Annotated in this window: 22 protein-coding genes (2 of these 22 running past the window's edge); 12 read left to right on the top strand and 10 right to left on the bottom strand. The window is 67.2% G+C overall.

Annotation, left to right across the window (positions count from 1 at the left end):
* Positions 1 to 1,886: the 5' portion of a beta-glucosidase gene (locus HZY97_RS05960; RefSeq protein WP_257214885.1), read on the bottom strand. It extends 400 nt beyond the left edge of the window; only the first 1,886 of its 2,286 coding nucleotides appear in the window; its start codon is at positions 1,884 to 1,886; its stop codon lies off the left edge, out of view.
* Positions 1,887 to 2,193: 307 nt separating this feature from the next.
* Positions 2,194 to 3,087, bottom strand: a complete 894-nt coding sequence (locus tag HZY97_RS05965; RefSeq protein WP_180141496.1) for a transglutaminase-like cysteine peptidase — start codon at positions 3,085 to 3,087, stop codon at positions 2,194 to 2,196.
* 483 nt (positions 3,088 to 3,570) lie between these two features.
* Between HZY97_RS05965 and HZY97_RS05970 the strand changes: the two genes are divergently transcribed.
* The 5 genes from HZY97_RS05970 to paoC all read left to right on the top strand — a co-directional run bounded on the left by HZY97_RS05970 (position 3,571) and on the right by paoC (position 21,020).
* Positions 3,571 to 5,181 carry a ShlB/FhaC/HecB family hemolysin secretion/activation protein gene (locus HZY97_RS05970; protein ID WP_180141498.1) on the top strand — a complete coding sequence of 537 codons (1,611 nt, stop codon included), beginning with the start codon at positions 3,571 to 3,573 and terminating at the stop codon, positions 5,179 to 5,181.
* A gap of 77 nt (positions 5,182 to 5,258) precedes the next feature.
* Positions 5,259 to 17,075, top strand: coding sequence for a filamentous hemagglutinin N-terminal domain-containing protein (locus tag HZY97_RS05975; protein ID WP_180141500.1), 11,817 nt, complete (start codon positions 5,259 to 5,261; stop codon positions 17,073 to 17,075).
* A 151-nt stretch (positions 17,076 to 17,226) separates the two neighbouring features.
* The gene (gene paoA / locus HZY97_RS05980) at positions 17,227 to 17,877 is read left to right on the top strand and encodes an aldehyde dehydrogenase iron-sulfur subunit PaoA (RefSeq protein ID WP_180141502.1); all 651 of its coding nucleotides are present in this window, start codon (positions 17,227 to 17,229) and stop codon (positions 17,875 to 17,877) included.
* Entirely contained in the window at positions 17,874 to 18,824 is a 951-nt protein-coding gene (locus HZY97_RS05985; RefSeq protein WP_180141504.1) for a xanthine dehydrogenase family protein subunit M, read from the top strand. Before paoA ends, HZY97_RS05985 begins: the two co-directional genes overlap by 4 nt.
* A 3-nt stretch (positions 18,825 to 18,827) precedes the next feature.
* Entirely contained in the window at positions 18,828 to 21,020 is a 2,193-nt protein-coding gene (gene paoC / locus HZY97_RS05990; protein ID WP_180141506.1) for an aldehyde oxidoreductase molybdenum-binding subunit PaoC, read from the top strand.
* Positions 21,021 to 21,240: 220 nt separating this feature from the next.
* On the opposite strand, the gene HZY97_RS05995 is transcribed toward paoC, so the two are convergent.
* Both HZY97_RS05995 and HZY97_RS06000 read right to left on the bottom strand, forming a co-directional pair.
* Positions 21,241 to 22,020: an alpha/beta hydrolase gene (locus HZY97_RS05995; protein ID WP_180141508.1), complete on the bottom strand. Its 780-nt coding sequence runs from the start codon at positions 22,018 to 22,020 to the stop codon at positions 21,241 to 21,243.
* Positions 22,021 to 22,053: 33 nt separating this feature from the next.
* A complete protein-coding gene (locus HZY97_RS06000; protein WP_257214886.1) occupies positions 22,054 to 22,884 on the bottom strand; it encodes an alpha/beta fold hydrolase in 831 nt (276 codons plus the stop codon).
* A 296-nt stretch (positions 22,885 to 23,180) separates the two neighbouring features.
* On the opposite strand from HZY97_RS06000, the gene HZY97_RS06005 reads away from it, so the two are divergent.
* Together HZY97_RS06005 and HZY97_RS06010 are read left to right on the top strand one after the other, a co-directional pair.
* Complete coding sequence (locus HZY97_RS06005) at positions 23,181 to 26,189, top strand: sensor histidine kinase (RefSeq protein ID WP_180141512.1); 3,009 nt, start codon at positions 23,181 to 23,183, stop codon at positions 26,187 to 26,189.
* Positions 26,190 to 26,196: 7 nt separating this feature from the next.
* On the top strand, positions 26,197 to 26,823 hold the full coding sequence (locus HZY97_RS06010) for a response regulator transcription factor (protein WP_306670046.1): 627 nt from the start codon (positions 26,197 to 26,199) through the stop codon (positions 26,821 to 26,823).
* A gap of 239 nt (positions 26,824 to 27,062) precedes the next feature.
* On the opposite strand, the gene HZY97_RS06015 is transcribed toward HZY97_RS06010, so the two are convergent.
* The 4 genes from HZY97_RS06015 to HZY97_RS06030 form a co-directional block, all read right to left on the bottom strand.
* Entirely contained in the window at positions 27,063 to 28,424 is a 1,362-nt protein-coding gene (locus tag HZY97_RS06015) for an HlyD family type I secretion periplasmic adaptor subunit (protein WP_180141514.1), read from the bottom strand.
* Complete coding sequence (locus HZY97_RS06020; RefSeq protein ID WP_257214887.1) at positions 28,421 to 30,151, bottom strand: type I secretion system permease/ATPase; 1,731 nt, start codon at positions 30,149 to 30,151, stop codon at positions 28,421 to 28,423. Before HZY97_RS06020 ends, HZY97_RS06015 begins: the two co-directional genes overlap by 4 nt.
* A gap of 84 nt (positions 30,152 to 30,235) precedes the next feature.
* The gene (locus tag HZY97_RS06025; protein WP_180141516.1) at positions 30,236 to 34,861 is read right to left on the bottom strand and encodes an Ig-like domain-containing protein; all 4,626 of its coding nucleotides are present in this window, start codon (positions 34,859 to 34,861) and stop codon (positions 30,236 to 30,238) included.
* A gap of 300 nt (positions 34,862 to 35,161) precedes the next feature.
* The gene (locus tag HZY97_RS06030) at positions 35,162 to 53,587 is read right to left on the bottom strand and encodes an S-layer family protein (protein ID WP_180141518.1); all 18,426 of its coding nucleotides are present in this window, start codon (positions 53,585 to 53,587) and stop codon (positions 35,162 to 35,164) included.
* A 248-nt stretch (positions 53,588 to 53,835) separates the two neighbouring features.
* On the opposite strand from HZY97_RS06030, the gene HZY97_RS06035 reads away from it, so the two are divergent.
* From HZY97_RS06035 to HZY97_RS06050, 4 genes are read left to right on the top strand one after another with little or no spacing between them, the layout of a single operon-like run.
* On the top strand, positions 53,836 to 54,354 hold the full coding sequence (locus HZY97_RS06035; RefSeq protein ID WP_180141520.1) for a phage tail protein: 519 nt from the start codon (positions 53,836 to 53,838) through the stop codon (positions 54,352 to 54,354).
* A gap of 10 nt (positions 54,355 to 54,364) precedes the next feature.
* The gene (locus HZY97_RS06040) at positions 54,365 to 54,868 is read left to right on the top strand and encodes a phage tail protein (protein WP_180141522.1); all 504 of its coding nucleotides are present in this window, start codon (positions 54,365 to 54,367) and stop codon (positions 54,866 to 54,868) included.
* A gap of 12 nt (positions 54,869 to 54,880) precedes the next feature.
* Entirely contained in the window at positions 54,881 to 55,408 is a 528-nt protein-coding gene (locus tag HZY97_RS06045; RefSeq protein ID WP_180141524.1) for a phage tail protein, read from the top strand.
* A 15-nt stretch (positions 55,409 to 55,423) separates the two neighbouring features.
* Positions 55,424 to 55,939: a GNAT family N-acetyltransferase gene (locus HZY97_RS06050; RefSeq protein ID WP_180141526.1), complete on the top strand. Its 516-nt coding sequence runs from the start codon at positions 55,424 to 55,426 to the stop codon at positions 55,937 to 55,939.
* Here the strand turns inward: HZY97_RS06050 and HZY97_RS06055 are convergent.
* Entirely contained in the window at positions 55,936 to 56,238 is a 303-nt protein-coding gene (locus HZY97_RS06055) for a hypothetical protein (RefSeq protein WP_180141528.1), read from the bottom strand. The genes HZY97_RS06050 and HZY97_RS06055 overlap by 4 nt on opposite strands.
* 256 nt (positions 56,239 to 56,494) lie before the next feature.
* Between HZY97_RS06055 and HZY97_RS06060 the strand changes: the two genes are divergently transcribed.
* Positions 56,495 to 56,887 (top strand): hypothetical protein, encoded by a 393-nt coding sequence (locus HZY97_RS06060; protein WP_180141530.1) that lies wholly within the window; start codon positions 56,495 to 56,497, stop codon positions 56,885 to 56,887.
* Here HZY97_RS06060 and HZY97_RS06065 read toward each other — a convergent pair.
* On the bottom strand, positions 56,880 to 57,671 hold the 3' portion of the coding sequence (locus tag HZY97_RS06065; RefSeq protein ID WP_180141532.1) for a serine hydrolase. The gene runs 408 nt beyond the window's last position; 792 of the gene's 1,200 nt are visible here — the last part of the coding sequence; its start codon lies beyond the right edge, outside the window; the stop codon is at positions 56,880 to 56,882. The two genes, HZY97_RS06060 and HZY97_RS06065, sit on opposite strands and share 8 nt — an antisense overlap.

Consider the following 57,671-nt stretch of genomic DNA (forward strand, 5'->3'; position numbering starts at 1 on the left):
CGGGCGTACCAGCGATAGCCGACGTCCGAGCCTTCCTTGTAGTCGATCACGAACGGCTTGATCGCGCGCGCATCGGTGCCGCGATCGGGCGAGGCCTTGATCTGCTCGAAGCCCGGCACGCTCGGCCGCGGCGCCTGGTCAAGCGATGCGGGGAAGGTGATCGGCAGGCGGCCCGAGGGGTTCACCTCGCCGAACAGTACGCGGGCGACCGCCTCTCCGCCGCGCTGGCCGGGATACCAGGCGGCGAGCACCGCCGGCACCTTGTCGAGCCACGGCATCAGCACCGGGCCGCCGGTGTTGAGCACTACGGCGGTCTTCGGATTGGCGGCGGCGACCGCGGCGATCACTGCGTTCTGGTTGCCCTGGAGATCGATATTCTCCGGATCCTCGGCTTCGCTGGTCCACTGGGTGGCCCAGACGATCGCCAGATCCGCGTTCCTCGCCGCCGCGGCAGCAGCGTCGGGATCGCTGCCATCGACGAAATCGACACGCGCCTTGGGGGCCAGCGCGCGGATCGCCGCAAGCGGCGAGGAAGCGTGCCAGGTCATGCGCGCAAACGACGCAGCCGGGCCATTTTTGAGCGGTATCTCGACCGGCGCACCGCCATTCGAGCGGACCTGCGACGAGCCGCCGCCCGAGAGCACGCCGACATCGGCATGGCCGCCGATCAGCACGATGCGCTTCGCCGATTTGGCGAGCGGCAGCAGGTTCTTCTCGTTCTTGAGCAGCACGATCGCCGCCTCGGCCGCGCGCTGGGCGACTTCGGCATTCTTCGCATTGTCGATCGGTTGCGGCGCCTCGACGACGGGGGCGTCCATCACGCCGGTCGCGAACATGCCATTGAGGATGCGCCGCGCCATGTCGTCGAGCCGCGCCATCGGCAGCTCGCCGCTCTCCACCGCCTTCTTCAGATCAGCGCGGAAGAAGAAATGCGTGTCGAGCTCGCCGCCCGATTGCTGGTCGAGCCCGTTGCGCGCCGCGCGCACCGTCGAGTGCACTGCGCCCCAATCGGACATCACCCAGCCCGGATACGCCCAGTCCTGCTTGAGCACGGTGTTGAGCAGGAACGCGTTCTCGCAGGCGAAGTCGCCATTGACCGACATGTAGGCGCACATCACCGAACCCGGCTTGCCGCGCTCGATCGCCAGCTCGAAGGCGAGCAGGTCACTCTCGCGGAACGCCGCCTCGCCGATCTTGCCGTCGCTTACGAAGCGGCCGGTTTCCTGCGCGTTCAGCGCGAAATGCTTGATCGTCGAGACGATATGGTTCGACTGGATGCCCTTGATCGACTCGCCCGCCATCGTGCCGGCGAGCAGCGGGTCTTCGCCCAGATATTCGAAGTTGCGGCCGCCCCAGGGATCGCGGGTCAGGTTGATGCCGCCGGCGAGCATCACGTTGAAGCGCTTGGCGCGCGCCTCGCTGCCGATCATCGCACCGCTGTCATAGGCGAGCTTCGGGTCGAAGGTGGCGGCGAGCGCCAGGCCCGAGGGGAGCGCAGTGGCGGTATCGCCCTTGCGCTGCTCGACCTGGTTGGCGACGCCGAGGCTGGCATCGGTCTCGCGCAGCGCCGGGATGCCGAGCCGCGGGATCGCCGGCTGCTGGCCCGCCGAGGGGATCATGTCGGTGGGCGCCGCCGGATCCTTCGCCATCGGCGGGAACCACGTATAGACGAGCGCCAGCTTCTCCTCGAGCGTCATCGCCGAGAGCAGCATTTCCGCACGGGCAGCAGCAGGAAGCTTGGGATCGGACCAGGGACGCGCGACTGGGTCATTCGAAGCGGCAGGCGCGACGGGATCCTGCGCGAACGCGCCCGGCACCGGCCCGACCAACGCGGTGGTAGCGAGCAACGCCATCGAGCGCGCCACATGCCGCAGACTGACCAACATTCACCTCTCCCCTTCGGCGCACACGACTGCACCGTGCGCACCGCAGGGTGCGCCAGTTTATCCGATCCAACCTGGGGAGCCTTGTCCGACAACGCTGTCGGCTTCAGCGACAAGACAAGCCGACAGCGCCTCGTGGCGCGCAGCGGCAGCCTGTTCCAACACCCCTCTATCGCGGAGTCTTACGCTCCAGTGAGGCGCTTAAAGCATAGATTGTGAGCGTTCTCAAGAACGTTCTCAATTTTGTTACATCCACAACGGGATGTTAGCGCAACCATCGGGGAAATTGGGACAATCCGGCCCGGGCCGACTATTTTCCGGCGTAGCGGATGACGATTTCGCCGGCGCGGGCCAGCGCGATTTCACGCGCCGGTGTAACCGGTTCGGCCGGAAGCCGCAGGAAAGCGGCCAGCGCGCGCAGGCGAAGCTCGACCGGCAGGATCGCGGCACCGACCCTGGCAACGCCGGCGGGCAGCGGCGTACCGCCCTGCCCCGCCGCGGCCACTTCGATCCGTGGCATCGGCTGGACCAGGTCGCGGCGGATCGGACGGGTGCGCAGCACGAGCATCTTGCCGCCGCGCGCGACGCGCATGCGCGGACCGCCCTCGCCTTCCCCCGCCGTGGTGGAAAGCCGGGCGCCATCGCGATTGACCGACCAGATCACCCGGTAGCGCGCCTCGACGCTGGTGGCCGGCACGGGCATCGCGAACTTGTTGTCGAGCACCCAATTCTGCCCATCGACATCGACGAACAACACCGCGTGCTGCTCCTGGTCGACATTGTCCCACACAATCGCAAGGCGCATCGCGCTTTCGGACAGGCCGAGGTCGCGCAGGGCGAAATATTTGGTGAGCGCGTAATCCTCACAATCGCCGCCGCGCGCGAACATCTCCGCAGGCGTCTCCCAGCGATCGGCCATGCCCCAATTGGCGAGGTCGGAGACATAGGGAAGCTTGTTCACTCGCGCCTGGACCGCGACGACGCGCTCGCCCGCGGGCAGGCCGCGCAGCGCCTCGAAGCCGGCACGCCAATTCGGACGGGCACCGCATTCGGCGGGCAGCTCGTCGGCAGGCATCATGCAGTGGATTGAAGACCTGGGAACGACCCCGCCCTCACGCGCCTCGCGCGCGAGTACATCGGTCCAGCGCGGCGCATCGGCGAGCCGCAACGCGATCTCGCGACTCGCCGACTCGCCAGCGTCCATGGACGCGGCAAACGCAGACTGCCCCACAACCAGCGCCGCACAAGACAGCGCCAGCCGCGCTGTTGATACGCGACGCAACACCCCAACCCCCCGGTTGAAACTGGAGGGAGGAATAGGCCGCGCACCCCTAAGGCGAGGCTAACGAAAGCCTAAGTATAAGCCACTGATTATAGTTAGGATTTATGGTTAACTCGGGGTTTCCACCCGGGAACGCAAGGAGTACGGAAGGCTAGACTCAGGGTTTGTACGGACATAAATTGGAAACAATATAATAGTCCCGTTGTGGATCAAAGGATTACTTCAAATACTCTGAAGTTAACGCTGACTCCGTCTTCCTGACTCGGCCCCGATCATTGTAAGGGTTGAATCGATTGCGACCGATTCGGGGGATCCCGAGCTGCGCGCGATTCTCGGAGGGGGACCGGGGGCATGAGATTGAAGCGTTGTTGGTTACTTGCTGTTGCCGCCGCGGCAATTGTGCCGATGCATGCCGCGCACGCGCAGCAAACGGTCAATCCCGGACGAATCGATGAGCGGCTTCGGCCTGCCGACAAGGCGCCTGATGCCCGTTCGGTCGATGTGCCCGAGCTACCGCGCCAGCAAAGCGTGCCCGATTCGGCGATCCAGGTCCGCCTGACCCAGGTTCGATTCGAAGGCGTCACCGCGGTGCCGATCGAGGCGCTCAACGCGCTCGCCGCCCCCTATCTCAACCGCGACATGCCGCTCGCCGAGGTGTTCAAGCTCGCCGAGGAAGTGACCGCCGAATATCGCCGCCGCGGCTTTGTGCTGTCGCGCGCCGTTGTCGGCCCGCAGCGCATCGAGGGCGGAATCCTCACGCTGCAGGTGGTCGAGGGGCATATCGGCAGCACCAGGATCGAAGGCGATGCGGGCGGCTATGCCCCCTATCTGAACGGCTATCTCGCCGACGTCGCCGCCGAGCGGCCGACGTCGGGCGCCGCACTCACCCGCGCGCTGCTCCTCGCTCGCGACCTGCAGGGCGTGGACGTGCGCGCCGTGCTCACCCCCTCCCCCAGCGAGATGGGCGCTGCCGATCTCTCGCTCGTGGTCGACAAGAAGCCGATCGAAGGCTTCTTCGCAGTCGACAATCGCGGCTCGCGCTGGCTCGGCCCGCTGCAGGTCTATGGCGGCCTGTCGTTCAACGACACGCTCGGCATTGGCGAGCGCATCTCGGTCACCGCCGTAAGTGCCCCGATCCACAAGGAGCTCGGCTTCGTCTCGATGACCTGGGACCAGCCGCTGACCTATTCGGGCCTGCGCCTGACCGCGTTCGGCAGCTATGCCGCGACGCATCCGGGCGATGAGCTGCGCCTGCTCGACTTGCGCGGCCGCAGCGCGACCTATGGCTTTGCGCTGCGCTATCCGTTTGTCCGCAGCCGCGAGACCAATATCTTCGGTCGCCTCGTCTTCACCGGCCGCGACAGCAGCTCGCGCAACATCGTGATCGACCCGATCTTCGACGATTCGACTCGCACCGTGCAGGCCGAGATCTTCGGCAACTATGCAGCCCCCTGGGGTGGTGTGCTCAATGTTCGCGCCTCGGTCACCCAGGGCATGGACATCATCGGCGCAACGGTGCGCAGCGACCTGAACAAGTCGCGCGCCACCGCAACCGGCCAGGGCACCCGCGCCAACGCCGAAGTCTCCTTTGCCTATGGCGTAGCGGGCGGCCTGTATTTCCAGGCCAGCGGCGCGATGCAGTATAGCGCCGACAGCCTGCTCGCGAGCGAGGAGTTCGGCATCGGCGGCGAGAATTACGGCCATGCCTATGATTCGTCGGAGATCACCGGCGACAAGGGCGTCGCCGGCCGCGCCGAGCTGTTCTACGCCGCCAGCAGCAAGCTCGGCACGGTGCAGCCTTATGGCTTCTATGAGGCCGGCAAGGTCCTCCAGAACAAGCCGCTGCCCGGCGAGCCGCGCCACGCATCGATCGAATCGATGGGCTTCGGCGTGCGCTTCAGCACGGCTCCCGGAATCAACGGCTCGCTCGAATATGCGAAGCCGATCAACCGGCCTGTCGCCTCGCGCGGCGACAAGGATGGCCGCGTCTTCTTCTCGTTGGGCATGTCGTTCTGATCGGGGGGCGATCGGGACGTCGTTGATTTGAGAATTGCGGGCTGGCCACCCGAAACGGCCGAACAGGGATGATGGATATGAGCAAGCAGCACAGTGCCAAGGCAGCATTCGCCTCGAGCAAGACGTCGCGCCGGTTGAGGAAATCCGCGCTGCTCCTGTCCGCCGCGGTGGCGGCGATCGGCTTCGGCGGCACCGCGCGTGCGCAGCTGGCTCCCTCGGCGCTGCCGACCGGCGGCAGCGTCGTCGCCGGATCGGCCTCGATCGGCACGCCCACCCCGTCGAGCATGACGGTCAACCAGTCCACCGATCGCGCGGTGATCAACTGGAACAGCTTCGACATCGGCTCGGCCGCCAGCGTCACCTTCGTCCAGCCGTCCACCACGTCGATCGCGGTCAACCGCGTCACGGGCGGTGGCGACCCCTCGCAGATCGCCGGCCAGCTCAATGCCAATGGCCGCGTCGCGATCCTCAACCCGAACGGCGTGCTGTTCGCGGGCACCGCCAACGTCAATGTCGGCAGCCTGATCGCCTCGACCGGCGACATCGACACCGCCGCGTTCATGGGCGGCGGCAATCTCGACATCACCGGCGCGACCGGGGGCGAGATCGTCGTCAACGGCAATATCAACATCACCGCGGGCAATCTCGGCCTCGCCGCCTTTGTCGCGCCGACGGTGCGCAACAGCGGCGTGATCACCGCGACTGCCGGCCGCGTGCAGCTCGGCGCCGGCACGGCCTTCACGCTCGACCTGGCGGGCGACGGCCTGCTCAGCATCGGCGTGCCGGCAAGCAGCGCGCTCGTCCAGAACAACGGCCAGATCTTCGCCGAGGGCGGCCGCATCCAGATGTCGGCCAAGACCGCCGGCACGGCAGTCGACAACCTCGTCAACACCGGCACGCTCAGCGTCGATTCCGCGACGCTCGACAATGGCGTGATCGTGCTCGAGGCAATGGGGGGCACCGCCAATCTGAGCGGCACGCTGGCGGCGACCGACCGCAACAGCATCAGCCGCAACATCCTGATCAGCTCCGATCAGGGCGTGAACATCTCGGGCAATCTCAGCGGCGCCTCGGGCACGGTGAACATCACCGCGCCGCACATCTACGGCACCGGCAAAGTCAGCACGAACACCGCGCTGTTCCTGAACCTCAATCCGGGCGGCGACACGACCGGCCTGGGCAATTACATCAACGACGCGCTGGGCGTGATCGGCACCACCGGCTTCGGCACCACGCTGAATCTCGGCACGGGCACCTACAAGTCGGGCGTCGTCGTCAATGCCAGCAACGTGACGATCGACGGCGAGGGCACCGCCCGGATCGGCTGGACCAGCGGCATCGAGAACGCGATCGACATCTGGGGCGACCGGGTCACGGTCAAGAACCTCGAGATCTCGGGCCCGGCGACCAGCGGCTTTACCAGCTACGCCTGGGGCAGCACCAATTCGCGCGGCATCTTCGTCAATCGCTATGCCGACAACGTCCAGCTACTGAACAACAACATCCACGACATCCGCACCGGCATCATCGTCGATGGGCGGAACAGCAACACCTATCTGCTCGACAATACGATCGACAACACCAAGTCGGCGATCTCGATCCAGTATACCGATGGCTCGAACGTCACGATGACGGGCAACCACGGCAGCACCTACGGCAATGAGTGGGGCATCAACCTCTATCTGAACGGCATCCTGCAGGGGGATGGCACCACCATCCTGCCCGCCGCCGGTTCGCTGGGCGCCAACACGCCGCTCGCCGAGCAGCAGCGCCTGCTCGCGCTGCGTGCCGCGAACGGCAATATGGAGGTCCAGAACCAGGGCTATTCGGCGCTCAACCGCACCGCCGCCTATGTCTCGACCACCGGCAGCAACAGCAACCAGGGCAGCCCGCTGGGCAACCTCGCCACGATCCAGGCGGGCGTCAACGCGGTGGTCACCGGCGGCACCGTCTATGTCGCCAACGGCAACTATAATCTCGGTTCGTCGCAGCTCGTCATCAACCATGCGCTGAGCCTGGTCGGCGCGTCGCAGGCCGGCGTGGTGATCGACGGCCGCGCGGTCAGCGCCAACGGCCTCGGCACGATCTCGGTGCTCGCCGACAATGTCTCGCTCAGCAACTTCTCGCTGCTCGGCAGCCAGCTCTCGGGCGGCAATTACGGGATCAAGGTCGCGCCGAACCCGGCCGGCCATGTCAGCACCGCGGGCGGCACCAGCGAGCGCGTCAGCAACTTCGCGTTGAGCAACGTCACCGTCAGCGGCTCGCGCCGCGCCGAGCTCGACCTGAACGGCGTGGTGGGTGCGACGATCACCAACTTCACTGCCAACGGCCAGGGCACCGACGGCGCCGGCATCCAGATCACCGACAGCTCGGCCGTGACGCTCACCGGCGTGCACACGCTGGGCAACAACTGGGGTGGCGTCGCGCTCTACCAGAGCAACAGCGCGAGCGGCTACAACGCGCAGACCACCAACATCAATATCGACGCCAGCCAGAACGTCTTCGAGGAAGCGAACGGGCTGTTCACCCAGCGCGATTCGACCACGCAGAGCTTCGGCCAGTTGAACCTTGCCGGGTTCAACTATGCGATCCGCAACACCGGCTCGCGCTCGGACGGCTATCAGTTCGTCTATTTCCAGACGAACCTTGGCAACGCGACGGCCATGGCGCTGGCGCTCGGCCAGCCGACCACCAGCTCGATCGAGGGCTATACCGGCACCGGCTACAGCAACACTTTCACCGTCGTTCAGGGCATGGGCGTCGACGCGGCCGTGCGCGACGCACGCAGCGGCGCGACGATCAATGTCGGCGCCGGCACCTACACCTTCACCAACACGCTGCTGATCGACAAGAGCCTGTCGCTGGTCGGTGCCAGCGAGAGCGGCACGATCTTCGATGCCTCGGCGCTGGGCGTCTATGGCATGCGCGTGCACGCCGACGATGTGTCGCTGAGCGGCTTCACGCTGCTCGCGCCGGGCGCGGTGAGCAACTCGACCTATGGCATCAAGGTCGAGGTCGGCGCGGGCGACACCAACGGCAACAGCCGGATCGACGATTTCGCGATCAGCAACGTCACGATCAGCGGATCGCGCAAGACCGGGCTCGACCTCAACTCGGTGGTCGGCGCGACGATCGACAACGTCAACGTCACCGGCGCGCTTGCCGGCAATGGCATCTCGATCACCGACAGCGCCGACATTACGGTGCGCAACACCACCACCTCGGGCAACGCCTGGGGCGGCCTCGCGCTCTACCAGGCCAATGGCGCGACGGGCAGCAACCAGCAGCTCACCGGCATCACGATCGAAGGCAATAACAGCTTCGGCGAGAGCAACGGCCTGTACCTGCAGGACAGCTCGGCGATCAATGATCCGGGCACGCTCAACATCGCGGGCTTCGACTATATCGTCCGCAACACTGCCTTCCGCGCGGACGGCAGCCAGTTCACCTTCTTCCGCACCAGCCTGAGCGACGCGGCGACCTATGCGCTGTCGCTCGCCGCCTCGACGAGCAGCTCGATCGAAGGCTGGGCCGGCAGCGCCGGTGACAACCAGTTCAGCGTGTTCAACGGCATGGCCATCACCGCCGCACTGCGCGATGCCCGTGCGGGCGCGACGATCAGCGTGGCACCCGGCAATTATCTCGAAGGCGTGACCGGCGTCGGCTATTATGGCGATGCAGGCGCGCAGACCTTCGGCCTCTATGTCGCCAAGGACAATATCACGATCCGCGGCGTCGACGCCGTCGGCAATGTGATCACCGACGCGAACAACGTCTCTGCCTATATCACCGCCGCCTATCAGTCGGGCTTCGGCGCGCAGCACTTCATCTCGGGTAATGGCGTCACCATCGAAGGCCTGGGCTTCCTGCCCGCCACGACCGGCGACAACAAGACCGTCGAAGTGATCGGCAACGCCTTCACGCTGCGCAACTCGGTGATCGATAACCGCGGCAACCAGACCGCTGCCAACCTCTATATCGACGATTTCAACGATCCGTCGCGCACGCGGCTCGAGAGCTTCACGGTCACCGGCAATTTGTTCTACGGCGGCACCTATGCCAGCGCGATGGTCGTCGCCGCGGGCGGTGCGGGCCGCACCACGGGTGCCGAGAACCGCATCTTCGCGGACAACTACCTCTACAGCGACCTGTCCGGGATGCGCGGCTTCCAGATCCAGGGCTATATGCCCACCACGCCGTGGCAGCAGCTCTATGCCGGCGCGGTGACGGTGACCGGCAATACGTTCGACGTCGACATCCCCGTCCGCACCGTCGGCCAGCTGAGCAGCGGCTTCGCCTGGGACGATGTGTTCCGCAACAACGGCAACAGCTTCGTGCGCGGCGGCGTGCTGACCTATGAAGGCGGCACCAACGCCGCCCGCGCCACCACCACGGCCGGCGGCGATCCGGACATCCGCATCACCAGCACGATCGACGCCTCGCTGGCGCGCGCCCAGTCAGGCGACACGGTGCGCATCCTCGATGGCACCTATGTGCTCGGCTCGCAGCTCTCGATCACCACCTCGGTGAGCCTGATCGGCCAGTCGCAGGCGGGCACGATCATCGACGGCCGCGCCGTGAACAATGGCGGCGGCCTCGGCACGATCATGGTCGCCGCCGACAACACCACGCTGAGCAACTTCACGCTGCTCGGCAGCACGCTCTCGGGCGGCAATTACGGCATCAAGGTCCAGCCGAACCCGCTGGGCTACACGCCCTCGGCAGGCCCCGATCAGCGCATCAACAACGTCACGATCAGCGACGTCACGGTGCGCGGCTCGCGTCGTGCGGAGCTCGACATCAACGGCGCGAACGGCGTCACGATCACCAACTTCACGGCGGACGGCGCGGGCACCGAAGGCGCCGGCGTCCAGATCACCGACAGCGCGAACGTGACGCTCACCGGCGTCCACACGCTGGGCAACAACTGGGGCGGCGTCGCGCTCTACCAGACCAATCGCGCGGGCGGCTATAACGGCCAGACCACCAACATCAACATCGACGCCGGCCAGAACCAGTTCGACGAAGCGAACGGGCTGTTCGCCCAGCTCGAATCGACGACGCAGGGCTTCGGCCAGCTCAACCTGACCGGCTATGGCTATGCGGTCCGCAACACCGATCACCGCAGCGACGGCGGCCAGTTCACCTATTTCCGCACTACGCTGGCCGACGCGACGCAGTGGTCGTTCAACCTCGGCTTCGGATATAGCAGCTCGATCGAAGGCTATACCGGCACCGCCTTCAGCAATGTCTTCACTGTCGTCAGCGGCATGACCATCGGCGCCGCGGCGCGCGATGTGCGGGCGGGCGGCACGATCAACGTCGGCGCGGGCACCTACAGCTCGGGCACGGTGATCGGCACCAACGGGGTGTCGCTGCTCGGCGCGGCAGGCGCCAAGATCAACGCCAGCCATGACGGCGACAACGGCGTGACGATCAACGCAGACGGCGTGACGGTTTCGGGCTTCGAGATCTTCGGCCCGGCCGACCAGAGCTTCGTCACTTATGCCTGGCCGACGATCACGCGGGGCATCGTCGTCTCCAACGGCGCGGACAATGTCACCGTCACCGGCAACAACATCCACGGCGTCCGCAACGGCATCCTGATCGACGGCCGCAACGTGAACGCGTCGCTGACCGGCAACGTCATCGACAACACCAAGAGCGGCATCTCGGTCCAATATACCGACGGCTCGAACCTCAACATCGCCGGCAACAGCGAAGGCGCGTTCGGCAATGAATGGGGCATCATCACCTATCTGAACGGCATCTGGAACGGTTCGACGATCACCGCATCGGCCGGTGCGCTGGGCCCGAACACGCCGCTCAGCGAACAGCAGCGCCTGCTCGCGCTCGCTGCCACCAACAACGGCATGTCGGTCTACAATCAGGGCTATAGCGCGGCGAACCGCACTGAGGCCTATGTGACCACCGCGGGCGTCGGCGGCGCGCAGGGCAGCCAGCGCACCTTGCTCAACCTGCAGGGCGGCCTGAACGCCGTCGTCTCGGGCGGCACCGTCTATATCGGCGCGGGCACCTATAATGAGGACGTCTCGCTCGACGCACTGCGCGTGCTCGACTTCGCCGGGCCGATCACCGTCAACAGCCTTAGCTTCGGCGCGGGCGCGGCGGGCACCAACATCGCCACCGACCTGACCGCCACCGGCGCGCTGAGCTTCGCCGTCGGTCCGGTGCTGACCGGCAACACCGCGCTCACCGGCAACACCGTTTCGATCGGCGCGATCACCTCGGCCTATGGGCTCACGCTGAACGGCACGACCTCGGTCTCGATCGGCCTGGCTAATCTCGCCGGCCTGGTCGCCAATGGCGGCACGATTCTCACCGCCGGCGTCACCACCAGCGGCGCGCAGAGCTATAGCGGTGCGACCAGGCTGGACGGCGCATATAATGCCAGCAGCTTCACCGTGGCCGGCGCTTCGACGCTGAGCGGTGGCGCCAGCGTGACCACCAGCGGCGGCAACGCGGCGCTGGGCGCGATCGGCGGCACGGGCGCGCTCACGGTCAATGCCGGCGTGGGCAATGTATCGCTCGGCGCGGTCACCGGCCTCACCTCGCTCTCGGCCACCGGCGCCACCATCGCCACAGCGGGCGCCACGACTTCCGGCAACCAGACCTATACCGGCGCAACCACGCTGAACGGCAGCTACGCCGCTGCCGGCAACTTCTCGGTCAACGGCGCCACCACACTCGGCGGCAGCACGTCGATCAACGGCACCAACCTGCTCTTCGGCACGGTGGGCGGCACCGGTGCACTGGATCTCGTCGCCAACGGGCCCGGCACGATCACACTGGGCAATGTGAATGGCATCGCCTCGCTTTCTGCCCGTGCCATCGGCACCATCACCACCGCGGGCGTCGTCACCACCGGCGCCCAGTCCTACAGCTTCTCCGTCCTGCTGAACGGCACGTACAGCGGCAGCAGCTTCAGTGTGCTCGGCGGAACCCGCCTGGTCGGCGACACCACGATCACCACCACCGGCGGCGCCAGCTTCGAGCAGGTCACAGGCGCGAACAACCTGACCGTGAATGCGGGCGGCTTGGTTACGCTGATTGCGGCAAATGGTCTCAACTCGTTCTCGCTGACGGGCAGCTCGATCCAGATCAACGGCGCCACCACGAGCGGCGCGCAGACTTATAACGGCGCAGTCGACCTGCGCAGCGGCGCCTACAACACCAATGGCGGCGCCTTCACCGTCAACGGCACCAGCTCGGTGTCGGGCAACGTCAACGTCGCCACCGGCGGCGGCAATGCCAGCTTCGGCGCGGTGAACACCCTTGGCGGCACCGGGATCACGCTCGCCGTCAACGCGGGCACCGGCAATGTCACGCTCGGCGCAGTGAGCGGGCTCAGCGCGCTCTCGGTAACGGGCACGACCATCGCCACTGCCGGCGCGACCACCACTGGCGCGCAGAGCTACACCGGCGCTACCCGCCTGACTGGCGTGTACAACACCAATGGCGGAGGCTTCACCGTCAACGGCGCGACGACGCTGGGCGGTACGACGTTTGTCGGCACCAGCGGCGGCAACGCCAGCTTCGGCACGGTCAGCGGCACCGGCACTGGTGCCGGGCTCACCGTCACCGCGAGCGCCGGCAACCTGACCCTGGGCGCAGTAACGGGCCTTGGCTCGCTGAGCGCCACCGGCGCCACGATCACTACTGTGGGCGTTACCACCAGCGGTGCGCAGAGCTATACCGGCGCGACCAGGCTCACTGGCACGTACAATGCCGGCGGTAACTTCACCGTCAACGGCGCGACGACGCTCAACAGCGACACCAATGTCACTGCCGGCGGCAATGCCAGCTTCGGCGCGATCGGCGGTGCGCGTGCACTGACGGTCAATGCAGGCAACGTGACGCTCGGCGCAGTGAATGGCCTGACCGCGCTCTCGGCCACGGGTGCGTCGATCATCACCAATGGCGCCAGCACCACCGGCGCGCAAAGCTACACCGGCGCGACCGTGCTGCGCGGCACCTACGCCACCAATGGGGGCAGCTTCGCCGTCAACGGCGCGTCGACGCTTGGCGACTTCGTCAATGTCGTGACGCAGGGCGGCGACGTCGCCTTCCGCACGGTCGGCGGCCCGAACCGCAGCCTGCGCGTCGATGCCGGCGCCGGCGAGGTGACGTTCGGCCGCATCAGCGGGATCGCGGCGCTTGAAGTCTCCGGTGCGACGATCACCACCGCCGGTGCCTTGACGACCAACGGCCAGACCTATTTCGGCCAGACCCTGCTGAACGGCACCTACGCCGCCACCAGCTTCAGCGTGCTCGGCGACACGATCCTCACCGGCTCGACCACGATGACCACGATCGCCGACGGCAGCGTCGCGATGGGTTCGGTCACGGGCAATGGCAGCACCAGCTTCGCCGTCAACGCGGGCAGCGGCGGTACCGTGCTGGTCCGCTCGGTGGCCGGGGTGACGGACCTCTCTCTCACCGGCGCTTTCGTGAACAACTACGGCGCGGTGACCAGCGGGTCGCAGAGTTATACCGGTGCGACCAGCCTCGGCGGTGCGCATGACGCGGGCGGCGACTTCACCGTCAACGGCGCGGCGGACCTGGCCGACGACACGAGCATCCTGGCCGGCGGCAATGCCAGCCTCGGCGCGGTCAGTGGTTCCCAGGCGCTCACGGTCAGCGCCGCGGGCAACGTCACGCTCGGCGCAGTGAGCGGTCTCACGACGCTGTCGGCGACCGGCACCTCGATCACCACCGCCGGCGCTTCGACCAGCGGCGCGCAGAGCTACGCCGGCGCCACGACGCTGAACGGCACCTATGACGCGGACAGCTTCTCGGTCGCCGGTGCAGCGACGCTTACGGGCGACACCAATGTCACGGCCGGCGGCAACGCCAGCTTCGGCACGGTCGATGGCGCGAACGCGCTGACGGTCGATGCGGGCAATGTGACGCTGGGTGCAGTCAGCGGCCTGACCTCACTCTCGGCCACCGGCGCCTCGATCGCCACCGGCGGCGCAGTGACCAGCGGGTCGCAACGCTACACCGGCGCCACCAGCCTCAACGGCGTCTATGCAACCGGCGGCGGCACCTTCACCGTCGACGGGGCGGCGACCACGGTGAACGCAGTCAACATCGCTACCACGGGCGGCGATGCCAGCCTCGGCACCGTGAGCGGCGCCGGCGGCCTGACCGTCGACGCCGGCACCGGGAACGTCACGCTCGGCGCTGTGAACGGTATCGCCTCGCTGTCGGCGACCGGCACCACGATCGCAACCGCGGGCGCCAGCACGAGCGGCGCGCAGAGCTATAGCGGCGCGACCGGGCTGAACGGCAGCTACAGTGCCGGCGGTGACTTCACCGTCAGCGCAGCGACGGTGAGCGGCGCCACCAGCGTCACTACCGGCGGCAATGCCGGCTTCGGCGCGGTGAGCGGCACCGGCGGCCTGAGCGTCAATGCCGGCACCGGCAGCCTCACCCTCGGCGCGGTGACCGGGCTCTCGAGCCTGAGCGCGACCGGCGCCTCGATCGCCACCGGCGGCGCAGCAACCACCGGCGCGCAGAGCTATAGTGGCGCGACCAGCCTCAACGGTGCGTACAGCACCGGCGGCGCGGCCTTCACGGTCAACGGCGCCACGACCACGGTCAACGCGGTCAGCGTCGCCACGGGTGGCGGCAATGCGAGCTTCGGCACGGTCGGCGGCGCGGGCGGCCTCACCGTCAACGCGGGCACCGGCAACGTCACGCTGGGCGCAGTGAGCGGCATCGCCTCGCTCTCGGCCACTGGCGCGACCATCGCCACCGTCGGCGCCTCGACCAGCGGCGCGCAGAGCTATACCGGCGCGACCACGCTGAACGGCAGCTACACGGGCACCGGCTTCACGGTGAACGGCGCGACGACGCTGGGCGGCACGACGTCGGTGACCACGCAGGGCGGCAACGCCACGCTCGGCACCGTCGTCGGCGCGGGCAACGGCCTGAGCGTCAATGCCGGCGCCGGCAGCGTCTCGCTCGGTGCCGCCACCGGCCTGGCTTCGCTCTCGGCCACCGGCGCGTCGATCTCGACGGCCGGCGCGGCCACCACGGGCGCGCAGAGCTACACCGGCGCCACCACGCTGGGCGGCAGCTACACTGCGAGCAGCCTGGCGGTGAACGGCGCGGCCACGCTGAGCGGCACGACGGCGATCGCCACCGGCAACGGCAACGTCACGCTGGGCGCAGTGAGCGGCAATGGCGGCCTCACCGTCGCCGCCGGCACCGGCAGCGTCTCGCTCGGCGCCGTCAGCGGCCTGTCCTCGCTCGCAGTGACCGGCGCTTCGATCGCCACCAGCGGCGCGGCGACCAGCGGCGCGCAGGCCTATACCGGCGCGACCAGCCTCGGCGGCGTCTATACCACCAGCGGCGGCGGCTTCACCGTCACCGGCGCGACCAACCTGACCGGCACCACGAGCGTGACCAGCGGCAACGGCGCGATCAGCCTCGGCGCGGTCGACGCGGCGGTGGCGGGCAGCCAGGGCCTGACGCTCAATGCAGGCACCGGATCGGTGACGCTGGGCAATCTCGGCGCGGCCCGCCGCCTCGGCGCAACCTCGGTCAACGGCGGCACGACCGTCCTGAACGGCGCCACCTACGCGGCGAACAGCCTGAACTTCACCGGCGGCACCGGATCGAGCGTGCGCCTGACCCAGGGCAGCACGACGTTCAACACCAGCCTGCCCGGCGGCGCGGGCGGCGCGATCTCGATCACGCCGAACCTGGTCGGCACCGCGAACGCGCAGCAGAACGTGACCTTCACCGCCGGCAACGGCCTGACGGTCAACAGCGGCGACGTGGCGATCGGCAATGCCGGCAGCGACGCGATCCGCCTCGGCACGCTGACCGTGACCGCGCACAATTTCTCGGCGGCGACGGTCAAGCTGGCCAGCACCTTTACTTCGGTGCTGAGCGGCTCGCAGGTGTTCAGCGCCAACACGCTCGACACGCTGGGCAACGTCAACGCGACCGTGGCGGGCTTCGAGAGTGGCCCGATCCGCGCCGGTGGCTCGGTGACGATCGACGCCGGTGGCTCGGGCTCGGGCTCGATCATCGCCGGCGGGCCGGTGAACGTGCAGTATGACGGCAATGTCGACCGCACGATCACGTCGCAGAGCAATGTCGCCATCAGCAGCCTCGGCACGATCGGCGGTTCGGTGACGGCGACCGGCGCGGTCGACCTGCAGACCACCAGCGGCGCAATCTCGAGCGCGGTCAACGCCGGCGGTCCGGTTTCGGCCAGCTCGACCAGCGGCAGCATCACCTCGGCGATCACCTCGAGCGGCCCGGTCTCGATCGAAACCACCACTGGCAGCGTTACCTCGATCGTGAACACCAGCGGCACCGCCTCGATCAACTCGCAGTCGGGCGCGGTCAATGCGACGGTGACCGGCACCGGCGGCGTCTCGGTGCAGACCAACGGCACGATCACCGGCAGCTATAGCAGCCCGGTCTCGATCGACCTGACCTCGGCCCGCCCGGTCGATGTGCAGGTCAACGGCGCCGTCGTCACGGTCACTGCGCCGAGCGGCACCGTCACCGGCGTGTTCAGCGAGATTCACACGACGAACACCGGCACGCTGGTGGTGAACGATCAGCCGGTCATCGGCAGCGGCACCACCGATGCGCGCCAGATCATCATCGACACCTTCATCATCCCGACCCGCGGCACGGTTTCGGCCAATGGCGAAATTCAGCTGCCGGCCGGCCTGGCGCTCGGCCTGATCGCACCGGCCGGCAACGGCCAGGGCGGCCAGCGTCCTGCGGTGGTGGTCAACAATGTCCAGCGCCTCGGCGAGCTGCTGCGCGAGGGCTATACCGCGATCATCATCCAGCTCGACGAGAGCAATCTCGACGTGGAGGAAGAAGTCGCCGGCCAGTAAACCCCTGGGTCGCTGGGGAAACGGACGAGGCCGGGAGGAAACTCCCGGCCTTTTTCGTACGGCCCGATTCCCGCCGGAGCCAAGCTTTGCGCACTTCGTTGTTGAGGCGTAGCATGCGCCGACGAACCGGTGTCAGGGAGCAAGGGCCAAGATGCATGGACCGGGTGATTTCGAAGTCTCGCGCCGCGGCATATTGCTCGGCGGCGCGGCATCGGTGGCGGTGACCGCCGCGCCTCCCTCCGCTGTCGCCGCGCAGGATGCCGCCTCGGCAGGCGCCGGCGCGCCGGTGATGGCGAGCGTTACCCTCAAGGTGAACGGCAAGCCGCAGACGCTGGAGCTCGATACCCGCACCACCCTGCTCGATGCGCTGCGCGAGCATCTCCACCTCAGCGGCACCAAGAAGGGCTGCGACCATGGCCAGTGCGGCGCCTGCACGGTCATCGTCGAGGGTCGGCGGATCAATAGCTGTCTCAGCCTCGCGGTGATGCACGAAGGCGATGCGATCACCACGATCGAGGGCTTGGGCACGCCCGACAAGCTCCACCCGATGCAGGCCGCCTTCGTGAAGCATGACGGCTATCAATGCGGCTATTGCACCCCCGGCCAGATCTGTTCGGCGGTCGCGGTGCTCGACGAGATCCGCGCCGGCATCCCCAGCCACGTCACTGGCGATGTCGCGGGCAAGCCAGCGATGAGCACCGACGAGATCCGCGAGCGGATGAGCGGCAATATCTGCCGCTGCGGCGCCTATTCGAACATCGTCGAGGCGATCAGCGAAGTCGCGGCCCGGAGGAAGGCATGAAGGCGTTCAGCTATGAACGGGCGCACAGCCCCGCCGAGGCCGCAGCGATCGTCGGCCGCACCCAGGGTGCGCGCTTCATCGCGGGCGGCACCAATTTGCTCGACCTGATGAAGCTGCAGATCGAGACGCCGACGCATCTGGTCGACGTCAACCATCTGGGGCTCGACCGGATCGAGGCGACGCCCGAAGGCGGTCTGCGCATCGGCGCGCTGGTCCGCAACACCGATCTCGCCGCCGACAAGCGCGTACGCAAGGACTACGCCCTGCTCTCTCGCGCGCTGGTCGCCGGTGCCTCGGGCCAGCTCCGCAACAAGGCGACGACCGCGGGCAATTTGCTCCAGCGCACCCGCTGCCCCTATTTCTATGACACCAACCAGGCCTGCAACAAGCGCAAGCCCGGCAGCGGCTGCGCGGCGATCGGCGGCGTGAACCGCAGCCTCGGCGTGATCGGCACCAGCACCGCCTGCATCGCCACGCACCCGAGCGACATGGCCGTGGCAATGCGCGCGCTCGATGCGGTGGTGGAGACGGTCCGCGCCGACGGCACGACCCGGGCGATCCCGATCGCCGACTTCCACACGCTCCCCGGTGACACGCCCAATATCGAGAACAGCCTCGCGGCCGGTGAGATGATCACTGCAGTGACGCTACCCGGCCCGATCGGCGGCACGCATATCTACCACAAGGTCCGCGACCGGGCCTCCTATGCCTTCGCGCTCGTCTCGGTCGGCGCCGTCCTCCAGAAGGACGGGACGGGCCGCGTCGCCTTCGGCGGCATGGCGCCCAAGCCCTGGCGCGTCGAGGCAGCGGAAGCCGCGCTCGCCCAAGGGGCGAAAGCTGCCGCCGCATTGGCGTTCGCGGGAGCCAAACCCACCGAGCAGAACGGGTTCAAGCTCGTGCTGGCCGAGCGCACGCTCGCCGCCGTCCTTGCCGAAGCGAAGGGCTGAGCCATGAAGTTCACCACGCCTGCCGGCACCAACCCGATCGACCAGCTCAAGGTGATCGGCAAGCCCACGCCGCGCATCGACGGGCCGCTCAAGACCAGCGGCACCGCGCCCTATGCCTATGAGCATCACGATGTGCCCAACCCGGCCTATGGCTATATCCTCGGCTCGGCGATCGCCAAGGGGCGGATCACCGGCATGGACCTTGGTGACGCGCGCAAGGCTCCCGGTGTCCTGACGATCGTCACGGCCGACAATGCCGGCAAGCTCGGCAAGGGCAATTTCAACACCGCGAAACTGCTCGGCGGCCCCGACATCGAACATTACCATCAGGCGATCGCGATCGTCGTCGCCGAGACCTTCGAACAGGCGCGCGCCGCCGCCGCGCTGATCCGCGTCGACTATGCGCGCGAAAAGGGCGCCTTTGATCTCGCCGCGGCCAAGGGCAACGCCCCCGTCGCGAAGGACAAGGGCTCTGAAACCGCGGTCGGCGATTTCGCCGGCGCCTTTGCCGCCGCACCGGTCCAGCTCGACGCGACCTACACGACGCCCGATCACGCCCATGCGATGATGGAGCCGCACGCGACGACCGCGATGTGGACCGGCGACCAGCTCGACCTGTGGACCGCCAACCAGATGGTCGCCTGGTCGGTGGGCGACATGGCCAAGACGCTGGGCATCTCGCGCAACAACATCCGCATGCGCTCGCCGTTCATCGGCGGCGGCTTTGGCGGCAAGCTGTTCATCCGCGCCGACGTGCTGCTCGCCGCGCTCGGCGCGAAGGCGGCGAACCGGGCGGTGAAGGTCGCCCTGCCCCGCCCCTTCGTCTTCAACAACACCACACATCGGCCCGCGACGATCCAGCGCATCCGCCTCGGCGCGACGAAGGATGGCAAGCTCACTGCGATCGGCCATGAAAGCTGGTCGGGCGACTTGCCCGATGGCGGGCCGGAGACGGCGACGGGCCAGACCAAATTGCTCTATGCCGGCGCCAACCGGATGACGGCGATGCGCCTCGCGGTGCTCGACTTGCCCGAAGGCAATGCGATGCGTGCGCCCGGCGAAGCGCCCGGCCTGATGGCGCTCGAGATCGCAATGGACGAGCTGGCCGAGAAGCTCGGCATCGATCCGATCGAACTGCGCGTGATCAACGATACCCAGGTCGATCCCGAAAAGCCCGAGCGCCCCTATTCGCAGCGCCAGTTGAACGAGTGTCTGCGGATGGGCGCGGACAAGTTCGGCTGGGCGAAGCGCGCGGCGCCGGGCGCGGTGCGCGACGGGCGCTGGCTGGTCGGGATGGGCGTGGCCGCGGCGTTCCGCAACAACCTCACGATGAAGTCCGCCGCGCGCGTCCGCCTGAACGCGCAGGGCGTGGTCACGGTCGAGACCGACATGACCGATATCGGCACCGGCACCTATACGATCATCGCGCAGACCGCCGCCGAGATGATGGGCGTGCCGCTCGACAAGGTGGTGGTGAAGCTCGGCGATTCCAGCTTCCCGGTCTCCGCCGGCTCGGGCGGGCAATGGGGCGCCAACAGCTCCACTGCCGGCGTCTATGCCGCCTGCGCCAAGCTGCGCGAGACGGTGGCGCAGAAGCTCGGGTTCAACTCGGCCGATGCCGTGTTCGCCGGCGGCAAGGTGAAGAGCGGAAAGCGCGCAGTCCCCCTCGCCAACGCGGCCAAGGCCGGTGAACTCGTTGCCGAGGACGCGATGGAATATGGCGACCTCGGCAAGAAATATCAGCAGTCGACCTTCGGCGCGCATTTCGTCGAGGTTGGTGTCGATGCCGCCACCGCCGAGATCCGCATCCGCCGGATGCTCGCAGTGTGCGCGGCGGGCCGCATCCTCAATCCGGTCTCGGCGCGCAGCCAGGTGATCGGCGCGATGACGATGGGCGCCGGCGCGGCATTGATGGAGGAGCTGGCAGTCGACAAGCGCTTCGGCTTCTTCGTCAATCACGACCTCGCCGGATATGAAGTGCCGGTCCATGCCGACATTCCGCACCAGGAAGTGATCTTCCTCGACGAGACCGATCCGATGAGCTCGCCGATGAAGGCGAAGGGCGTGGGCGAGCTGGGCATTTGCGGCGTCGGCGCGGCGGTCGCCAATGCGATCTACAACGCCACCGGCGTGCGCGTGCGCGACTATCCGGTGACGCTCGACAAGCTGCTCGCCGGGATGCCCGAATTCGCCTGACCGGCTTGCAATGTAGGATTTCGCGTGTTTGCCTGATGCGGCCGGCCCCAAGCGCCGGCCGCTCTTTTACAGTGTTGGAAACATGGGACCCCGAGCGCGCAAGGATAGTGCGCGATGCGCCCGATTGTCGGCAAAAGAGGCAAATTTCACCCGCGACGCCTTCCCCTCTACGCACGAACTTCGTGAAATTTGACGAGTCGCCGCGGCGTCGGGTGTAGGATCAGCGCCCCGCAGCTTCCCGCGCCCAGCCAAGCGCGCGGTCGGCGACTTCCTCCCAGCCATCCTCGTTGCACAGGAAGTGCGAGCGCCCCGGGAATTGGTGGAATACGGTATCGGCCGGCGAGCGCAGATGCTTGCGATATGCGCCGCGCACCATCGCCGCGGGAACGGTGCGATCCTTCTCCCCCGCGATCAGCATCAACGGCGGGCGATCGGGATTGTCCCAACGCACTCTGGTGCCGATGCCGAGCACCGCCTGGAAGAAGATCCGCCCCGGCGTGGGCACGATGAACTTCTCATAGCTGTACGGCTTCTCCGCCTCGGACAGCGTCTGGGCAAAGCCGGTGGCGAAGCCGCGCTCGCTCATCTTGAGGACCCGGTTCCAGCCGTTGAATGCGGTGAACACGCCGAGCGATGTCCACACCGCCAGCGGCGTGGCGGGCACGCCGAAGGGCGGCGTCGGGTCGATCGCCACCGCCGCCGCGCCCAGCCCGCGATCGGCGAGCAACTGGACGATCAGCCCGCCGAACGAATGGCCGATCAGGATCGGCGGGTGCGGCAGCGCCTCGATCAGCGCGGCGTAATGGTCGGTGATCTCGCGCAGGCCGAGCTTGCCCAGCCGGGGATCGGGCGCCCGGCGGAGTTCGTCCACCGGGCGATCGAGATAGGGCCAGGGTGGCGCCAGCACGGTCATGCCCGCCGCCTCGAAGCGTTGTCGAAAGCGGTCCCACGAGCTCGGCGTCAGCCAGGCACCGTGGATGAGCATGACCGTGTCGGCCATCCGTTACTCCGAACTAAAGGGTAGCCGCGTCGATCAGCCCTTGATGAAGGTGAGCAGATCGGCGTTGATCACATCGGCATGGGTGGTCGCCATGCCGTGCGGATAGCCCTTGTACGTCTTGAGCGTGGCGTTCTTGAGCAGCTTGGCCGAGAGCGGGCCCGAGTCGGCATAGGGCACGACCTGGTCGTCATCGCCGTGCATCACGAGCGACGGCACGTCGATCTTCTTCAGATCGTCGGTGAAGTCAGTTTCGCTGAACGCCTTGATGCAATCGTAATGGGCCTTGATGCCGCCCATCATGCCCTGGCGATACCAGTTGTCGATCACGCCCTGGCTGATCACCGCACCCGGCCGGTTGAAGCCGTAGAACGGGCCGGTCGGGAAATCGATGTAGAGCTGCGCTCGGTTGGCGAGCACGCCGGCGCGGATGCCGTCGAACACTTCGATCGGCAGGCCGCCGGGGTTCTTGTCGCTCTTGACCATCACCGGCGGAACCGAGCCGATCAGCACCATCTTGGAGACGCGGCCCGGCTTGGCGCGCGCGACATAATGCGCCACTTCGCCGCCACCGGTCGAATGGCCGACATGCGTCACGCCCTTGACGTCGAGATGATCGGCCAGCGCGATCACGTCGGCGGCATAGGTGTCCATCTCGTTGCCCGTGTCGGTCTGGGTCGAGCGGCCATGGCCGCGGCGATCATGTGCGATCACGCGGTAGCCCTTCAGGAGGAAGAACATCATCTGGGTGTCCCAGTCGTCCGACGTGAGCGGCCAACCGTGGTGGAACCAGATCACCTGGCCGTCTTTGGGGCCCCAGTCCTTGTAGAAAAGCTCGGTGCCGTCTGCGACTTTGAAGATACCCATGAACTTGTCTCCTGCGTAGGGGGATGCGCTGGCCGGGAACGGGATGGGCAATGCCGATGCGGCGGTGAGGGCAGCCGCCCCGACCACGAATTCGCGGCGCGTGGCCTCGAAGCGCTCGTCCATCTTCATTCTCCCGCCAGATCTACCCCTTCTCATTCCCATGTGTACACGCCGAGACAAATCCCGCGCCGGTAGCCAGTCGCTACCCTTTCGGGCTACTCCAGCGCCCCGCGCATTCGTGCTAAGGGCCTCTTTTTGCCGAAATGTCGCGTGAGGGGGATCGCTTGCGACTTGCCTTGCTCATCGCCGCTGTCCTTGCGCTGTGCTGCACCGGCGCCGCCACGGCCGAAGCGCCGGGCCAGAGCATCTCGCGCTTCCTGCACGCCACCTGGACCAGCAAGGACGGCGTGCCCGCCATGGTCCAGGCGCTGGCCCAGGGGCCGGACGGCTATATCTGGGTGGGCACCGGCAATGGGCTCTACCGTTTCGACGGCGTCACCTTCGAATATGTGCCGCCCGCCCCCGACCATCCCGCCGGCTCGATCCCGGTCAGCGCACTGCTGGTGACGCGCAGTGGCGAGCTCTGGGCAGCCTATGCCGGCGGCGGCGGCGTCGAAGTCTATCGCGGCGGCCGCATGGTGCGCACCGGCATGACCGAGGCGGCGGGCGAGATCACCGAGCTGCGCCAGGACAAGAGCGGTAGGATCTGGGCCGTGGGCGGGCGCACCCACAAGGCGCTGAAGCGCTACCGGAACGGCCGCTGGGAAGCTATCGACGAGCGCTACGGCCTGCCAAACCGCGATTGGGTCTCCAGCCTCTCCGCGGCGCGCGACGGTTCGGTGTGGATCGCCACCGACAAGCAGCTCTTCATCCTGCGCGCCGGCACGAACCGCTTCGAGCCCGTCGGTCTCAAGCTGGGCTTCGGCGCCAACCTCGCGCTCGATCCCGAAGGCAATATGTGGCTTTCGGACTCGAACGGCACGCGGATGCTGCCCGACTATGCCGCGGGGGCGCATCAGGCCCGCAGCGACGTGGTGTTTCCCTTCTCCGGCCCGGTCCGCCGCACTGCGATCCTGTTCGACCGGGACGGCAATCTATGGGGCTCGAGCTTCACCAGCGGCATCTTCCAGATCGACCACGCCGCCGAGCAGTCGAGCGCCGAGGGCAGCATCTCCAGCTATCGCACCGAGAATGGCCTGACCTCGAACCAGGCGGTGTCGCTGCTCGAGGATCGCGAAGGCAATATCTGGGTGGGCACCGAGCTGGGGCTCGACCAGTTCCGCCCCGCCAATTTGTTCCGCATCGAGCCGCCGGCTGCGGGCGCGGCCGAGGGCTATTTCGTCGCCGCCGACGATGCCGGCGCGGTCTGGCTGGCGAGCGGCACGTCGCTCTACCGTGCCTTGCCCGGCCAGAAGCCGCGCCTGTTCGCCACATATGACCGCGAGATCCAGGCGCTCTGCCGGGGCGGCAATGGCTCGGTCTGGCTGAGCACTGCCGAGCGGATGATCCGGCTGCGCGGCGATCGCACCGCCGAGACGCTTGCCCTGCCCGGCGTGGGCGAAACCTATGGCTGCGCCGAGGATCGGCTCGGCCGGCTCTGGGTCGCGCGTTTCCAGCGCGGCGTGCTCGTGCGGCGGGGTAATGGCTGGCACGAGGCGAACCTTCCCCTCCCCGGCCGGCCGCAGGACATCGTGATCGACCGGGATGGCAATCCGGTGATCATCCTCGACCGCAAGGCGATCGTCCGCGTGGTGGGCACCACGGCGCGCGGCTGGACCAGCGAGCAGATCGGCGTCTCGGGCCTTACCGGCGTCTATGGCGGGCGCAGCGGCATGCTGGTGGCCGGTGGCGGCGGGCTGGCGCGCTGGCGCAATGGCCGGTTCGAACGGCTGGCGATCGCCGATCATCCCTGGTTGCGCGGCGTGCGCGGCGTGGTGCAGACCGCGGCGGGCGAGACCTGGATGGTCAACAATACCGGCCTGCTCAAGCTCAAGACCGCCGATCTCGACCGCGCCTTCACCCGTCCCCGCGATCCGATCCCGCACGACCTGTTCGACGAGCAGGACGGGCTGTCGAGCCGAACCCAGCGCGGCGATGGCCTGCAGATCGATGCGGGCGGCGATGGTCAGCTCTGGTTCCTCACCCGGCAGAGCGTGATGCGGATCAACCCCGCCCGGCTGGTACGCAACGCCGTCGGGCCGCCCGTGGCGATCCGATCGCTGACCGCCGATGGCCAGCGCCATGTCGATCCCACCCAAATCGCCCTGCCCGCCGGCAAGACCAATTTGTCGATCGAATATACCGGGCTCAGCTTCTCGGTGCCGAGCAGGGTGCGCTTCCGCTACATGCTGGAGGGCGTGGATAAGGGCTGGATCGATCCCGGTACGCGCCGCCAAGCTTTCTACACCAACCTCGATCCGGGCACCTATCGCTTCCGGGTGATGGCATCGAACAATGACGGGGTGTGGAACCCCAATCCCGCCACGCTCGAATTCACCATCCCACCCACCTTCCTGCAAAGCCCCTGGTTCGCGCTGCTGGTGGCGGTCGCACTCGCGGCGCTGTTCCTGCTGCTCTACCACGTGAAGGTGCGCACCATGGCCGGGCATATGCGGGTGCGGATGCGCGAGCGGCTGGCCGAGCGCGAGCGGATTGCGCGGGAACTGCACGACACGCTGCTCCAGGGCGTGCAGGCGCTGATCCTGCGCTTCCAGCTCGTCGCCGACGACATCTCGCCCGAGGACCCGTCGCGCCGCGCGCTCGAGCAGGCGCTCGACCGTGCCGACACGGTGCTCGCCGAGGGGCGCGACCGGGTGCGCGACCTGCGGATGATCGGCGGCTCGGACGATATCGAGCACATGATCCTCGAGATCGCCCGCAAGCAGGTCTTCCCTCCCGCGACGCAGATCTCGATAGTCACCGAAGGCGAGCCCCGGCCGCTCGATCCGCTGGTGTGGGACGAGGTGGCGCGGATCGCCAACGAGGCGCTGTTCAACATCTGGCGCCACGCCCAGGCCAAGCAGATCGGGATCCGGATCGGCTTCCAGCCCGACCGCTTCTCGGTGCGCTTCCGCGACGACGGTGTCGGCATCTCCGAAGACATCTTGCATAAAGGGCGGCGCGACGGGCATTTCGGGTTGCCGGGGATGCAGGAGCGCGCTGCCAAGATCCAGTCGCGGCTGGTGGTGCAGCGCGCGCCCGGCGGCGGCACCGAAGTGAACCTGATCGTCCCCACGACGATCGCCTATTCGACGACGCGGCGCAGCAAGTGGCGCACCCTGGTGACTGGAGGCAGAATTGGCTGAATCAGCATTGGCAACCCGGACCGTGCGCGTGATGGTGGTCGACGATCATCCGATGCTGCGCGAGGGCATCGTGGCGGTGGTCGAGCGCCAGGCCGACATGGAGATCGTCGGCGAGGCGCGGGACGGTGCTGAGGCCGTAGAGCTATACCGCACGCTCCAGCCCGACGTCACGCTGATGGACATCCAGATGCCGGGGATGGACGGGGTGGAGGCGATCGGCGCGATCCGCCGCGAATTCCCCGCCGCCCAGTTCGTGGTGCTCACCACCTATCCGGGCGACACGCATGCGCTCAGGGCGCTGCGGGCCGGCGCAACCGGCTATCTGCTCAAGAGCTGCATCCGCAAGGACCTGCTCGACACGATCCGCGCCGTCCATGCCGGCCGCCGCGCGATCGCTGCCGATGTCGCGCAGGAGATCGCGCTCCACGCTTTCGATGACCGTCTGAGCGAGCGCGAGACCGACATCCTGCGACTGGTGGCGGAGGGCCATCCCAACAAGCAGATCGCCTGGCGGCTGACGCTCTCCACCGACACGGTGAAGGCGCATCTGAAGAACATCTTCGCCAAGCTCGATGTGGCCGATCGCACCCACGCCGTGATCGTCGCGGCGCGACGCGGGTTCATCGAGATCTGACGCTTTCCTACATCGCGCGCCGGGCCGACTCGGCAGAGGCCATGCCGGAGCTGCCCAAACTTCACGATCCTCGCGCGGGGAAGGCATGGGTGAGGCGTGAAGTTCGCGGCGTTCCGCAACATCGTTGCGCGGGCGCGATCCTATCTTTCCAACAGCGTCAAGAGCGGTCGGAACCCAGCCCCGACCGCGCGAGCCCAGCAGGCGAAATCCTACATTGCAAGCCTCGCGACCTGCTTCGCCTAGTGTTCGCGGAACGAGGACCAGAAGCTGCCGAGCAGCGGCTCCAATGCATAGTCGAGCGCGGTGCGCTTGCGCAGCGGGACCAGGACCTGGACCGGCATGCCGGCGCGCAGCGCGAAATCCTTGCCACGCACGTCCTGGATGATCTTCAGCTGGTCATAGGGGACGATCACCTCGCCCGTGAAATAACTCTGCCCCGACTTCTCGTCGGTGAAGCTGTCGGCCGAGACGCGGGAGAGCTTGCCCTCGAGATTGGGCAAGGTCCGCTCGTGAAGGCCGGAGAATTTCACGAGCGCGCGCTGGCCGACATGAAGATCATCGGCATCGTCGGGCGCGATACGGGCCTGGATGACCAGCGGCGCGCGCTCGGGGACGATCTCCATCAGCTTCTGTCCCGGCGCGATCACGCCGCCGGGGGTGAACACCGAAAGGCCCACCACCGCGCCGGTTGCGGGCGCGCGGATCGCGGTGCGCTCGAGCTGGTCGCGCGCGGCGGTCCATTTGGGGAGGATCTCGCCCAGGCTGGTCTCGACTTCGCGCAGATCCGACGCGGTGCGCTCGCGGAAGGTGCGCTCGGCCTCGAGCGCCTGAAGCTGGCTCTCGCGCGCCGCGCCGCGGGTCTGGGCGACGCTGGCGCTATACTGGCCACCCTGCCCCTGCAGCTCGGCGCGGGCGCGCTCGAGATCGCGCATCCGGGTCTGCGAGACGAAGCCCTTGTCGGCGAGCGGCTTCAACGCGGAGATCTGGTCATTGATGATGCGAAGCTGCTCCTTTGCCGCCACGGCCTGCTCGCCATAGCCCTTGCCCTGCTCGCCCGACTGGGCGACGCGCTGGCCAAGCGCCCCGCGCTGCGCCGAGAGCACGGAGCTTCGCGCGGAAAGTTCGGTCTGCTGGAGGCGCAACGCCAGATCGGCCTCCGCGCGATCTTCGGGGTGGAGCGATGCGAATTGCGGCGGCGCGATGATGGTCGCGCGGCCGAGTTGCTCGGCTTCCAACCGGGCACGCTGGGCGAGCAGGCGGATCGCCTGAGAGGCGAGCGCCCGCTCCTGCGCGCGCACTTCGGCGGCAGCGAGCTCGACTAGCAGCTGCCCGCGCTCGACACGCTGGCCTTCGCGCACATAGATCTTGCCGACGACGCCGCCATCGCGGTGCTGGACCGACTGACGCTGCCCCGAGACGACGAGCGTGCCGGGCGCATAGGCGGCGGCATCGAGTCGCATGAAGGCGGCCCAGCCGACAAACACCACGAAGAAGAGCGCGGCGATGATCACGCCGGTGCGGATGTCGCTGCGCGGATCGGCGACCGCCGCCGCCGGCGCTGCAACCACGTCGCCGGCGGGTGGGAGCAACGTCATGCTCATGCCTTGCCTCCCGCTGTGGCAGGCACGCGACGCACGGTTTGCGGCGCGATCTTGGGCAGTATCTCGTCGCGCGTGCCGAACATGTCGACCCGGCCGTCGCGCAGCACCAGGATCTTGTCGATCACCGGCAGGATCCCGAGCTTGTGCGAGACGATCAGCACGGTGCGCCCCTCGGCCTTGAGCGCAGCGAGCGCGGCGACCAGCGCGGAATCGCCTTCCTGATCGAGATGCGCGTTGGGCTCATCGAGGATCAGGATCGCCGGATCGCCATAGACGGCGCGGGCAAGCCCGATGCGCTGTGCCTGCCCCGCCGACAGGCCACGCCCGCCGAGCTTGAGCTGATGGTCATAGCCGTTCGGCAAGCGGCGGATCAGCGCATCGGCGCCGACCTTGCCCGAAGCGGCAACCACCGCCGCGTCGATCGTCGTACGCTCTTCGCCGCGTTCGCCGGCGAAGCGAGCGATGTTCTCGGCGACGGTGCCGGCGAACAGCACCGCGTCCTGCGGCAGATAGCCGAGGTGGCCCGCGAGCGTTTCCGGGTTCCAGTCCCGTGCATCGGCACCATCGAAGCGGATCGTGCCGCGATCGGCGAGCATCGCGCCGGCGATCGCGCGGACCAGAGTCGACTTGCCTGCGCCGCTGGGGCCGACAATCGCGACGACTTGGCCGGGCGCGACCTGAAGCGAGACATTGTTGAGGATCGCGCCGTCGCGCGTGTCGTTGAGGACGGTCACGCCCTCGAGCAGGATCGCACCGCGCGGCGGCGGCAGCCGGGTGGGCTCGCCCGTGGCAACTGCGCCGTCGAGCAGCGCGCCCAGGCTCTCATAGCTTTGCTGCGCCTGGACGATCGTCTTCCACGTGCCGATCAGCTGCTCGATCGGTGCGAGCGCGCGCGCGATCAGAAACGACGAGGCGAAGATCGCGCCGGCCGAGATCAGATTATCGACCGCGAGCAGCGCGCCCAGGCCGAGAGCCAGCGACTGGAGCGCGAGCCGAGTGAACTTGGTGGCAGTGAGAAAGCCGCCCGCGGCGAAGCTCGCCTCGGTCTGCGCGGTGAGCATCGCCTCGCGCTGGCGGAGCTGACGCCGGACCATCGCCTCACGCATGCCGAGCGCACGAACGCTGTCGCTGGCGGCGAGCAGCGCGTCCTGGCTGGCATAGGAACCCGACGCGATCGCCTGTGCGCGGTCGAGCCGCTTGCGGGTCGCGCGCTCATTGCCCCAGGCGAGCAGCGGCAGCACGGTACAGCCGAGGATCGCGACCAGCCCGATGAACGGATGCACCAGGAAGCAGACCAGGATGTAGATCGGAATCCAGGGCGCATCGAACAGCGCCAGGATGCCGGCGCCGGTGAGCGTACCGCGCAGCGTGTCGAACTCGCGCAGTGCCTGGCGGGCGAAGGGTAGCTCGGGTCGGCCCAGCGTCGCGTCGAGTATCAGTGGCGCGAGTGCCGCATCAAGCTGCACGCCCGCGCGCACCAGCAGCCGACTGCGGATCCGATCGAGCAGCGAGAGCGTGCCCAGCGCAAAGATCAGTACCAGGGTGAGGAACAACAGTGTCTGCAGGCCCTGGGTGGGCACCACCCGGTCATAGACCTGCAGCATGTACAGCGTCGGCACGATGTAGAGCAGGTTGATCAGCGCGCTGAAGCCCGCGGCCGCCACGAAATGGCGGCGGCACAGCGCCAAGGCGGCGCGCATCGTACCGAGCGCGGCGAGGTCTTTCATTCGGATCGCCCCCAACGGACAGCCGCGCGACCCGTGGGATCGCGCGGCGCCGATGCTGTCAGTGCATTGTCGTTGTTGATCAAATCATAGTCCGTGGGTCAGGTCCAGCAGCCTGCCGTGCGAGAACAGATCGTCGAGGAAATCGCCGACCGTGTCGAGCACGCCGCCAAGGCCCGGCTGGTGGTCCGAATAATAATCCGGCGAACCATATTTGACCAGCTTCGGATCGGACACGCCGAGCAGAGTCACGGTGCCGCCGACACTGAGCGTGAGGACGAGATCCTTGACGCCGTCACGATTGACGTCGGAGACCCTGGAGCTGCGGACGGTCACGCCGTCGTCGAGGATGATCTTGTCCTCGGCGGTGTTGAAGTCGGCGATCAGGTCGTTGCCGTCGACGCGGCCGAAGTGGAAGCTGTCCGCCCCTGCCCCGCCATAGAGCGTGTCGTCGCCGAGCCCGCCGAACAGCACGTCATTGCCGGCGCCGCCCCAGAGCGTGTCATTGCCCAGATCGCCGAACAGCACGTCGTTGCCGTCGCCGCCGTCGAGCTTGTCGTTGCCGAGCCCGCCGTTGAGCAGGTCATGGCCGCCCATGCCGTAGAGCGTGTCATTACCCAGGCCGCCCGACAGGCTGTCTTCGCCCGCCGTGCCGTTCAACGTATCGGAGAAGATCGTGCCGGTGCGGGTGACGCCGTCGGCGATGCCCTTGACCGTCACGTCGACCGTGGCGGTGCTCGTCAGGCCGTTGCCGTCGGTGACGGTGTAGGTGAAGTGATCGATCGCAGTGGCGCCGGTGGCCAGCGCGTCGAACGCATCGGCATCGGCGACATATTGCAGCGACTGGTGCGCCGCATCGAAGACGAGATGGCCGAGCGTGCCGCTGGTGTTCACCGAGGTGATTGTCAGCGGGTTGCCATCCGGATCGCGATCATTGCCGAGCAGGGCCGTCCAGAGGTTGGCGGTGGTCGCGTCCTCGTTGACCGCGACCGCATCGCGCTGCGCCACCGGCGCCTCGTTGACGTCAGTCACTGCGATGGTGAAGCCGTGCTGGCTGGTGAGGCCGCCGGTATCGGTCGCGCGGACGGTGATGCCGTAGCTCGCCGCCGCCTCGTGATCGAGCGCCGCGGTGGTGGTGATCACGCCGGTCGCCGCGTCGATCGCGAACAGGCCGTTCGCATTGTCGACCAGCGAGAAGGTGACGTGGTCGTTCGCCGTGTCGCTCGCCGAGGCGGTGCCGACGACGCTGCCCGCGGGCAGGTTCTCGGCCACGCTGGCATTGCTCAACGTCACTTCGCTCGGTGCGCGGCCGAGATAGAGCAAGGCGACCTGCGGATCGTGATCGGTCGGGCGGCTGCCGCCGAACTGCGCGTTCAGATGGACCGAGTCATAGCCTGCGCCGCCGACCAGTCCGCTGGTGACCAGGATGTTGTCGATCTGCTGGGCATTGCCCTCGAACATGTAGCTGTAGCGCTCGCCCTCGGGCAGCAGCGAGTTGAGGTTGGTCAGCACGCCGCCCTGCGCCGGATCGGTGAGCTGGGTCTGGGCATTCTCGAAATAGAAGCCGTTCCAGTCGCCGAGCACCGCGATGTTGAGCGCGGGGTTATCGGCGAGATGCTCCTGGATATAGGCCTGCACGCCTGCCGCCTGCGCGGTGCGCGCGGCATCGCCGGCATCGGCCGCGGGCTGGTTGGCGCCCTGGAGCGGCTCGCTGCCGAGGCGCGAGGTCAGATGGACGTTGATCGTGGTAATCGTCTGGCCGGCGAAGCTGAACTGCGCGACTAGCGGGCTGCGCGTGCCGGCATAGGCGGCGCCGGGGACCAGCTCGGCGCTGCCCTCGACATAATCGACGCGGTCGATGTTGTAGAGATAGCCGTTGCGGATGTTGCCCCCGCTCTCGCCGCCGGTCGTGCCGGCAGCGCTCGGCGCGATCTCGATATAGGCATAGTGCAGGCCAGAGGTGGCGTAGATCGCGTCGATCAGGCCCTGGGCGGTGACGGTACCCGACAGGTCCGGGCCATTGCCGGCGCCGTCGGCGTCCTGGATCTCCTGCACCGCGATGATGTCCGGCGCGTGGAGATTGTAGACGATGTCGCTCGCCAGGATGTCGAACTTGTGGTCCGACGTGTCGAGATTCTCGAGATTATAGGTCGCGATCGAGAGGTGGTTGGCGTCGCCGGCGAGCGTGGTCGTCTCGCGGGTCAGCGTGGTGTCGTTGGTGACGGTGACGGCATCGGTGACCAGCACTTCATAGGCATCGAACGAATAGTTCACGATGCCGGTGACGCTGCTCAGCTGGTCGCCGATCGTGTAGTCCGGGTGGAAGCCCGAGAAGATCGCGCTGTCGTCGTCGATCTGGATCTTCTCGGGGTTATAGTCGCCGTCCGAAATGGTGATGCCGCCGCGATCGTTCATGCCCGTCGCGCCGACGCCGTGCGAGGCGACTACGTCGGTCTCGCCGAAATCGGTGGTGTTCGACACTGCCTGGGGCGTGTCGATCGTCACGCGCATCCCTTCGAGCGATTCCCAGAAATCGAGGCCGTCATGCGCAGGATCGAAGCTGGTGAGATGATCGTCGTCGAGGCTGTGGTTCGGCGGCAGGATGCCACCGACGCCGATCAGCACCGCGGCGGGTAGCGCGTTGCCGGTGCTCTCCACGGTGAACGTCGGCGTGACGATCTCGGTGACCGTCAGCCCGGCATCGTCGCCGGCAAATTCGGAGACAGTGCCGCGCACCGACAGACCGTCGCCGACATGGACGGTGGGCGCGGTGTTGGTGAAGACGAAGATGCCGTCCGACGTCGCCGAATTGCCGTCGCCCACCGCCGACTGGAGGTAGAAGCCGTTGCTGTCGACCGCGGTGACGATGCCTGTGGTGATCACCGTCTGGTTCACATAGGCGGAGAGATGCCCCGCGCCCTGGATCGCGCCGATGCTCAGCGCGATCGGATCGTCATTGGTGATCGTGCCGGTGGCATGGGCGTCGTCGATCACGACGTTCGCGGAGGCCGGCGAGATCGTGACCGAGAGCGTCTCATTGCCCTCCCCCACCGTGTCGCCGTTGATCGGCACGGTGATCGTGCGGGTGAACTCGCCGGCGGCGAAGGTCACCGTGCCCGAGAGCGCGGCACCGGCGCCGAGATCGTCGGCGGTCGCGGTGCCGTCGAGGCTGATCGTGTAATTGGCGCTGGCGGCGGAAGCCTGGCCGCCTGAGCGGTGGACAGTGAACACCAGGTTGGTGGTGCCGCTGTCGCCCTCGACCACGCGCGCATCGTCGACGCGCAGATGGCTGTCGCCGGTCGCGGGCAGGAAGCCCTGGCCTGCGTTGACGCTGCCGAAGCTCTGCGCGGCGCCTTCGACCCAGTGGAAGTCCGCCGCGCTCGAGCCGGTGCCGACGAGCTGGAGCGACAGGCCCGGTGCCGGGGCCGGCTCTTCGGACACGCCGATATCGGTGCTGGTGACGCCCGCCGCCGGGGTGCCGGCCGCAGCGGTGAAGGTGCCCTCATAGGACAGGAGCTGGATCACGGTGCCGTCGGGGCCGATCAGCGCGATGCCGTCGATGTCGCCGTTCTGCAGGCCGTTCACCGGATAGCTGATCGAGACCGCGCCGAAGCCATTGCCTTCGTCGTCGATCACGCCGGTGAGGTTGGTGGTGGCGTAGGTCGGCGCGGCGTTTGGCGTGTTGGTGCCGTTGTAGAGTACCAGCTTGTAGCCGCTCAGATCGGTGCCCGCGACGCCGGCGATCTCGATCGCCTCTCCGACATCGGTGCCGGCATTGTCATAGTGAATCTCGTTGATGAACACGTTCGCCGGGGGCGCGGGCGGCGCCACATCGTCATTGGTGATCGTGCCGGTCGCGCTGGCGTCGGACAGCGTGACGCCGCCCGTGGGGTTGCTCAGCGTCACGGTGAAGCTCTCATTCTGCTCGAACGCGGCGTCGCCCTGCACGGCGATGCGCACCTCTGCCGTTGTCGCGCCATCGGCGAAGGTCACGGTGCCGGTGGTCGGCGCGCCTGCACCGAAATCGGCGGCGTCGGTGGTGCCCGGCGCGAGCGTCCAGGTCGCCGAGACCGCGCCCGCGCTGCCGCCCGAACGGGTGACGGTGAAGACGATGTCGTGGGTGCCGCTATTGCCCTCCGCCGTGGTCGCATCGGCGATGCTCAGCGCACCGGCGAGAGGCGGCGCAACGCCGCCGAAGCTCTGGCCGTTGTTCACGCCGGCCGGGGTCTGGCCCGAGATCACTGCCCAGTGGAAATCCTCGGCCGTGGTGCCGCTGCCGACCAGGCCGATCGAGGTGTTGCTCTGCGTGCCATCCTCATAAACGCCGCTGCCGACATTGACGCTGGTCATGCCCGCCGCCGGGCCGCTCGCCGCGGTGAAGGTGCCTTCCCAGCTGAGGAACTGGACGACATTGCCCGCCGCATCGACGAGCGCGACACCGTCCGGCTCGCCATTGGCGCCGCTGCCGCCATTCTGGATGCCATTGGCCGGATAGGCGATGCGAATCGTGCCGAAGCCGTTCTGCTGATCGCCGACGACGCCGCTCAGATTGGTGGTGGTGTAGGCGGAGCGCTGCGTGGGGCTGCCATTGTAGAGGACGATCTTCCAGCCGGTCAGATCGGTGCCCGCGGGCGCCGCGATCTCGACGAATTCGCCGCTGTCGGTGCCGTCATTGTCGTAATGGATTTCGTTGATGAAGACGTTGGTCGGCATCGATATTCCCCTCGATAGCGAAGCGCGTGCCGGCAATCGGTCTACCGCGACGACCGGCGTTGCTAACTAGCGAGTATGACAGCGTTATTGCGCGTGTCACTCGCCTCTCGGGGCCTGAAATCTATCGTTACGGAGCCGTTTTCTTCGCGGCTTCTGCGCAATCCTGCGGTTTTCCAGAGCAGAACCGGCGTTTTGCCCCAAAACACTTTCCACAGCTATTTTCTACTGTGCGACGGGGCGCCCGGCACGCGCGACCGCTGGTGCCGGGCTCTCCCTAATTCGCGCTCAAGGCGCCGCCGATCAGGGCAGCGGCACCGAGGCCGGCGGCTGGGTCGGCGCCGGCTGGCCGTAGTTGAACGTGCCGGTGCCGATGCTGATCTTGGTCGTGTCGTTGAAGCTGTTGGCGTCGTCGAGCTCGCTGGCGATCGCGCTGGCGGTCGCCTGGCCCTGGGTGACGTTGATCGTGCCGCCGCCGCTGGCGGAGAGGCGCATATACTGGCCGTTGCCCGCCTGGCCGGCGATGCCCGAGAAGCCGTTGCCCGAGACGCTGACGTTCACTGTCGGGAAGCCACCCGTATTCTGGTTATTGTTGATCAGAAGTCCGCGGCTGCCGTTGATGTTGCGAATCGTGTTGTTGAGAATCGTGACATTGGTGGTGAGGTTGCCGGTTGCCTGGCCGACCAGGCCGACATTGACCACGATGCCCTGCGACGTCTGGATCTGCTGGATCGTGTTCCCGCTGATCAGATAGTTGGCGTTCACGCCGCCTTCGTTGCCGATACTGATGCCGTTGCCGACATTCGAGCCCGAGTTGGTCACCGCGTTGTTGCCGATGATGTTGTTGGTGATCCGGCCGTTGACCGTCCGCGTGAACGGCGCGTTGCCGTTCTGGAAGTCGTTGATCGCCGTCGAGCGGGTGCCGACAAAGGTGTTGCCATCGATGTTGTAGGTCAGCGTCGTCGAGCCCGGGCCGGTCGAGACGTTGATGCCGTTGTTGGTGTTGGTGAAGAACGAGCCGCTAACCTGCACGGTCATGCTGGTGCCCGAGCTGTCGGCAAACAGGCCGCTGCCGACGATCGTGGTCGGCGGGCTCGCCGCGTTCCAGTTGCCGGTGAAGTTGCTGCCCGAGACGCTGATCCCCATCTGCGAGGTGCCGGTGCCTAGGAAGTTGAAGATGTTGCCGTGCGGGCTGGTGCCGTTGCCGTTGATGCCGACGCCGTTCGACGCGAAGGTCGAGTTGACCACCTGGAAGTTGGTCAGCGTGCCGGTCGAGTTGCTGATCTGCACCTCGAACTCGTTGTTGTTCTGGATCGTCGAGTTGAAGATGCCGGTCGGCCGTGCGCCGTTCGAGGCGGTGCCGGACAGGTTGGTGATGTTGATGCCCGATTCATCGGTGCCGGCATCGTCGCCATTGCCGCTGATCAGCATGTTGTCGATCACGAAGCCGTTGACCGTCGAGCCGCCGATGCCGTCGCCGAGGTTGTTGGTGACGTTCATGTAAGCGAGGCGGACATTCTCGGTGCTGGTCAGGCTGATGCCATCGCCGGTCGAGTTCTGGATCGTGCCGCCCGAACCTGCCGCACCGGTGCCGGTGACGTTGATGCCGCCCGACGTGCCGGTGTTGTTGAGGATGATGCCGCTGGCGGCACCGTTCGACGAGATGCTCTGGAAGCGCAGCCCGGCCGAGCCGATCGTGGTGTTCACGACATTGAGCGCAGTGCCCGAGGTCGAGGTGATCCTGTTGCCGCTGCCCGCGGTGCTCACCGTGCCGCCGCCGGTCGCGCTGAAACCGGTGCCGCCGGTGGTGGTGATCACGAGCCCGCCGTTCGGGAAGCTGATCGTGCCGCCGGTGTTGTTGAGCAGATTGACCGCGGTGTTCGCACCGGTGGTCAGCGTAGTGTTGCCGTTGAAGCTGATCGTGCCCGAATTGACGTTCTGGACGACGATGCCGTTGTTGAAGCCGCCCGTCGCGCTGATCGTGCCCGAGAAGGTGACGTTGCCCGTCTCATGGTTGTCGACGAACACCACGCTGTTGGCCGTCGTCTTGGTGATCGCGGCGCCGATGCTGACCGCGCCGGTGCCGTTCAGCACATAGACGCCGAAGCCGGTCGGATCGTTGGTGGCGCCGATCGCACCGCCCGTGATCGTCACGCTGTTGTCGGAGGCATTGAGCTCAACGCCGTTGCCGCCGGTGTTGTTGATCGTGGCGTTGGTCACCGAGAAGGTGCCGTTGCCGGCGCCGTTGACTTCGATGCCTTCGTCGCCGGTATTGACGATCGTCACGGCACCGGCGGTGACATTGGTGCTCGAGCCGCCGCCGAAGAAGATGCCGTCCGCGGCTGCGCCGGTAGTGCCGGCGATGTTGACGGTGCCGAGGCTCATCGAGTTGCCGTCGAGGTTGCTGATGTTGATCGCGCTGCCGGTGGTCGAGCCAGTGCTGGTCAGCGAGTCGAAGGTCATGCCGGATGCGCCGACGCTGCCGTTGACCAGGTTGAGGATCTGGCCCGTCGCGGTCTGGACCGTGTTGCCGCTGCCGGTGACGTTCAGCGTGCCGCCGCCGGTGAAGCTCAGGCCCCTGCCGCTGAGGGTGGTGATCGCCAGCCCGCCATTGGTGAAGCTGATCGTGCCGCCTGTATTGTTCGTGCTCAGATCGACGGCGGTGTTCCCGCCGGTGGTGAGCGTCTTGGTGCCGCCCGAGAAGGTCACACTGCCCGAGTTGACGTTCTGCACCAGGATGCCGTTATCGACGGCGCCGGTGGCGCTGATGTTGCCCGAGAAGGTGACCGTGCCGGTCTCGTGATTGTCGACCTGCACGACATTGCCGGCGGTCGTCTTGGCGATCGAGGCGCCGATGCTGACCGCGCCGGTGCCGTTCAGGACGTAGACGCCGAAGCCGCTCGGATCGTTGGAGCCGCCGATCGCGCCGCCGTTCAGGGTTACGGTGTTGTTCGAATTGTTGATCTCGACGCCGTTGCCGGCGGTGTTGTCGATCGTCACGCTGCTGGCGGTGAAGGTGCCGTTGCCCGTGCCGTTGACCTCGATGCCTTCGTCGCCGGTATTGGCGATCGTAACGGCCCCGAGATTGACGTTCATCGTCGATCCGCCGCCGTAGAAGATGCCGTCCGCCGCTGCGCCGGTGGTGCCGGCGATCGAGACGGTGGTGGCGCTCAGCGTGCCGCCGTCGACGTTGCTGATGTTGATCGCGCTGCCGTTGGTCGAGCCGGTGCTGGTAAGCGAGTCGAACACGAGGCCGAGCGTGCCGACATTGCCGTTGACCAGGTTGAGGATCTGGCCGTTCGCGGTCTGGATCGAGTTGCCGGAGCTGTAGACAGTCAGCGTACCGCCGCCGGTGAAGTCGATGCCGTTGCCGGTGCCCGACGCCACGATGTCGACGCCGTTGCCGCCCGCCGCTGACGAGAAGGTGATGCTGGTGCCGGTGTTGCCGGCGAGCGTCACCGCATTGGCATTGGCCACGGTGTTGAGCGCGATGCTCTGGCCGTAGAAGGCAATCGCGCCGCCAGTGTTGCTGGCGACGTTGATGCCCAGCGCAGTGTCGGTGAGGTTGCCGCTGAACTGATTGGAGCCGCCGCTGATGTTGGTCATCTCCACCGAACGCGCGGTCGTGCCGTTGGTGGTGATGCTGCCGCCATAGGCGAGCGACAGCGTGCCGCCATCGATGTCGACGCCGCGATTGGTGGCGGTGATCGCGCCTGCCGAGATGTTGACCGAGCCGGTCAGCGAGCCCGCGGTGCGGCTGACCAGGATGCCGTTGGCGCCCAGCGTGTTGCTGGCCGTCAGGAAATTCAGGTTGAGGTTCGACGTGACCGCCGAGGTGTTGCTGATGTCGAGCAGCGTGCCCGAACCGGTGGTGATCATGTTGCTCGAGCCGAACACGTTGATCGTGCCGCCGCCGGCGATCGTGAAGGCCGTGCCGCTGGTCGTCGTGACGTCCAGGCTGAGGAAGTTGCCCTGGTCGGGCGTGAACGCGATCGTACCGCCAGCATTGCCGGTCAGCGTGAGCGCGTTGTTGGCCTGGGTCGACAGCGTCGTCTGGCCGCTGAAGGTGATCGTGCCGCCATTGCTGTTGGTCACGCTCACGCCGAGCGCGCCCGCGCCGCTCGAGCTGATCGTGCCGGTGCCGAACGTCACCGTGCCGGCATCGTGATTGTCGATGCGGACGGCGTAGCCGTTGCTGTCGGTGATGTTGCCCGAATAGGTCAGGTTGGCGTTGCTGCCGGTGAGGACAAAGGCGTCGCCGGCCGCTGCATGGGTGATGTTCACGCCCGTGCCGAAGCTGAATGTGCCGTCCGAGCCGTTGAGGATATCGACGCCGGCGTCGCCGCCATTCAGCGTCGTCGTGCCGGTGAAGTTGTAGGTGCCGTGCGCATTGTCGAACTGCAGGCCGGTGCCGTTGGTCGCGTTGATCGTGCCGGCATAGGTGAAGGCGCCGGTGCTGTGGCCACCGGTGATGCTGATCGCGGCGCCGGCACCACCCTGCGTGATCGAGCTGGTCGTGTCGAAATTGTACGCCGCCGTGCCAGCGAGGATGCTGATCGCGGCAAGCGAGTTGTTGGTGACGTCGACATTGGTCGCGTTGATCGTGCCCGTCGTCGATGCGAACTGCAGGCCGCGGGCTGCTCCGGTGATGTTGATGTTGGTCAGCGTGGTGGTGCCGCTGAGGCCGTTGAAGTTCAGCGCGCTGCCGCCAGCGCCGGTGCTGGCAAAGTTGCTGATCGTCAGGCCGGACCCGGAGACCGCGATATCGGCGCCCAGATCGTTGGCGGCCAGGATGTTGTTGGCCGTGGCGTTGGTCGACGAGAACAGGCCGATGCCCGCAATCGCGAAGCCGTTCACCGTCAGGTTGCTCAGCTGCGCGCCGGTCCCGCCCGAGCTGAACACGCCGTATGACGCCGTGCCGGCATTGCCGCTCAGGATGAAGCCCGCCAGGCTGTTGCCCGTCGCGCCCAGCGTGATCGCGCTGCCGCCCGCCGCCGTGGTGAGCGTTGCCGCGCCGTTGCCGGTGGGATCCGCGATGTTGATCGACGTGCCGCCCGACAGGAAGATCGTCGAAGGCACGGTGAGCGTGAGCGCGATCGGCGCACTGCCGCTGCCCGCACCGCCGCCCACGCCATCGCCGAAGCCGCGCACCTGCACGTTCGAGGCGATGACGAGCGAGTCGTTGCCGTTGCTGCCCGCCGCGCTGATCACGTTGCCGTTGTTGACCAGGACGATGATGTCCTGCGCGCCCGCCAGCAATTCGGCGGCGGCGAGGGTCATCGGGTTCGCGGCGTCGGAGCCACTGCCGTTGCCGCCGCCGGTCGCGCCGTCCGAATCGACGAAATAGATGTGGTTGACGCCGAAGCCCGTGCCCGGGCTGCCCGCGAAGGTGACGTCGCGGAAGTCGTAGCTGCCCGAGGCCGGCGCGGCGGTCGCGTCGATCGCGGTGATCGCCGAGATGGTCGAGGCAGCATCGGTACCGGCTTCGCCGTCGCCATAGGTGAAGGCGAGGTTGGTGGTGCCGTCGAGATAGATGCCGGTGCCGACGTTCGCGATCGTGCTCGAATTGCCCGCCGCGCTGGCATCGCCCAGACGGACCGCGCCGCCGGTGGCGCCGCGCAGGTCGACCGCGATGCTGGTGCCGGCCGCCGCGGCGTTGGTGACGTCGAAGTCGCCGACGGTGATCGAGGCCCCGATCGTCGCCGCGTTCAGGTCAAACGCCACTGCGGTGCCGCTGTTCAAGCCGATGTCGAGATCGCTGATCGTCAGCCCCGCCGCCAGCGTGCCGCCGACATCGACGCCGCGCGCGGTGATGCCCTGCAGGTTCACCGTGCCGAGCGCGATCGTCGCACCCGGATCGGCGGAGACCCCGTTCAGCACGATACCATCGGTCGCGCCATTGACGTTGATCGTGGCGAAATTGATGCCGCCGGTGCCGACCTTCATCGTGTTGAAGCTCAGCGCCCTGCCGATGGTCGTCGAGATCGTGTTGTTCGCGCCGGTGATCACCAGCGTGGCGTTGTTGGCCGCGCTCACGCCGTTGCCGCTGGTGGTGGTGATGCCCAGGCCGCCGTTGGTGAACGTCATCGATCCGGTGCCGCCCGCATTGATCGCGACACTGGCGCCGGTGCTGAAGGTCTTCGACGCGCCCGAGAAGGTGATCGCGCCGCTGCTCTGCGGATCGGCGACAACGCCGGCGCCGCCGACATGGCTGACCGTTCCGCCGACATTGTAGACGCCATCGGCATTGGCGAACAGGAACGCGATGCCCGAGGTGGTCGAAGTGATCGCCCCCGCACCCAGGTTCAGCGTGCTCGTGCTGCCCGACACCGAGACGACGTTGCCCGTAGTGACGTTGATGCTGCCGCCATAGTTGAGCGTACCGCCGGTGTCGCCGCTCGCCGAGATCGCCGCAGTGGTCGTGCTGGCGCTCGCGCCGATCGACGCGGTGCCCGCCGCGCTCGCGACATTCACCGTGCCGCTGGTCACGCCGTTGAAGGCGATCCCGACCGTGCCGCCGTCGATGGTCAACGTCGAGCCGGCAGTGTTGGCGATGTTGACCGTCCCGACGGTGCCGAGGAAGTTGAAGCCGGTGCTGCCGTCGATGTCGGTAGCGCCGGTGAAGTTGACGCCGCCGGCACCCGTCAGGTTGGTCAGGACGACCGCGTTGCCGCCGCCCGAGACCGTGAGCCCGCCAATGTTCAGCGCGCCGGTGAGGGTGACGCCGTTCAGGCCGACCGCAGTGCCCGCGGCCGGAGCTGCGGTGATCTGGTCGAAGGTGATCCCGCCTGCCGCCACGGTGGCGTTGGCGAGAGCCAGTGCCGCGCCGGTGCCGCTGGTGATCGTGTTGCCGGCGCCGCTGACCGTGATCGAACCGGTGGCGCCGCTGAAGCCGACGCCGCTGGTCGTATCGATGTCGAGCCCGCCGCCGGTGAAGGCGAGCAGGCCGGTACCGCCCATGTCGATCGCGGCAACGGCAGCGCCGGTGTTGAAGATCTTGCTCGCGCCCGAGAAGGTGATCGTGCCGCTGCTGGCGTTGTTCACCAGCACGCCACGGTCGCCGACATGGTTGACCGCCCCGGAGATCAGATAGGTGCCGTCGGCATTGTTGAAGTTGAATGCCGTGCCGCTGGTGGTCGAGGTGATCGTGCCGGCGACGGTGACCGCGTTGCTGCTGTTGGTCACCGACAGCACCGAGCCGGCAGTAGCCCGGATCGTGCCGCCGTAATTGAGCGTGCCGCCGCTGCTGTTGGCTACCTCGACTGCCGCGACGTTCGAGCTGGTGGTCGCGCCGATCGCGGCGGTGCCCGCTGCGCTGGCGATGTTGACCGTGCCGCCGGTCATGCCGCTCAGATAAATCGCACGCGAAGCGCCATCGATTGTCAGCGCCGAGCCGGCGGTGTTGGCGATGTTGACGGTGCCGACGCCGTTGGTGAACTGCAGGCCGATCCCGCTATTGTCGAGGTCGATCGTGCCGGTCAGGTTGATGCCGCCGGTGCCGGTGATGCCGCTGAACAAGGCCGCCTGCCCGTTGCCCGTCACGCGCAGCCCGCCGATGTTGAGCGCGCCCACCAGGTTGGCGCCGCCCACGAGAACCGCGATCCCCCCGCCGGCCGGCGCGCTGGTGATGCTGTCGAAGGTGACCCCGGCGGCGCCTACGGTGGCGCCCAACCCAAGCGCCTGCGGGGCGCTGCCGGTGGTGATCGTGTTGCCGGCGCCCGTAACGGTCACGGTGCCCCCGGATTGGAAGAAGCCCGTGCCCGACGTGGTGTCGATATCCAGCCCGCCACCAGTGAAGGCGAGCGTGCCGGTGCCGTTCGCGCTGACTGCGGTATTCGTGCCGGTGTTGAACGCCTTCGCGGCGCCCGAGAAGGTAATCGCGCCGCTGCTGGCCGCATCGACCGCGACGCCCGCACCGCCGGCATGGCTCACGTCGCCCGAGATCAGATAGGTACCGTCCGCGTCGGTGAAGTTGAATGCGGTACCGCCGCTCGTCGAGGTAATCGCCCCGCCCAGCGTGATGCCACCAGTGCTGTTGCTCACTGCCAGGACCGAGCCGGCGGTCGCGCCGATGGTGCCGCCATAGTTGAGCGTGCCGGCGCTGCCGGTCGATGCGATCGCCGCAGTGGTCGCGCTGGTGGTCGCGCCGATCGACGCAGTACCCGCGGCGCTGGCGATGTTCACCGTGCCGCTGGTCATGCCGTTGAGGAAGACTGCGCGCGAGGCGCCGTCGATGGTCAGTGCCGAGCCTGCGACATTGGCGATGTTGATCGTGCCGACGCCGTTGCTGAACTGAAGGCCGATGCCGGTCGTGTCGAGGTCGAGTGTGCCGGTCAGGTTGACGCCGCCGGTGCCGCCGAGGTTGTTGAAGGTCGCAGCAGTGCCCGCGCCGGTGACGTGCAGCCCGCCGATGTTGAGCGCACCGGTCAGCGTGGCGTTGGTCACAAGAAGCGCGGTGCTTACGGTCGGGGCCGCGGTGACGCTGTCGAAGGACACGCCGGCAGCGCCAAGCGTGGTGCCGCCCAGATTGAGCGCGCTGGCATCGCCGACCGTGATCGTGTTGCCGGTGCCGGTCACAGTCACAGTGCCGGCGCCGGCGGTGAAGCCCGCGCCGGTCGTGGTGGTGATGCCGAGCCCGCCGGTGAAGTCGACCGTCGCGCCGGCGTTGTTGGTGAGCGAGACGCCCGCACCGCTGGTGTTGGCGACTGTGACCGCGCCCTGGAAGTGGACATCGAGCGCGTCGGTCTGCGCGGTGTTGTCGACGACCGAAATCGCAGTGTTGGTCGCACCGGTGACGTTGACTGCACCGGTGACGGTGAAGCTGCCCTCCACCTGATCGAGCAGAATGCCATAGACGCCGCCGGTCGAGCCGACCGAGCCAAGCACCATGTTGATCGTCAGCGGATCAAGGTTGATCGCGGTGCCATTGGTGGTGTCGATCGCGCCGCCGGTGGTGCCGAGGATGAAGTTGTTCGCCTTGGAATTGGCGACGATCAGGCCGGTGCCGGCGTTGTTGGCGATGTTCAGATCGGTGAAGTTCAGCGTGCCGGTGACGTTGGTCAGGCTGAACGCAGTTCCGGTGATGCGCGAACCCGTGGTGCCGAGCGTCAGCGCGCCGGCATTCACCGCCTGGATGCCGGCGGCCACCGTATCGGAATCGAAGGTCAGGTCGTTGAAGACGAAGCCGCCGGTCTCGGTCGTGTGCGTGACGGTCAGGTTCGACATCTGCGACACGATGAAGGTGCCGGCGCCGCTGCCGTCGAGGTTCAGGATGTTGCCGCCATTCGCAGCGAGCGTCAGGTTGCTCAGCGCGAGGCCGACATTCGCAGCATTGTCGTAGATGCGGATCGCACCCGCCGCGCCGCCCGAGATGGTGCTGTTGCGGATCGTAATGGGGGCAGCGGCGCCATTGCCGAGCACGCCCGCGCCGGTGCCCGAATTGGCGATGATGACGCCGTCGATGATGTTGCCGCCGCCCAGCGTGACGGTCGCGTTGGCGCCGCTCGCGGTCAGCGTCGGAGCGCCGGAGCCCGCGAACGGGTTGGAGATCACGCCGGTCTGGACGTTGAAAAGCAGCACATTGGCCGGCGCGCCGCCGCCGACAGTGAAGCTGTCGGTGTCGCGGAAGCCGAGCAGGATCTGCCCGCCCGCGAGATCGAGCGATCCGCCGGCATTGGCCGTTGCGTCGAGCGTGTCGTTGCCGCCCGTCGGATCGTTGAGCAGCACGATGTAGGTGGCGCCCGCCGCCTCGGCGCCCGCAAGCGAACCCGGATCGCTGCGCGAACCGGTGCCGGTCGCGCCCTCGAGCACGAAATAGGCCGACACGGACAGATTCGTGGTGTCGCCGTTCATATTGACGTCGGCGAAATTGTAGGTGCCGCTGCCGCCGTTGAGGCCGGCGATGATCAGCGGGGTGACCGCAGTGATGTTCGACGCCGCGCCATTGCCGTCGGTGTTCGAACCGTCGCCATAGCGGAAGTTGCCGGTGATCGCCGCGTTGGTGAGATCCACGCCGATGCCGACGCCGGTGATCTGGCTGCTGCCGCTGATGATCACGTTGCCGGCAGTGGTGCTGCCGGTCATGTCGATGCCGCGCGTGCCGGTGGCCGAGGCGCCGGTGATGTCGAGCGTGGCGAAAGTGACATTGCCGGTGGCACCGGTCAGGTTCGCGGCCGTGGTGTTCGCCGCGAGCCCGGTGATGTCGACATTGCCGAAGGTGAAGGTGCCGGCCGAGCCGTTGAGCAGCGCGATACGTGCGCCGCCGGAGAGCGCCAGGTCGCCAAGATTGTAGCTGCCGTCCGCATTGTCGAACGTCAGCCCGCTGCCGCCCGTCGCGCTACGGGTGCCGCCCGAGAAGGCGATCGTGCCACCCGAATGGTTGAGCACCGAGACCAGAGCCGCGTTGCTCGCCTGGGTGATGTTGCCGGTATAGCTGAGGTTGGCCGTGCTGTCGGAAACAGTGACCGCCGCCCCGCTCGGGCTGGTGATCGCGCCGTTTGCCAGCGTGACGGTGCCCGCCGAACCGTTCAGGATATCGATGCCCGCATCGCCGCCGTTCAGCGTCACTGCACCGGTGAAGTTGTAGGTGCCGTCGGCATTGTCGAACTGCAGGCCCGTGCCGTTGGTGGCACCCAGCGTGCCGCCCGAGAAGGCGATCGTGCCGCCCGAATGGTTGAGCACCGAGACCAGTGCCGCGTTGCTCGCCTGGGTGATGTTGCCGGTATAGCTCAGGCTGGCCGTGCTGTCGGAAACAGTGACCGCCGCCCCGCCCGGGCTGGTGATCGAGCCGTTTGCCAGCGTCACGCTGCCCGCCGAGCCGTTCAGGATATCGATGCCTGCATCGCCGCCGTTCAGCGTTACCGCACCGGTGAAGTTGTAAGTGCCGTCGGCATTGTCGAACTGCAGGCCCGTGCCGCCCGTCGCGCTCAGCGTGCCGGTCTGGAAGGCGATTGTGCCGCCCGAATGGTTGAGCACCGAGACCAGCGCGGCGTTGTTCGCCTGGGTGATGCTGCCGTTATAGGTCACGCTCGCCGTGCTGTCGGCGATCGCGAAGGCGGTTCCCGTCGGGCTGGTAATGCTGGTGCCCGTGCCGAAGGTGAAGCTGCCCGCCGAACCAGCCAGGATGTCGATCCCGGCGTCGCCGCCATTGAGCGCGATCGTGCCGTTGAAGGCATAGGTGCCGTCGGCGTTGCTGAACTGCAGGCCGGTGCCGTTGGTGGCCGAAAGGTTGCTGGCGGCGCCGAAGGTGATCGTGCCGTTATGCCCCGAGACGCCGAGCAACGCCGCGTTGCTGCTCTGGGTGACGCTGCCGTCATAGGTGAAATCGAGCGTGCCGGTGCCGCTGGCGATCGCGATCGACGTACCAGCGGTGTTGGCGATGCTCGATCCCGCGCCGAAGCTGATCGCGCCGTTGACGTTGCCCGAAACCGCGATGCCGCCGCTGTTGGTCGAGCTGGCGGTAACCGTGCCGACCTGCAGCGCGCGGCCACCCGTGCCCGTTCCGGTGAGGCCGGCAATGGCGACGCCGGCTCCCGTGCCGGAATGGACGATGCTATCGAGTATCAGGTCGGTCTGCGCCCCACCGAGCGAGAGCGTGGTGCCGTTGACGGTGTCGATCGTGCCCGCGGCGCTGCTGAGGTTCAACGCCGTGCCGGTGAGGTGCAAGCCGTCGTTGCCCTGGTTGTAGATTCCGAGCGCGCTGAGGTTCAGCGCGCCGGCCGCGTTGGCCAGTTGGAGGCCCGTACCGGTGACGCGCGTGCCCGCCGAGCCGATCTGCATCGTCGCGTTGACCGTCTGGAAACCAGCGGTCCCGGTATCGGCATCAAAGATCGCGCCAGCGAAATAGGCGCCACCCGCCTCACCATGACCGCCCTCGATCGTAATGTTCGAGAGCTGGGTAACGGTGGTCGAACCACCGCCTGCCAGATACGCCGCAAGCGCGATCGAGCTGTTGCTCGCCCACAGGTGCAGGTTGCTGAGCGCGAGGCTGGCGACGGCGCCACCGTCGCTGAAGTCGATCGCGCTGTTTGCGCCCGAGATGTTGCTGTTGCGGATCGTGACGTTGCTCGCGCCCGATCCGTATACGCCGGTGCCGGTGCCGCCATTGGCGATCACCACGCCGTCGATCAGCGTGTTGTTGCCGACGACAACCGTGTTGGCTCCGCCACCCGCGCTGGTGGTCAGCGTCGGCGCGCCCGAACCGGTGAACGGATTGGTCACGAAGCCCTGGGCGATGTTGTAGAGCACCACGTTCGCCGGCGCCCCGCCCGGCAGCGTGATCGTGTCGCCGTTGAGGAAGCCGCGCAGCTGCTGGCCGGTCAGCAGCGTGAAGGTGCCGCCGGTGCCGTAGGTCGGATCATTGGCATCGATCGTGTCGGTGCCACCGGCCGGGTTGTTGACCAGGATGACGACGTCTGCGCCCGAAGCCGCCGCGCCTGCCAGGCTGCCTGGATCGCCGCGCGTGCCCGCGCCGCTCGCACCCGCGAGCACCCAATAGGTGCTCACCGAGGTCGCCAGACTGCTGGTATCGCCGACCAGGTTGACGTCGGCGAAATCATAGGTGCCGGTGATGGCATTGAGCCCGGCGACGACAAGCGGAACTGTGGCGTTGATCGTCGAACCCGCGCCGTTGGCGTCGGTGTTCGAGCCGTCGCCGAAGCGGAAATTGCCGGTGATCGCCGCGTTGGTCATATCGACGCCGGTGCCGACGCCGGTGATCGTGCTGCTGCCGGCGATGATCAGGTTGCCGCTGAAGGTCGCGCCGGTCAGGTCGATGCCGCGCGTGCCGGTGGCCGAGGCGCCGGTGATGTCGAGCGTGCCGAAGGTGATGTTGCCCGAGGCGAGACGTGCATCGACGCCGCGACGGTTCGCCGCCACGCCCAGGATGTCGACGTCCGCGAAATTGATCGTGCCGGTGCTGCCGGTATTGAAGGCGACGCCCGCAGTGCCGGGGTTGGTGATCGTCACTGCGCCGGTGAAGGTCACCGATCCGTCGACATCGCCGATACCGATGCCCATCGTGCCGCTGTTGGTAACGGTGCCGCCGGCCGCCGTGAAGGTGCCGGGCATGCCGAAGACCAGCAGGCCGCCCGCGCCGGTGTTGCTGATGTTGAAGGTACCGAGCGTGACGTTGCCCGGGTTGTTGGCGACCTCGATACCGTAGCTGCCCGCACCCGTCGTGCCGCCCACGGTGACATTGCCGAGGTTAATCGCAGTGCTGTTGCCCACCACGCGGACGCCGGACAGGCTCGAGGTGCCGCCGACATTGATGCTGGTGAAGCTGATTCCGCCGGTGCCGATGTTGTTCGCGAGCGAGACGCCCGAGCCCGCCGAGGTCAGCGTCGAGACCGTCGTGAAGCCGAGATTGCCGGCCAGCGTGACCGTGTCCATCGCCACGCCGCGAGCGTTGCCCGTCGCCGCGATCGAAAGGCCCGAGCCGCTGAGCGAGAGCGTGCCGCCATTGGTGCCGAGCAGGTTGAGCGCGGTGCCGCCGGTGCTCGACAGCGCGAGATTGGTCAGCGTCGCCGAAGCGGCAGCACCACCGTCACGCAGCATGATGGCGCCGGTGCCGCCCGAGATCACCGAATTGGTGATCGAGACGTTCGCGGTGCCGATGCCCGAAACGCCGATGCCCGCACCGCCGATGCGCAGGCCATCGAGCGACGAACCGGTCGACAGCGTGATCGTCGCGCCCGCGCCGGTGTTGGTCAGCAACGCTGCGCCCGAGCCGGCATAGGGATTGGTGACGATGCCCGGCGTGATGCCGTAGAGGAACAGGTTCGCGGGCGTGCCGCCGCCAACGGTCTGGGTATCGCCGTTGAGGAAGCCGATCATCCGCTGATTGGCGTCGAGCGTGAAGGTGCCGAGGCCCGCAACGTCGAGCACGTCGTTGCCGCCCGTCGGGTTGTTGAGCAGCACGATGACGGAAGCGTTCGCGGCGAGCGCCGCGGCCAGGCTGCCCGGATCGGTCATGGTGCCGGTGCCGGTGCGCCCTGCTTCGACGAAGAACAGCGTGACCGGATTGGTCGCGAGGTTCGTCGTGTCGCCGATCAGCGCCACATCCGAGAGATTATAGGTGCCGACGCCCTGGTTGAGGCCGCCGATCGCGATCGGCGTGATCGCGTTGATCGTCGAGTGGGCGCCGTCGGCATCGGTGTTCGAGCCGTCGCCGAAGCGGAAGCTGCCGGTAATCGCGGCGTTGGTGAGGTCGATGCCGGTGCCGACGCCGGTGATCGTGCTGCTGTCGCTCACGATCAGGCTGCCGGCGAAGGTGGCGCCGGTGAGGTCGATACCGCGTGTGCCGGTGGTCGAAGTGCCAGTGATGTCGAGCGTCGCGAAGCTGACCGTACCGCCGCTGCTGCGCGCATCGACGCCGGTCTGGTTCGCGCCCAGGCCGGTGATGTCGGTATCGCCGAACTTGATCGTTCCGGTGCTGCCCGCGCCCAGCACGATGCCCGCGCTGTTGGCGATGGCCGTGGCGCCGAAGGTCGCGTTGCCGCCCACCCCATTGGTCAGGATGCCGGCGCCCGTGCTGTTCGCAATGCTCGTCGCGCCGACCGTCAGGTTACCTGACAGGTTGGAGACTTCGATGCCGCTGGCGGCGCCGGTAATCGACGCGTTGGCGACGGTGACGTTGCCGGTCGTGTTCGAGACGCGCAGGCCCGCGCCCGCCGCGTTGGTGGCCGTCACGGCGCCGAGCGCGACATTGCCGCTGTTGCCGGTGACACGGACGCCGTCCGAACCGCTGTTCGTGGCCGTGATCGCGCCGAGCGTGACGTTGCCGGTGTTGCCCGAAACGACGACGCCGATACCCGCAGTGTTGGTGGTGGTGACGGCGCCGACGTTCACCGTCGCCGAATTGTTGGCGATGCCGAGGCCCACGCCGGCGGTGGTGCCGCCGACTGCGACGCTGCCGATGTTCACCGTGCCGCCGGCTGCCTGCGTCACCTGCACCGCGCCGGTGCCGGCCGCATTGCCGGTCGTGACCGAGCCGATATCGAGCGTCCCGACCGTGACATCCGCCACGACCAGGCCCTGCGCCGCGCCGGTGGCGGCGACGTTGATGCCGGTCCCCGAAACGTTGAGCGTGCCCGCTCCGGCGCCGCTGAGCGCCAGCGCAGTGCCGCCGCTCGCCGAGAGGTTGAGGTTGGTAAGCGTTGCGGACGCGGCCGCACCGCCATCGGTGATCGAGATCGCACCGCCGGCACCCGAGATGTTCGAATTCTGGATGATCGCGTTGGACACGCCCGCGCTGACCACGCCGACACCGGCGGTGTTCTGGATGATCACACCGTCGATACGCGCATTGTTACCGGTCAGGTTGACCGTGACGCCCCCGCTGCCGCTTAGGATCGCAGCGCCCGAGCCCGTATAGGTGTTGGTGATCCCGGTCGGCCCGAGATTCGATACGATCAGGTTCGCGGGCACGGTCGCGCCGGTCACTGCGAAGAAATCGGTGTAGAGGAAGCTGACCAGCGACTGGCCGGTGCCCAGGTTCAGCGAGCCGCCGAGCGGAGTCGTGTCGATCACGTCCTGGCCGCCGGCCGGGTTGTTGAGCAGCACGATATACTGCGCACCCGAAGCCGCCGCGCCGGCGATGCTGCCGGGGTCGGTCGCGGTGCCTGCGCCGGTTGCGCCGGCGAGCACATAATAAGCGGTGAAGCTGCCGCCGGTGATGTTGTTGGTGTTGCCGTCGAGCTGGACGTCGGCGAAGTTGTAGGTGCCATGGGTCGCGTCCATGCCAGCGACCACGATCACCGTGTTGGCGGTGATGCGGCTCTGCAGGCCACCGGTGGCATTGCCGTCACCGAAGCGGAAGCTGCCGGTGATATGCGCGTTGGTCAGGTTCACGCCGATGTCGACGCCCTGGATCACGCTCGGATTGTTGATGGCGATCGCGCCGGCGTTCGACGCGCCGGTCATGTCGATGCCGGTCGAGCCGGCTGCGCCGGTGCCGGTAATGTCGAGCGTGCCGAAGGTGACGTTGCCCTGCGTGCCCGTAAGGTTGACGCCGGTGGCGGCTCCCAGGCCGGTAATGTCGACATCGCCGAAGGTCACGCCGCCCGGCACGGTGCCAATGACGATCGCGGTACCTGCCGGGTTGGCGATGGTGAGCAGGCCGGTGAAGGCCGTGCTGCCCCCCAGATTGTTGAGCGAGAGCGCCGGCGAGGCCGCGCCGGTGATCGTGGTGGCGCCGGCGAACGTGACACTCGAGCCCGCGAGCGTGTTACCGATCGCGATGCCGCTGCCCGTCGGGTTGGTGATCGTCACCGTGCCGGTGAAGCCCAGCGCGCCGCCGAGATTGTTGATCGAGATCGCCGTGCCGCTCGCGCCGGTGATCGTCGTGCTGCCCGCAAAGGCGATGCTCGAGGTGCCGGTGGTGCCGTCAATGGTGATCGGGCCCGCGCCGCTGATCGCGCCGGTGAAGCGGATCGCGCCGCCGATGTTGAAGATAGAGACGAGAGGGCCTGCTCCCGTATCGCTGATCGCGGCGCCGAAATTGAGCCCGATCGTGCCGCCGCTGCCGACCACGCCTGACTGGCCGAGCTGCACCGAGGCGCCGCCGCTGTTGGTGATCGTGCCGCCGCCGATCGTCACCAGGCCGGTCGAGCCGCCGGTGATGTAGAGACCCTGCTGGCCGCTATTGGTGATCGTCAGCGTGCCGATGGCCAGCGCATTGCCGCCGGTGCCCGCGCCCTGCACGTTGCTCAGGATGATGCCCGCACCCGCCGCGCCGATCGAACGGACGGCGGTGAAGTTCAGGTCGATCAGCAACGGATCGAGGTTGAGCGCAGTGCCGGCAGTGGTGTCGACCGTGCCGGTGGTGTTGGTGAGCGTGAAGGTGCCGCTCTTGGTGTTGTTGACCGTCAGGCCCGTGCCGCCATTGTTGGCGATGTTGAGCGTGGCGAAGCTGAGCGCGCCATCGACTTCGGTCAACGAAACGCCGGCGCCGTTCAAGCGCGCAGCAGTGGTGCCGACCTGCATCGTGCCGGCGTTGACCGCCTGGATGCCCGCCGTGGTGCTCGAATCGAAGGTGACGAAGCGCGCTGCGAAGCCGCCGGTCTCGCCATTGCCACCGGCGATATTGATCCCGGAAAGGCCGGCCACGGTAACCGTGCCTGCGCCCGAACCGTCGATATCGAGCACATTGCCGCCGGTCGCCGACAGCGTGAGGCTGGACAGGGTGGTGGTCAGGTTGCCGCCGGCATCGTTGATATCAATCGCGCCTGCGCCGCCGCCGATGGTCGAGTTGCGCAGCGTGACGTTGCTGCCGCCATTGACCACCACGCCGACACCCGCGCCGCCGCGGACCGTGATCCCGTCGATCACCACCGCGCCGGTGGTGTTGGTGAGCGTGAGGCCGGCCGCACCGGTATTCTCGATCGTCACCCGCTCGAGCGAGAATCCGCCCACGCCGTTCGCAAGAATACCCGAGCCGCTGCCGCGCACGGTTACGTCGCGCACCACCGAACCCTGGCCGAGCGTGACCGATGCGCCGAGCGCGTTGTTGCCGACGATCGTGCCGTTCGAGCCGCCGAAGCTGAAGGCAGTGACGGTGCCGTTCGAATGGCGCACATCGACGCTGCTCGCGCCGCCGACGAGATACTGGTTGGTCGCAAGCGTCACGCCGCCGCTGGCGATGTTGCCTGCATTGCCGAGTGCAACGACGATGCCGTTGGCGCCCGCGCGCGTGACGGCGTCGCCCAGCGTGGTCGGGGCGGCGCTGGTCCCCGCACCTGCTGCCGCAGCCGCGCCGTTGACATAATAGACGCCGCCGAACGCCGCGCCGGTGCGCGCGTCGACCGCGAAGCTGGTGCTGGTCAGATCGGTGTAGCGCGTGCCCGAGGGGCTGACATAGTCGCGGCGGATCCGGTCGCCCATCTGGCGATCGAGACCGGTGTTGCCCGCGCTGCGATCCCGCGAACCATGGCCGAGGGGTATCGACAGTCGGATGGTGCCGCGCGCCTGGGTGCCCCAGCGATTGTCGTTCTGCAGTTCGGCGCCGAGCGAGAAGCGTCCGCCGGTGCCGAGCGGATCCTCGACGCCCAGCTCAAGCCCGCCGCGGACGCCGCGATAGGCCTTGCTCGCGGCATCGTCGCGATAGTCAAAGCCCGCTGCCGAGGCGCGCACGCTCAGATTCTTGCCGAGCGGCGCCGTCGCGCCGATCTCGCCATTCGCGCCGCCCATCGGCACGTCTTCGAGCCGCCAGCCGCTCTTGCGCTCGATCAGTCGGTTGTTCTCGACCGAGAGCACGCCCGCGGGGCTGGCATTGGGATCGAGAAAACCGATCGTGCTGCGGTTGGTGACCGGCAGGCGATAGTTCAGGCGCAGATCGAAGACCGAGGTGAAGGCTTCGAGACCGAAGGAGGCCGCGGTGACGTCGCGCTTCGAGAGATCGGATTTGTAGAAGTCGACGCCGGCATTGACGCCGATCGCCACGTCCTCGCCGATCTTGCCGCGCCCGCCGATCGTGACCGATCCGTTGCGGTCATAGCGCTCGTCGGTGCCGATCCGGCCCGCGACGAACATCAGGCTCGTATCGTTCTGCGCAACCGGCGCGAAAAGCTCGAAGGAAACCTGGCTGCTGCCATCCGCCGCCCGGGCGTCGACTTCAGCGCGCGGCTGCCAGTTGGGGTCCTTGTCCTGTGCGTGCGCGCCGGGCGCCGCGGCCAGAGCAATGCCCGTCAGGCACGTCGACAGCAGCAAGCGTCCGCGATGGAGCTTATTCACAGGCAATCCCCCCGAATCGCCACTACCCACAGGCTCCGGCGCATGTGCCAAAGACTCGACGAAGGGGTATGACGCCTTTCGCACGGCTATCATTGCGCAGTCGCCGCCTCAAGGAGACTCATACGTACATCAACGGATAGCGCACCAAAGCGGGGCACTGCCCCAAACTAGGGCAGTGCGGCCGAAGCGCTATGGTCAGGTCAATCCGTTTCGGTTAGGCCACTGTGAGATTTCGGGGGAGGCGGCGCATGGCGGAACCATTTATGGGGGAGATTCGGCTGATGTCGTTCACCTTCGCGCCCAAGAATTGGGCACAGTGCAACGGCCAGTTCCTGCCCATCAACCAGAACCAGGCCCTGTTCTCGCTGCTCGGCACCACCTTTGGCGGCAACGGCCAGACCACCTTCGCACTGCCCGACCTGCGTGGGCGCGTGCCGATCCATGTGGGCAATGGCTATACGCTGGGCCAGCGCGGCGGCGAGGAAGCGCACACGCTGTCGATCAGCGAGCTTCCCACCCATGTGCACCGCCTCCAGGCCTCGAACGCGAACGGCAACGCAGTGAACCCGAATTTCGGCGGCACCGGCTATGTGCTCGCCGCCGAACCGGGGAACGCCTATGCCACCGGCTTCACGCCGGCGGCCGTCGCACTCAATGCCGGCACCGTGGCCAGTAACGGCGGCAGCCAGGCGCATCAGAATATGCAGCCCTTCCTGACGCTGGGTTACTGCATCGCGGTAGCCGGCATCTTCCCGTCCCCGAACTGAGGAAAGCTCCATGGCACAGCCCTATGTCGGCGAGCTTCGCATTTTCGCCGGAAACTTCGCACCTGCCGGATGGAATTTCTGCGAGGGGCAACTGCTGCCCATCTCCGAGAACGATACCCTGTTCAACCTGATCGGCACGACCTATGGCGGTGACGGCCAGTCGACGTTCGCGCTGCCCGATCTGCGCGGCCGCCTGCCTATCCATCAGGGCAATGGCTACACGCTGGCGGAAACCGGCGGTGTCGAGGAAGTGACGCTGTCGATCAACCAGATCCCGTCACATTCGCACCCGATGCTGGGCGCCTCGGGCAACGGCACCCAGGCAAACCCGAACAACAATGTGCTCGCCAGCTCGACGCTGGTGAAGCTCTATTCGGGTGAGGCAGCGGATACTGCGATGTCGGCCAATTCGATCACCGCGATCGGCGGCAACCAGCCGCACACCAATTTCCAGCCCTATCTCTGCGTCAACTACATCATCTCCCTGTTCGGCATCTTCCCGAGCCAGAACTGACAGGAACGCACCATGGCCGATCCCTTCGTCGCCGAGATCCGGATCTTCCCGTTCAACTTCGCCCCCAAGGGTTGGGCGTGGTGCGATGGCCAGCTCCTGCCGCTCTCGCAGAACACCGCGCTCTTCTCGCTGCTCGGCACCACCTATGGCGGCAACGGGAAGAGCAACTTCTCTCTGCCGGACTTGCAGGGACGTGCGCCGATGCACCCGGGCCAGGGGCCCGGCCTTTCGCTGCACGATCTTGGTGAGGAAGGCGGCGTCGAAACTGTCCAGCTGCTCGAATCGGAAATCCCGAACCACTCGCACACGCTGCGCGGGTCGGTGGAAGATGCCACCCAGGGCACGCTTTCCAATGGCGTGACCATCTCAACCTCTACCGGCGGCTCGCTGTACCAGACGACCACGAACACCAATTTGGTGACGATGGCGCCCCAGGCGCTGTCGCCGGCCGGCGGCGACCTGCCGCACAACAACATGCAGCCCTATCTCACCTTCTATTTCTGCATCGCGCTGCAGGGCGTGTTCCCGCCGCGGGGCTGATCCGCCCGCTTTGCCATGCCCCCACCGCTGCACAACGCCGCCCGCTTCAGCCTCGCCTATCGCCCGTACGCGGCCGAGGACTTCGATTTCATAGAAGCGCTATACCTGTCCACGCGAGAGGAGGAACTCGCGCTAAGCGACTGGCCGGACGCGCAGAAGCATGCCTTCCTGACGCAGCAGCACCGCGCCCAGCACCAGCATTACCAGACCTATTATCCGAACGCCGAGCGGCTGATCCTCGAGCAGGGCGGCAACGCGATCGGCCGGCTCTATGTCGACGCGTGGGCGCACGAACTGCGCATCGTCGACATTTCGCTAATGCCGGCTGCGCGCGGCCAGGGGATCGGCGCCGCGATCCTGCGCGACGTGATCGAATGGGCAGCTGCTGCAGGCAAGGGCGTCTCGATCCATGTCGAGAAGTTCAATCCCGCGCGACGCCTCTATCTGCGCCTCGGCTTCGCCGTCGCCGAAGACAAGGGCGTCTATGAGCTGATGGAAATCGGCACGCCGCGCGTGGCGAAGCCGGCCTAGAAGAAGATAGCCTCGTAGCGGACCCGGCCTTCCGCGCCGGTGCCGATCGGCACGATGAAGATCTCGTGCAGAACGCCTTCCACCGGGAAACCGAAGATCCCCTGCCCCAGCACGGGCTGCGCCGGCCCTGCGAATTCGAGCCGGAACCCGCCCTGCTCCCGCACCGACTGCGGGAGCGCCGTCGCCTGGGTCAGGTTGAGCTCCACGCCACCAGACTGAGTCGCGACCACAAAATCCGCGCCGACATGCGGCTCGAAATCGGCGAGCGTAAGCGGTGCCGGGCCGGTATCGAGCGTCATTCCGCTAACTCCCCCTGCGGCGCGAACCCGCGCGCAACCTGGCCGCTATAGGCATGTCATGGCAGCGGTGCCAATCCCGCGATGGGCCGGTTTTCGGGACGATTCACGGCGTGCAGTGTGGGCAACGAAATGGTAAGCATCCATTTCGGGGGAAAGGCCGTGCGCAATCGTCGCACTTCGGCTTGGCCGTGTGAAAAGCACGATAACAATGACTTACAGCTCGCGTCGACGCTTCGTTGTTGGGGGATTGGTGACCGTGGCCGGCGCAGGACTCGCCGGTTGCAGCGGCGGCGGTTCCGGCAGCGTCGTCACCCCGACCGCCGATGCCACGCCCAGCGGTCCGGTGCTCACGGCGTCCGAAGCCAGCGAGTGGGACAAGCTTGTCGGCACCGCTTTCACGATCACCACCGACACCGGCAAGGTCGCGGCCGTGCTGGCCAGCATCGAGCGCATCGCCGATGCCTCGCGCCCTTCGGACCTGGCACGCCATCAGCCTTTCTACGCGACCTTCCAGACCGCCGCGGGCCAGGCGCCGGTGGGTGGCAAGACCTATCAGCTGTCGAACGCCACCAAGGGCAGCTTCGACCTGTTCCTCGGCCTGTCGAGCACGGTCGCCGGCAAGGGCGTCCTTACCGCCGTACTCAACTGAAGGCGGCCGCCATCAGCTTCTGAGTCATCTCCTGCAGCGGCGGTGCCGCATAGGATAGCAGCTGGATCATCCCGACAAATGCCAGGTCGTTCTCGGGGTCGACCCAGAACCAGGTGCCCGCGGCACCGTCCCAATGATAAGTGCCGCGCCCCACCGGTATCCCCGCCAGCTCGGGGTCGGTGAACACCACGCCGTTATAGCCATAGCCGAAACCGGGCCGGAATTTCTGGTGCCCGGCGACGAAGCGGGTTTCGAGCAGCGCATCGGGCAGGCAATTGGTCATCTGCTCGCGAACGCCCGCACTGCTGACGATCCGGCGGCCGTCCAGCGCACCCTCATTCAGCAGCATCTGAGCATAGCGGGCATAATCGAGCGCGGTCGAATAGAGGCCCGCCCCACCCATGGCGAGACCGGGTTCGCTGTCCGGGTCGGGCCGCATCGGGTTCACCGCCCATTTCTCCAGCGGACCTTCCAAAGGCTTGAAATAGAGGCTGGCGAGGCGGTGGCGCTTCTCAGGCGGGACGAAGAAGCCGGTGTCCGTCATGCCGAGCGGCTCGAAGATGCGAGTGCGCATGAAGTCGGCCAGGCCCTGCCCGCTCAGCCGCTCGATGATCGCGCCCTGCACGTCCATCGACAGGCTGTACCGCCACAGCGTACCGGGCTGATGCGCGAGTGGCACGGTGGCAAGGCGGGCGACCATCTCGTTCAGGTCGGGCGCCTGAAGAATGCCCGCGTCGCGGTAAAGCGCCTCGATCCGGTCCTTGGACTCGCCGAGCGTCAGGCC

Origin of the sequence: Sphingomonas sp. R-74633, assembly GCF_013416555.1 — a bacterium.
In the GTDB taxonomy this organism is placed as follows: domain Bacteria; phylum Pseudomonadota; class Alphaproteobacteria; order Sphingomonadales; family Sphingomonadaceae; genus Sphingomonas.

Excerpts from the sequence above, each read along its gene's own strand:
- HZY97_RS06055 (WP_180141528.1), bottom strand. The coding sequence starts at position 56,238 with ATGACGCTCGATACCGGCCCGGCACCGCTTACGCTCGCCGATTTCGAG.
- HZY97_RS06040 (WP_180141522.1), top strand. The coding sequence starts at position 54,365 with ATGGCACAGCCCTATGTCGGCGAGCTTCGCATTTTCGCCGGAAACTTC.
- HZY97_RS06020 (WP_257214887.1), bottom strand. The coding sequence starts at position 30,151 with ATGAAAGACCTCGCCGCGCTCGGTACGATGCGCGCCGCCTTGGCGCTG.
- HZY97_RS05965 (WP_180141496.1), bottom strand. The coding sequence starts at position 3,087 with ATGGACGCTGGCGAGTCGGCGAGTCGCGAGATCGCGTTGCGGCTCGCC.
- HZY97_RS06015 (WP_180141514.1), bottom strand. The coding sequence starts at position 28,424 with ATGAGCATGACGTTGCTCCCACCCGCCGGCGACGTGGTTGCAGCGCCG.
- HZY97_RS05985 (WP_180141504.1), top strand. The coding sequence starts at position 17,874 with ATGAAGGCGTTCAGCTATGAACGGGCGCACAGCCCCGCCGAGGCCGCA.
- HZY97_RS06045 (WP_180141524.1), top strand. The coding sequence starts at position 54,881 with ATGGCCGATCCCTTCGTCGCCGAGATCCGGATCTTCCCGTTCAACTTC.
- HZY97_RS06000 (WP_257214886.1), bottom strand. The coding sequence starts at position 22,884 with ATGGGTATCTTCAAAGTCGCAGACGGCACCGAGCTTTTCTACAAGGAC.
- paoC (WP_180141506.1), top strand. The coding sequence starts at position 18,828 with ATGAAGTTCACCACGCCTGCCGGCACCAACCCGATCGACCAGCTCAAG.
- HZY97_RS06050 (WP_180141526.1), top strand. The coding sequence starts at position 55,424 with ATGCCCCCACCGCTGCACAACGCCGCCCGCTTCAGCCTCGCCTATCGC.
- HZY97_RS05975 (WP_180141500.1), top strand. The coding sequence starts at position 5,259 with ATGAGCAAGCAGCACAGTGCCAAGGCAGCATTCGCCTCGAGCAAGACG.
- HZY97_RS06035 (WP_180141520.1), top strand. The coding sequence starts at position 53,836 with ATGGCGGAACCATTTATGGGGGAGATTCGGCTGATGTCGTTCACCTTC.
- HZY97_RS06025 (WP_180141516.1), bottom strand. The coding sequence starts at position 34,861 with ATGCCGACCAACGTCTTCATCAACGAAATCCATTACGACAATGACGGC.
- paoA (WP_180141502.1), top strand. The coding sequence starts at position 17,227 with ATGCATGGACCGGGTGATTTCGAAGTCTCGCGCCGCGGCATATTGCTC.
- HZY97_RS05995 (WP_180141508.1), bottom strand. The coding sequence starts at position 22,020 with ATGGCCGACACGGTCATGCTCATCCACGGTGCCTGGCTGACGCCGAGC.
- HZY97_RS05970 (WP_180141498.1), top strand. The coding sequence starts at position 3,571 with ATGCATGCCGCGCACGCGCAGCAAACGGTCAATCCCGGACGAATCGAT.